Raw genomic sequence first — 57,433 nt, forward strand, 5'->3', positions numbered from 1 at the left:
TGACGCATCGGAAGGGGCCGCTCGATGACCGCAGTCGAGGACACAACCGACTCTGAGGCGACCGGCAAGGTGCCGCCGCGATATGCGTGCGGGGAGACGTTCGTCCCCAAGGGTCGGTACATCGATCCCGAATTCCTGCAGCTCGAACTCGACCGTCTTTTCACCCAGGTCTGGCAACCCGCCTGCCGCGAAGAGGAGATCCCCGATCCAGGGAGATACTGCGAGTACGTGATCGGCCGCCAGTCGATCATGGTGGTCAGGCAGAAGGACGGCGGCATCAAGGCTTTCTACAACGCGTGCACCCATCGCGGTATGAAGGTGGTCCGCGGTACGGGATGCGCCGTCGACGGCGATCTTCGCTGCGAGTTCCACGGGTGGCGCTTCGGTTTCGACGGCCGCTCGTCGTTCGTGCCGTCGCGGGACGAGTTCTTGAGCCGGTCCAGGGAGGCGTGGTCGCTTCGCCCGGTGGCAGTGGGCACCTGGGGCGGTTGGGTGTTCATCAGCATGGCCGAGAATCCCCCCGAGTTGCTTGACTGGCTCGACCCGTTGGTGACAGCGTTGGCCCCGTTCCGGCTGGAGGACATGAGGTTTCGCTGGCGGAAGCGAACCCGGCTGGCGGCCAACTACAAAACCGTCATCGATGCGTTCATCGAGGGGTACCACACGGCCGGTACGCATCCGCAGACCTTGCGACCGACGCAGGGGCCGCGACCGTCGGCCGAACCGGCGCCACCGCAGGAGTACGTCTACGCGCCTTACACACCTACCACCGCGTACCGGAATCATTCGCGGTTCATCTACACCGCGCGTCCCGATTCCGGGGATCGCGACAGCGCCCGGAAAGCGCAAGCCGCCCGTCCGGAGGTCTTCGCGAACTCCATGCAGTACAACTACCTTGAGGTCGGATCCCTGGTGACCGAACGCGACTACCGCGCCGCACGGCAGCTGGCGAGGATGGAACCGGGGGAGGTTCCGCCCTTTGTGCTGTACCACCAGATGTGTGAGGAGTTGGCCCTCGCCGAGGGCGTCGACTACCCCAGGATGTCGATGCAGGAGTACTTCGCAGGCAACGGCGACTGGCACGTCTTCCCGACTCTGGTGATCCTGGTCGAGAAGTCCTGCGTGCTCGGCTATCGCATGCTGCCTGACGCCGAGGATCCCAATCGGTGTGTGTTCGAGATGTTCTCGCTCGAACACTTCGCGCCCGGGGAGGTTCCCGAGACGCGCTGGCTGGAAGTGCAGCGGTGGCAGGATCACGACGGTTGGGGAGAGTTACCCACCCAGGATCTCCGCAATATCGATGCGATTCATGCCGGCATGCACTCCCGCGGCTTCGACGGTCTGTGGCTGAACACGGCGCAGGAGATGTCGATCCGCAACCAGCACGCGATCGCCGACCGCTTCATCTTCGGCGTCGACGACCACGATGCCTGAGGCGTCCACGGGCAACAGGGTGCTGCCCGCCCTCACGGCGACCAATCGTGTCTACTGGACGTCCGGCCGCGACGGCGTATGGCGTCTGCAACGCTGTCCGGAGTGCGCCCGGTTCATTCACCCGCCGGCTCTGCGTTGCCAATTCGACCAGGCGATCCCGGAATGGGAGTCGGTGTCGGGTCGGGGCACGGTGGAATCGTGGACGGTCAACACCCACCCGTTCTTCCCGGGCATTCCCACGCCGTATGTCATCGCGTTCGTGAACCCTGTCGAGGATGACCGCGTGCGGGTGTTGACCAATCTGGTGGATGTGGCGGTCGACCGGATCCATGTGGGCATGCCGGTGCGGGTCGTTTTCGAACGCTGTGCGGATGGCGACAGAGCCGATGACGACGGGGCCGACGATGTGGTGTACCTGCCGTTGTTCGCTCCGGAGCGGTGATGAGCGGTCGGCTCACCGACGAGGTGATCATCAGCGGTATCGGTCAGTCCGATATCGGTCGTCGTCTCGGGCGTGATCCGTTGGAGCTCACGATCGACGCATGCCTGGCCGCGATCGAGGATGCCGGGTTGACCCCGGCCGACATCAACGGGCTGACCACGTATCCGGGTGCCTCGATGGCGGGGGCGGGTTTTTCGGGCGCAGGCTTACGGGAGGTGCACGACGCACTCGGGGTCCAACCCGACTGGGTCGCAGGCGGAGTGGAGTACCCCGGTCAACTGGGCGCCGTCGTCGATGCGATGCTGGCCGTTGCGGGCGGCATGGCCGAGCATGTGTTGTGTTGGCGCAGTATCTGGGAGGGGACGGCGCAGGGGAGTGGGCGGCGGCGAGGATACAGCGTGCCCGCAGGCTCGCGCGCGACCGGACAACTGGGCTGGCAGCTGCCCTACGGTGCGTCGGCGGCAAACCTTGCCGCGTTGCAGATCCGTTCCCGTATGCAGCGTTTCGGATTGACGCGAGAACAACTGGGCCAGGTGGCCGTCGTCCAGCGGACGCACGCCCGGCTCAACCCCAATGCGGTGTACCGCGACGTCATCGGGATCGAGGACTACCTCGAGGCGCGGATGGTCTCCGACCCGTTGTGCATGTACGACTGTGACATCGCCTGTGACGGTGCGACGGCGTTCGTGATCTCGCGCGCAGAACACGCCGGCGCACTCGATCATCCCGGAGTCACCGTCGAAGCACTCGACTGTGCCCACCACGACAGGTTCATGTGGGAAGGCGGTCAGGACATCGCCCGGCTCAACTCTCGGTGGTCCACCCTCTGGGACCGTACCGACTTCCTGCCCCCCGACATCGACTATGCCTCGCTCTACGACGGATTCAGTGTCTTCGTGTTGTGCTTCCTTGAGGACTTCGGCATCTGCGAGTTCGGCGAGTCGGGGGAGTGGGTTTCTGACCCGACTCGCTTCACCCTCGGCGGGCAGCTGCCGATCAACACCTCGGGTGGGCAGCTCTCGGGTGGGCGGTTGCACGGCTTCGGGCATCTGCACGAGGCCTGCCTGCAGGTGCGCGGTGACGCGGGCGCCCGTCAGGTCGACGGTGCTGACCTCGCGGCCTGCGGGGTGGGCGGTGCGAACAGCGGGACAACAATGATGTTGTTGCGACGCAGTTGATCTGAGACTCAGGTGAGCTTGGCCCATTCATGACAGATAGTGAGAAGGTGTTCTATCGTTTACCGATGCGCCCCGTTCGGGTCTTCCTGCGGAGCGGCGCCTGGCTGCTGGCGGGGATCGGCGTGTGCGTGACGGGTCAGTGGAACATTCCGGTCTCTCACGGCGTCGAGCCTGAACTGGCGATCAACGGCACGTACACCGCTGTGTCGATGGGTAATTGGTCCAAGAGGAATGAGGTCTATTTCGACGAGCGCACGGTTCGCAGCATCTGGACGATTGTGTCCTCGTGCTCGGATCCGCAGACGTGCTCCGGCCAGGTGCACAGCGACCAGGGGTGGTCGGCTGAGCTGACGATGCAATCGAACATGTGGAGCGTGCGCCGTGACGTTCCCGATTGGGTCCCGTGCCCTGACGGCACGACCTATCCCGGGCGGCAACTGTTTCGCTTCTCGCCCACGGCCCAGGGCGGCCGCAGAGTCGTCGGTTCACCGGTGCTCGCGGGGGAGGACGTGACGGCAGGACCTGCGGGTGCGTGCGGCGTAGGCCAACCCCTCGTCATCCGGATGCCGTTCCGGCTCGACAAGATCAGCTGACCACAACTTAATTCGGCATCAGGTCCTGCCAGCTTTTCGGCGGGTCGTCGGTGACCAGATCGGACTGCTGGTGAGTCCGGCCATCATGGGTGACGTAGCGTCCGGTCGCCGGGTCGTACTGGGCGAAGCCCACCGGGCCCGGCGGAAGTGGGGTGCCCTCGACCGGCCCGTAGAGTCGCTCGCCGGGCGGGATGCGGTCGTCGGGCGGGATCCCCTGGGCAATGGCGTTGGGGTCGATCGGATTCGGTCCCAGAGCGTGCTGGCGCAGGGCCAGCGGCTGATACGGCTGGTCACTTCGACAGATTTCGACGGTCGGGGCTCGCTTGCCCGGGTAGTCGGCGCACGGGGTGTTACGGGCGCCACGGACGGCGATCGGCGAATCCTGCGGAAGCTTGCAGAACAGGTTGTCGGGAGTGTCGATGTCGGTGACGTCGGCCGGGGAACGCCACTCCGATGCGGGCAGAAAGCCGACAGTGCAGGCGGGCGGGTCGCCACTGGTGGCGGTGAAGTCCCCGAGCGGCCAACCGGTCGGATTGTTCCAGGGAAGCGCAAAGCCCTGCAGTGCGGCGATATACGGGGGGAAGAGCACCAGCAGCTGTTCGACCCCTGGCCGGTATGTCAATGCGATCTGGCCGACGGTGGTCAGATTGGCCAGGAGTAGCGGAAGGGTGGGCCTGACATCCCGAAGCAGACGCGCCGCCTCATCCGCGGCTGGGGGCCCGACGTGCAGAATGCTCCGCACAGCGGTGTCGTTCTCGTCGATCTGGCGGGTCACTCCAGCCAGGCTTCGTGCCCATTGTCGCAGCGAATCGGTGGTCTGCGCCTGGGCGTCGAGCAGAGGAACGCTGTCGTCGGTGAGGGTGCTCACCGTATCGGCGTTGGTTTTGAGGGCGTCGCCGAGTGTGGACGACGAATCGATGAGAGATCCGAGGTCGAAGTCCGCTCCATCGAGGGCCTGGGAGGTCTCGTCGAGCAGGTCGGCGATTCGATCCTCGGGGATGCTGCCCAGCAGCGCGCTGATCTGATCGAGCATCGGTCCGACCTTCTGGGGGACGGTCACATCGCCGGCGCGGATGACAGACCCCTCGCCGAGGTATGGGCCGGTGTCGGCGCGGGGACGAAGATCGACGTACTGTTCACCCACCGCTGACACACTTCGTACCTCGGCGCTCAGGTCGGCGGGGATCTTGGGGGAGGTCTGGAGACTGAGCTTGGCGCGAGGACCGCTCGGCGTCAGCTCCAGTTCGGTGACCTTGCCTACCTGCACGCCGCGCACTGTCACGTTGCTGAAGCGGTACAGTCCGCCGCCTTCGGGAAGTTCCATCGTGACGGTGTATCGTCCGATGCCCAACAGGGTCGGTGCCTGGACGTAGACGACGACCATCGCGGTCACGCCCACCACCGAGGCGATGGCGAAGAGCACCAGCTGGATGCGGACCAGACGGCTGAGCATCAGCGCGCGCCCGGGTAGGGGCCGGCGAAGATCTGATCATGTTGCGGTGGTTGACCGCTCGGCTGTCCGCTGGGCGGTGGTGCGACGGGTAGTACGGGCTCGGCGAGTGTCGGTGCCGGCGGAGCACCCGCCTGCGGCGGCTCGGGGGAGACGATCGTGCTGCCGAGGGGATCGTAGGTGTAGTTGGCGAACCATGGGTCGCCCGGAGCGGGCACCAATCGGGCGTGCGGTTCACCGAATCGGGTACCGAGCGCCAGGGTGCGTCTGATCCGGGGATACGTCAGGTCCAGTGTGACGAACAGGTTCATGAAGTCTCCCTTCATCCCACGGTCGATGACGTTCTGGGTGAAGGGGAACGTCGTCAAATAGGCCAGCACGGTGTCGAGGTCGGTGCCGAGATCGGCGACTGCGCGCAAGGTCGGTTCCAGGTTGCGCAGGTTCCGGATGAGGTCCTCCTGCGTATCGTCGATCAGCCCGGTGGCGGTGTCGCTGAAAGTCCGTAGACGGTCCAATGCCGTTGTCAGTTGTGGCCGTTGGCGCACCAAGACATCCAGGGCCGCGGGAATCTTGAGGATCGCCGCGTCAATGGCGCCCGACCCGTCGGCCAGAGTCCTGCTGAGGTCGGCGAGTTCCTCGAGAGTGACGACCACGTCGTGTCGCTGGTCTGCCAGCACGCCCGCGATCTCGTCGAGCCGTGTGAGCAGATCACGGACCTGTGGCTCCCGCCCGGACAGCGCGGCGTTCGATTCACCGATGATGTCGCTGATCTGGCCGAGACCACCGCCGTTGACGATGGTGGACAGCGACGACAAGGTCCGCTCGGTGGACGGGAAGGTCGAGGACCTGTTCAGCGGCAGTGTCGCACCGGGTGAGAGACGACCGCGAGGCTGTTCGCCCGGCGGAGGGTTCAGTGCCAGATGCATCGATCCGAGCAGGCTGCTCTGACCGACGGTGGCCACCGCGTTCTCGGCGACCGCCGTGTCGGGTTCGATGGAGACCTGGACAGTGGCATGCCAGTTGTCGACGGTGAGCCCCTCGACAGTGCCGACCGTCACGTCAGAGATCAACACGGGCGAATTTGGTTCCAAAGTACCGACATTGGCGATCTCGACGAAGTACGTCGCAGTGTCTGCGCCTCGCCCGATCGTACCGGGCAGAGGCAGCGAGTTGATCCCCTGGAAACCGCAGCCCGCGGTGACCAAGACCACCATGGCGCAGAATGCGGCGCGGCTCGAAGCGAGGGATCTCACGGGTGCGGCACCCCCGACGACGTGGGAGACTGCTGCGGCGGTGCGGGCAAGATGAGGTTGTCGACGGTCGCGGGGGCGACCGGCGGTGGACTGTAGCCCGGGGGTGGTGGGACATCACCGTTGCTTCCGGTGTATGCGGACACGGCAGGGGGTATGTCAGGCGGCCCAGGCGGCGTCCCTGCGGCGCCAGGAGCCAGACGCGGATCCGAGTACACCAGGTTCTGCGGCTGGGCGGCCGCACTGAGCAGAGGATTCAGCGGGAACGGAAGATAGTTGAAGTTCAGCAATCGCAGTGCAGGTCCGAGGTATTCGGCACACAGGCGCGCGGTTTCGGGCGCCGTCGCGTTCTCCACGGCGCCTATTCCCGAACAGAGAAACTGGACCGGGTTCGAGAAGTTCTGGAAGACAAAGGAACCGACGAATGTTCCGGTGTCTGGGTTGTACATGTTGTAGGTGTTGGCCAGCGACGTCGGCGCGGCGTGCAGGATGTTCTCGACCGATGTCCGCTGCTCGACGAGGACCTGGGTGAGGTCGGCCAACCGTTCGACCTGCTCGGTGGTCTGGGCTCGGCTTCCTGCGATGAAGCGCCGAGCGTCATCGATGGCTCCGGACAACGTTGTCAGAGCGGAGTCGAGGTCGCTTCTGCTGTCGTTGACGACGGTGGTCAGGGCCGCGAAGCGGTCCTGGAACTGCACAATCTGGATGTTGCTGTCGCGCAACGCCGAGACGAAACGCTGCAGATTGGTGACGATGTCGACCAAGTCGCCGCTTCCCTCGGCGAAGATGCGACCTGCCGCGGACAATTGGGCAAGCGTTTCGCGAAGTTTGGCGCCGTTGCCGTCCATCGCGTTTGCGGCGCTGTCGATGAACCGCGCGACCGAGGTCTGTTGGCCGGGTGAGGCCGGGCCCAGGTCTTCGGCGATTCGCGCCAGTTGTTTTTTGACCTCGTCCCATTCGACGGGAACCGCCGTGCGATCCTGCGGAATGGCGCCGCCGTCGGGCATGGTGGGCCCTTCGGCATCGTAGGCGGGCGCCAACTGAACATACCGCGCGGCAACAAGATTCGGTGCGACGATGATCGCCTGGACATCGGCGGGAATCGGCACTTCCCGATCGATGTGCATCGTGACCTTGGACTGGGTTCCGGTCGACTCGATCGAGGCGATCGTCCCGACCTCGACGCCGAGAACCCGAACCTGATCGCCCGGGTAGATGGCCGTGGTGGAGGAGAAGTACGCGTAGATCGTCGACGGCGCGAAGAACGTCTGGCGTGCCATGAACGCCGAGGACACGATGATCAGCACCACGAAAGTGGCTGCGATGCCGGCCCTCGCGTGTCTACGGGTTACCGTCATCGGGGAGATCTCCTGGTTGCGGGATGCCGTTGACTGGGAAGGGGAGCTCTGCGCGTGGGCCGGCGTTGTCCGGCGGCTGGCCGGCGTTGACGCCTCGTCGGAACCCGAAGGCGTAGTCGAGGAAGGGCTGCAGGAACTGCGACGGGATGAGATTGGCGACGAACGCGTTGTAGTAGCCCCCGGAGGCGATCGTCTCACCTTGGGTGCGCTGGAACTTCTCGAGGCCGGGAAGCGCCGCTGCTATGTTGTCGCGATTCTTCTGCAGCATCGCATTGACCGAATTCAGCTTGGCCAGCATCGGGGCGAGTTCGGCTTCGTTGTCGTCGACGAGCCCGGAGATCTGTTGGGATACCGCAGAGGTGTTGGCCAGAAGATTGGCGATGGCGATCCGTCTGTCGACGAGCACTGCCATCAGATCGTTGGCGTTGAGGATCAAGGTGTTGACCTGTGCACTGCGGTCTGAGATCACCTGTGTGACGTCGGCCGAGTGCGCGAGCAGCTGGCTGATGTCGTTGTTGCGCTCGTTGAGCATGCGTGACACGCGCGTCAGGCCCTCGAAGGTGGGTCCCAGTTGCGGGGCGATCTGGTCGAGCGTTTCGGCCAGGACGTCCAGGGATTGGTTGACGTCGGCGGTGTCGGTTCCGGCGATCTGTGTCGACAGGTCGCCCACGGCGTCGTTGAGCGAATACGGAGATGAGGTGCGTGTCAACGGGATCGCTTCCGATGAATCCAAGACGCCCGACCCGGCTGACTCCACGGTCAGCGTCCGCTCGCCGAGTAACGAGCCTGTGCGGATATGGGCGGTGGAGTCGCGTCCGAAGGTCACGGTGGCGTCGGCGGTGAACCCGACTTTGACCTGATTTCCGTCCAGCGCGACGCTCGTGACGTGGCCGACTTTGATGCCGGAGACAACCACGTCGTTGCCGGCCTGCAGGCCGCCGGCCTCGGCGAACACGGCCTGATAGCGGATGTCGGTGGCCAGCGACAGCAGCCGTTCCGGTTGGAGGCCGACCAGGATGACGAGTACGGCGACGACGACGCCGATGAATCCGGCCCGGATGAGGTGCTTGCCTTTGTATTTCAGCATCAGGGGTCCGCACACCTTCCGGCGCCCTGGTTCTTGACCCACGGGAACACCGCGGTCTGGCCTTCGAGGTCGCTCACGCGCAGGGTGATGCCGCACAGGTAGTAGTTGATCCAGCTGCCGTAGGCGCCGAGTCGGACCAGCTTCTTGAAATTGCCCGGCGCCTTCTGCAGGGCGATATCGATCTTGTCTTTGTCGGCGTCGAGTGGCACCGAGAGACGGTTCAGTTGGTCGATGGTGGCGGCCAGTGGTGGTCTGCCGTTGTCCAGGAGATCGGTAAGTGACGCCGTGCCTTTTTCCAGCGACTCGATCGATGCTCCGATCGGGTCTCGGTCGGCGGCGAGGCCGGTGACCAGAGAGTCGAGGCGCTCGATCGTGTCGGAGAACTGACGGCTGTCTTTTGCCAGGACGGCGGTCAAGTCGCGAAGGTTGCCGATGACCTCCTGGATCACGTCGCTGTGATCCGCCAGTGTCGCGGTGAACGTCGAGGTCTTCGACAGCAGCGATTCCATCACGCCGCCTTGTCCTTGAAGTGCTTGCAGTAGAGACGAGGTGAGCACGTTGATGTCCTCGGCATCGAGGCCCTGGGTCAGGGGTCGCAGTCCACCGAGAAGCAGGTCGAGATCGAGTGCGGGTGCGGTGCGCTCGGCTGGGATTTGCCCGCCGTCAGGCAGGGTCCGGGTCGATCCCGGGGAATCGACCAGTTCGAGGTAGCGATCGCCGACGAGATTGAGGTACCGCACTTCCGCACGAGTGCCGACTGTGAGCACCACCTTGCGGTCTGCGTCGAAGGACACCACGGCGGATTTGTCCGGCCGCAACCGAACGTCGTCGACCGTGCCGACGCGAACCCCGGCAATTCGGACCGAATCTCCTGGCTTGAGGCGGGCGACGTCGTGGAAGACGGCAGAGTAGCTGTTGGTGGCACCGCCCCGGTAATCGGCGAACATCATGACCAGGAAGGCCGTCAGCACGCTCATCACTGCGGCGAAGGCCAGAAATTTGATACTCGATCGGCGCATACCTAGCCCGGCATTCCGATCTGTGAGGAGTTGCGGGGAGGACCGTCGATGGGGCCGAAGAGGAGTTGTTTGAGCCCGTCGGAGTTCAAGACGATGCCTTCGTTGCCATACCGCCATCTGTTCCCGCCGATGTCGGTGACCAGGAAGGGCGAGATCTCCTGCGGTTGCAGCACCGGCATTCCGACCTTCTCGCAGTTTGAGCCGCCACTCGCCGCCACCTTGGGCAGGTCGCCCGGGTACCGGTAACGCTCGATGCCCCAGGTGAATCCGATCGACACCATGATTCCCGGTTCGGGGAGGGGAAGTCCCTGGGTGAATGGGACCAGCCCCTTGAGGGTGCAGTCGACGTTCTGCCGATACTGGTAGAGCAGGTCCGTCGTCGGCGCCAGAATTCTCAGCAGGTCTGTCAGAGGCTGGCGATTCTCTGCCAGCACGGCTGTGCCGATTTCGCCGAACCCGATGGTGCTCAACAGAAGCGCGTCGAGATTCTGCTGCTCGTCGACGATCGTCTCACTGATCCGGGTCGAATGTTGAAGCACCTGGATGAAGTCAGGCGCGGCATCTGCGTATGCAGTCACCACGGTGGGTTGGGCAGCGAGATCGCGAGAGAAATTGGGAATGCTTTTGCCGAAGCGTGTGAGGAACGCGTCGAGGTCGGCCAGTACCTGGTTGATCTTGTGGCCCCGGCCGTCCAGCGCTCGTGAGAGCTGACCCAAAGTCGTGTTGAGCTCGACGGGGTCGACGGTGTCGAGCAGATTGGTCAGTCGTTCGAAAACTGTGTTGATCTCGACGGTGACATGGTCGCCGGTGAGTACCTGGCCGGCGAAGAGAGCAGTCGATGCCGGATGTGGCGGCGGCACCAGATCGACGAACTTCGCGCCGAACACGGTCGACGACGTGATGTCGACGTTCACGTTTTCCGGGATCATCGCCATCTGTTCAGGGTTCAACTCAAGGTGCAGCGCCGAACGCCCGTCCGGGAGGGGTTCGACGGAGCCGACCCGGCCCACCGTGATGCCCTGCATCTTGACCTTGGCGTCGGGGTTCATGACAAGGCCTGCGCGGGGGGAGAGCACGGTGACCGTGGCAGTCCGCGTGAGATCTCCGTGAAACAGCACCACCGAGAGCCCGGCCAGAAGGGCCACCACGGTGATCAAGGACAGCCCGGCCAGCGGTCGCACGAGGTTGTTCAACTCGGCTCCCTAGCCGGACGCTTCGACGTTGCGGTGAGAGCCGTGGATCGGCAGAGACACGTCCGCCATCCTGCGTGCTGCCAGATTTACGCTCACGTCAAGCGCCCTTCGAAGCGGCCGGAAGGTGCTTATCGATGACATCACGACCCCTCCCGTACCGGCTGCCACGTTGGCGCGCTTCATGATTGGGCGAGGACCGGGACGGCCTTCGGTCTCGGTCGCCTGCGGCACGCGTAGTGAACAATATAGCAAAAAGTGTTCTACTGACAATACGGTGGGGCGCGGTAAGGATGAACGCTCGGACCGGTGATCTGCAGGCCCGGATTGGCTGCCAAGTGTCCTTTTGCGTGGATTTTCACCTGCTCTCCGGTATCGGAACGCTGCGCATTCAGCGATGCCGGGGCGGTCGACGTCGGCCGAGATCCTCGGTCGTTCGATGTAGGGAGTCTTCGTCAAAGGCCACGTGGTCATCGGACGACGGCCGCCCGGGCCGTTCTCGGGCCGAAAGTCAGAATCCCCGAACGTGTGCTCGCGCGTGATGCCCGTCGCCGATCGATCCGAATGTGACAGCCTGAAGGCATGGGACGGTACGCAGGAGCCTTCGGCCCGCACGCACCAGAAGCCACCTACGTCGGGCACACCTACCCGGAGCACGTCTTCGACACCGGCGAGGTGCGGCTGAACTATGCGGTCGCCGGCGATGACTCCAAGCCCGCGCTGCTGCTGATCCCGGGCCAGTCCGAATCGTGGTGGGGCTACGAGGAGGCGATGCCGCTGCTGGCCCGGCACTTCCACGTGCACGCCGTGGATCTGCGCGGGCAGGGCCGTTCGACGCGCACTCCGCACCGCTACACCCTCGACAACGTCGGCAATGACCTGGTCCGATTCCTCGACGGCGTGATCGGCAGGCCCGCGTTCGTCAGCGGGCTGTCCTCGGGCGGTCTGGCCAGCGCGTGGCTGTCCGCCTTCGCAAAGCCGGGCCAGGTCATCGCGGCCTGTTGGGAGGACCCGCCGTTCTTCAGCTCGGAGACCTCACCGGTGGTCGGGCCCGCGATCACCGCCAGCATCGGGCCGCTGTTCGGGATGTGGGCGCGCTACCTGGGAGACCAGTGGAGCGTGGGGGACTGGGACGGCTTCGTCGCTGCCGTCCCACACGAACTCGCCGACTGGCAGGCCCACGTCGCGCTGGTCGTCGGCACCGCCGAACCCGCGCAGAACCTGCGCGAATACGACCCCGAGTGGGGAAAGGCGTTCATCACAGGGACATTCACGGCCAGCTGCCCACACCATGTGATGCTCAGCCAGGTCAAGGTGCCGGTGCTCTACACCCACCACTTCCGGATGATCGACGAGGGATCGGGCGGTCTCATCGGCGCATGCTCGGACATCCAGGCCGGGCGCGTCACGCAGTTGGCCAAGAGCGGCGGGCAGTCGATCACGTACAAGTCGTTCCCGATGATGGCGCACTCCATGCACGGTCAGGATCCGACGTTGTTCTCCGAGACGCTCGTCGAGTTCTTCTCCCGGTTCACCGGCTGACCCGAGGTGAGCACCGCCGCGAGGCTCAGCCCCGCGATCACGAAGCACACCACCGTGTACCAGAGGCTGCCGATCGGATCGCCTGCCGCGGTGACACCGTCGGTCGCGCCGAACCAGTTCGGCAGCGCGGTCACCCACAGCACCGCCATCACCGCCAGATACGCCGCTGCGTAACCGAGGATCAGCCTGCTGTGGGCCGGCTTGTCCTCCGGTGAGCGCCACTGCTTGACCAGCACCGGGATCGCGACGACGGTGATCACCACCAGCTCAAGGGCATACACGACGCCGCCCACGGTGGTGCTGCCCGAGATGCCCGCGGCCGCCGTCGCCGGCAGCGGCAGGATCGCGGTGCCGATCGAGGCCAGCAGCCCGACCACCACGGTGCGCCACACAATCTGGCCTCCGGTGAACGTGCGACCCGCGTCGACGTGGCGCCCGACGAAGAACTGCACGCACAGCGCCAGCGACATCGGCCACAGGGTGGCGAACACCACGACGCTGGGCAGCGGTACCGAATCGAAGAACGGCTGGGCGAACGGATGGTCCAGCGTCCACTCCCACCACCGCAACTGCGGGCCGAGGTGGTCGAAGATCTCGTAGAACGCGTGGTGCACGAACCCGACGCAGACCGCCCCGACCAGCGTGCCGTAGCGGCGGAAGACACCGAGGCCGCGCACGATCTCGAACGCGACCGTGGCCATCATCGGGTAGATCGCGACGATGTAGAGAGGCAGCCTGCCCCACAGGAACTCGACCGTGAACACGTTGTGGGCGAACATCGTGTCGACGTAGTCGGCGATGCCGAACGCGCCAGGGAAGTACAGCGGGGGTTCGATGATCAGCAGATAGGCGATCGCGCCGAACCACAGCACGATGTTCGTCGGATCGTTGTGCCTGCGCAGTCGCACCACGGCGTACCACAGCGCGAGCACCGCGCCGACGATCACGGTGAGCTCCAGCACCGGCAACGACAGGTTCTCCAGGGCGAACGGGTTGCGGAACTCGACGAGCCCGCCTGCGGTCTCACACGAGAACCCGAGGCGTGCAGCGAGATCGGCGAAAGTCGGGGTGCACAGGTCAGACATGGGCAGTCTCGTTCTCGTCGGCGGTGTACCACCGGGTCACGTCGTAACCGGCGTCGTAGCGGTCGAACCACACTTGCGCGAGCGCGGGGAGTTTCTCGTGGGCGGGGTTGTGGCCCGGGATCTGGCTGCGCACCACCCCGTTGAGCGCCACCACCTGTTCGCGCAGCGGTAGATGGCTGAACGCATTCGCGAACGGACCGTCATACGGTGCGTCGACGAACGGAAGCCGTTGTAGCAGAGCCTTCTTGCGCCGGTGGATGCGGAACGTCGACATCGCGTCGACCTTGCGGGCCTCCAACGGGACATGCCTGTTGAAGTCCTCCGACACCAGCCGGATGATGTCCATCACGTGCTTGAAAATCGACGGCGCCACTCGCATCCGGTACCACGGGTCGTCGACCACGGCGTCGTAGATGATCAGCGCCGAGCTGCGGTGCTCGACCTCTTCGACGAAGTGCCACAGGAACAGTGACGCGACACGGTCGTCGCCGGGGGCGAACAGCGTGTCGTCGTGGTCGAGCATCAGCTTGAACACCGGGGTGAACGTCGCCTCCAGATCGGCGGTGTAGGCCAACCGGTACTTCCACGGGGTGTTCGCGGTCATCTCGTCGTAGGCGTCGATGACCTTGTCCAGCGTGTCCTTGAGCCCGGGGTACTCCTTGATCAGTCCCTTCACGTGCTGGCGGTGGGCCATCGAGTGCTGGCCCTCCTGCCGGACGAACGCGTCGGCCTCCTCACGGACCGCCGGATCGGTGATGTGCGGCATCACCTCGGGGATCATCGCGCCGATCATCTTCTCGAAGCCGACGGCCAGGAACGACACCGCATTCGCCATCGCCGAGAAGGCCGGGTTGGGCTCGTTCCACAGGAACGGCACCGGCCGGCTCGCAAACGCGAAGCGCAGTTTGCGCACGATCAGATCGGTCATCGCGGACGTCCTCGCTCACTGGTAATCATACAAATGCGGACCGGTTTGTATGATTACTGGACGCCCGGGTCGGAGTCAATCCCTGTGCTACCGTCGGGAGCACGATGGCACGCAAACGCCGAGGTTGGGGCGGTGATCCACCCGCCACCGACGACGAAGCCGCACAGCGCATCGTCGCCACCGCCGTCGAGCTGATCGCCGAGACCGGAGCGGCCATCACGATCGCCGACGTCGCGGAATCCCTCGGGGTGATCCGCCAGACCGTCTACCGCTACTTCCCCACGGCCGATGAGCTGATGCGTGCCGCGGCGATCGCGTCGGTGGACGGTTTCCTCGACCGCCTCGCCGTGCACGTGCGCGGGATCCACGACCCCGCCGACGCGATGACCGAGGGTTTCCTGTTCACTCTCGAGGCCGTCGCGACCACGCCTCATCTGGGGATCGTGCTGTCGGCGCCGAATTCGGCGGCCGGACCCAGCCACGTCGCGTCGGCGCTGGCACAGGACTTCGGCATGCGGATGATCACACGCTTCGACGTCGACTGGGCGAGTTTCGGTTACGACGACGCCGCGCTGCGCGATCTCGTCGAGTTCACGCTGCGCGCCATGCTGTCGTTCTTCGTCGCGCCCAACGACCCGTCGCGCTCACCTGAGGAGCTGCGGCGCTTTCTGCGGCGCTGGCTGGGCAGCGCGATCCTGGCGCAGCGCGCCGACGGCCTCACGCGGTAGCGAGATCCATCTCGGCCGGGTTCGATCCGGCGATCGCCTGCGACACAAAGCTCTTGGTGGTCAGTGGTCCACCGAACTGCTGCAGCAGCCCGCCTCCGGCATTGCGGCCGAGATCCACCGGCTCGAATCCGAACTGCGAGATCAGTTGCGCGATATCGGCATTGGCGCTCGGGTCATTCCCGGAGACGAAGAGTACCCGTCGGCCCCCGTGGCCGTCGCCGGGTTCGCGGGCGAGGATCCTCGCCCAGGTATGTCCGAATGCCTTCACCACACGGGCCCCGACGGCCCACTCTGCGACCAGGTCCGAGGATGCCCGCCCACCCAGGTCCGCCGGACCGAAGGTCGCGAAGTCGATCGCGTTGGTCGCGTCGACGACGATCCTGTCCTGCCAGTCGGTCACGCGGCCGACGAGCTCGCGCACACTGTCGAACGGCACCGCGAGGATGACGACGTCCGCGTCGAGGGCCTCGGTCACCTCGACGGCGGTGACGTGCGGGCCGAGTGCGTCCGTGGTGCCGCGCAGCGCCTCGACACCGCGGGACGCGGCGAGGCCCACGTCGATGCCGCTGCGGACGAAATGGCCGGCGAGCGCCGTCCCGATGTTGCCTGCTCCGATGATGGCGTATCGCATGATGTGCTCCCCGTCCGGCATTTACATGATGCGTCACGCAACTGCCGGCGGCCGTCGCCTATTCCCCGTGTTCCCGACCGGTTTCCCCTCAGCGCCTCACCGTGACCCCGGCCCAGATGTGAGAACGAGTTTTCTCGGCGGTCACCGATGTGCAATGGACCGGGAATGACCTGGGCTTTCACTGGGCGCATGGCGAAACGAACGCGCGATATCGAAACCTGGGATCCTGAGGACGTCGAGGCCTGGGAATCCGGTGGCAAGGACATTGCGAAACGCAACCTGATCTGGTCGGTCGTGGCCGAGCACGTCGGCTTCTCGGTGTGGTCGATCTGGTCGGTCATGGTGCTGTTCATGCCGCAGGACGTCTACGGCATCGACGCGGCGGGCAAGTTCTACCTGGTCGCCGTCCCCACCCTGGTCGGCGCGTTCATTCGGATCCCGTACACCATCGCCCCGGCGAAGTTCGGCGGCCGCAACTGGACGATCGTCAGCGCGCTGCTGCTGCTCATCCCGACGCTGCTGACGCTGTACTACATGAAGAACCCGGCGTCCTACACCACCTACATGGTGATCGCCGCGTTCGCCGGCCTCGGCGGCGGCAACTTCGCGTCGTCGATGACCAACATCAACGCGTTCTACCCGCAACGCCTCAAGGGCTGGGCGCTGGGACTCAACGCCGGCGGCGGCAACATCGGGGTGCCCGTCATCCAGCTGATCGGTCTGCTGGTCATCGCCACCCTGGGAAATGCCCGTCCCGAAATCGTCTGCGCCATCTACCTTGTCGCGATCAGCGCCGCCGCCCTCGGTGCCGCGCTGTTCATGGACAACCTGCGCAACCAGAAGTCGAACTTCCGCGCGCTGGTGGAGGCCATGAAGTACAAGCACTCCTGGGTGATGAGCTTCCTGTACATCGGGACCTTCGGCTCGTTCATCGGGTTCTCGTTCGCATTCGGCCAGGTGCTGCAGATCAACTACCTCGCCGGTGGTGACACCCCCGCCCAGGCATCGCTGCACGCGGCCCAGATCGCTTTCCTGGGGCCGCTTCTCGGCTCCATCTCGCGCCCGTACGGTGGCAAGCTCGCCGACCGTGTCGGTGGCGGCAAGATCACCCTGTACGTGTTCGTCGCGATGATGTTCGCCGCGGGCATCCTCGTCGTGACGGGCGTGATGGACGACGGCACGACCGGAGCGCCGACGGGAGCCCAGATGATCGGCTACGTCGCCGGGTTCATCCTGCTGTTCATCCTGTCCGGGCTCGGCAACGGCTCCACCTACAAGATGATCCCGTCGATCTTCGAGGCCAAGGCCCAGGGCCGCGACGGCCTGAGCAAGGACGAGAAGGCGGCCTGGTCGCGCGCGATGTCGGGAGCCCTGATCGGCTTCGCCGGCGCGGTCGGCGCGCTCGGCGGTGTGTTCATCAACGTGGTGCTGCGCGCGTCCTACGTCAGCGACGCGAAGTCGGCCACCAACGCGTTCTGGGTCTTCCTGGCCTTCTACGTGGTGTGCGCGTTCGTGACCTGGTTCGTGTTCCTGCGGTTGCAGGAGGACCGCGTGCACAGCGGCGAGCACATCGGCCGCACCACGGCGCCGGTCCCCGTCGGGTAGCGCGTGACCCGAACCGCCTGTTCCTACTGCGGGGTCGGGTGCGGGATCTCAGTGGAGACCCGCACCGACCCCGCGACGGGTGCGCCCGTGATCGCCCGGGTGTCCGGTGACAAGCTGCACCCGGCCAACTTCGGCAGGCTGTGCACCAAGGGGGCCACCCACGCCGAGTTGATGGCCGCCACCGACGGCCGGCTGACCACGGCGCTGCGGCGGCCGTCCCGCGGCGCCGATCCGGTCGCCGTCGGCGTCGACGAGGCGCTCGCCGAGGCCGGCACGCGGTTGCGCGCGATCGTCGACGAGCACGGCCCCGACGCGGTCGCACTCTACGTGTCGGGTCAGATGTCGCTGGAGGCACAGTATCTGGCCACCAAACTGGCCAAGGGTTATCTGCGCACCGTGCACATCGAGTCCAACTCCCGGCTGTGCATGGCCAGTGCGGGCACCGGGTTCAAACAATCTCTCGGCGCCGATGGACCACCGGGCTCCTACGCCGATTTCGACCGCACCGACCTGTTCTTCGTGATCGGCTCGAACATGGCCGACTGCCATCCGATCCTGTATCTGCGGATGGCCGACCGACTGAAGGCCGGTGCCGCGCTCATCGTGGTCGACCCGCGCCGCACCGCCACCGCGGACAAGGCGGACCTGTACCTGCCGATCCGGCCCGGCACGGATCTGGCGCTGCTCAACGGGATCCTGCACCTACTCGTCGAAAACGACGCGATCGACCGCGATTTCATCGCCGAGCACACCGAGGGCTGGGACGCGATGCCGGCGTTCCTCGCCGACTACCCGCCCTGGCGCGTCGCCGAGATCACCGGGCTGGACGAGGCCGACATCCGCAGTGCCGCGGACATGATCGCCGCCGCCGGCGACTGGATGACCTGCTGGACCATGGGCCTGAACCAAAGCACCCACGGCACCTGGAACACCAACGCCATCTGTAATCTTCACCTGGCCACCGGCGCGATCTGCCGCCCCGGCAGCGGCCCGATGTCGCTGACCGGGCAGCCCAACGCGATGGGCGGACGCGAGATGGGCTACATGGGACCCGGTCTGCCCGGCCAGCGCGTGGTGTCCTCGGCCGACGACCGTGCGTTCGTCGAAACGCAGTGGGCCCTCGAACCCGGCACCATCCGCGCCGACGTCGGCCCGGGAACCGTCGAGATGTTCCGCCGCATGGGCAGCGCAGACATCAAGGCGGCGTGGGTGATCTGCACCAACCCCGTTGCCAGCGTGCCGAATCGGGATACCGTCATCGCCGGGCTGCGCGCCGCCGAACTGGTGATCACCCAGGACGCGTACACCGACACCGCCACCAACCGGTACGCCGACATCGTGCTGCCCGCCACGCTGTGGGCCGAGGCCGACGCGGTGATGGTCAACTCAGACCGCACCCTGACGCTGCTGCAGCAGGCGCTGCCGCCGGCCGGGGACGCGCGGCCGGACTGGGAGCTGATCTGCGGGGTCGCCCGTCACCTCGGCTTCGGCGACGCGTTCGACTACAAATCCAGTGAGCAGATCTTCGACGAGATCCGCCGCTTCCACAATCCGCGCACCGGCTACGACCTGCGCGGGATCAGCTACGAGCGGCTCCGGGACACGCCGGTGCAGTGGCCGTGCCCGTCGCGGCACGCCCCCGAGGTCAACCCGATCCGCTATGTCAACGACGGTGTGTCGCAAGACCTCCACACCGACGCAGACGGCCGCATCCCGCGGCTGGCGTTCGCGACCCCGTCACGGCGCGCGGTGTTCCACGCCCGCCCGCACCTCGAGCCGGCCGAACTGCCCGACGAGGACTACCCGATGATCCTCAACACCGGCCGGCTGCAGCACCAGTGGCACACCATGACCAAGACCGGCAGGGTCGCCACCCTCAACAAGCTCAATCCCGGCCCGTTCGTCGAGATCCACCCCGACGACGCCGCCGCGCTCGAAATCGCCGACGGCCGCGACGTCGAACTCGTCACCCGGCGGGGCCGGGCGGTGCTGCCCGCGGTCGTCACGGAACGGATCCGCCCCGGCAGCACGTGGGTGCCGTTCCACTGGAACGACGAGCACGGCGAGAAGCTGACGATCAACGCGCTGACCAACGACGCCGTCGACCCGGATTCGCTGCAACCCGAGTTCAAGGTGTGTGCGGTGCGGCTGTGCCCGGTTGCGGTCGACGATGCCGCGCCGCGGCCTCGCAAGGAGCGGACCGGCGGTGCGGCGCACCCGCAGCAGCCCCTCGGACCGCTGGTGCTGTGGGCCTCGCAGACCGGCAATGCCGAGGAGTTCGCCGCAAAGCTGGGGGAGCGGCTCGGCGTCGGGCCGGTGCGGGCGATGGACGACATCGACCTGGCGGAACTGTCTGCCGCCGGTGAGGCCGTGTTCGTGACGAGCACGTTCGGTGACGGCGGTCCGCCGGACAACGGGGCGGACTTCTGGGGTCGGCTCGAATCGCCGGACGCCCCGGCGCTGCACGGCGTGCGCTACACCGTGCTGGGCATCGGCGACCGGTCCTACGGCGACTTCTGTGGTCACGCCCGGTCGCTGGACGACCGGCTCGCCGACCTGGGCGCCACCAGGATGCTGGACCGTGCCGAATGCGAGGCTTACGAGGAGCAACCGATGACGGCGTGGGCGGAGTCCGTCGCCGAGCTGATCGGCGTGGGCATCGAGGGCCTCACCGGAGGGCCCGAAATCGCCGACGCACCTGCCGGTTTCACCCGGGCGAACCCGGTGGCCGTCCCGCTGTGCCGCAACGTGCGGCTCACCCCGGCCGGGTCGGACAAGGACGTCCGGCTGCTCGGGTTCGACATCAGCGCCCATGACGTCAGCTACAGCGTCGGTGACTCTCTCGGTGTCCGGGTGACCAATTCGGTTGCCGCCGTGCGGAGTTGGCTGGAATCTACGGGCCTGCCCGGTTCGGAGGCGGTGATCGTCGACGGCGTGCAGATGACGCTGGCAGAGGCGCTGACCTCGCACTACGACGTCTGCAAGGTGACGCCGAACCTGCTGTCCTTCGTCGCCGAGCACTGCCCGGAGGTGCGCGCCGGGAAGCGGCTGCGGGATATCGGTAACGGCATCGGTAACGCCCTCGACCTGGTCCGCGAATTCCCGGTGCGCGCCGATCCACTGCTGTGGCAGCAGGTGCTGGTACGGCTGACGCCGCGGCAGTACTCGATCTCGTCGAGCCCTCTGGTCAGCCCGCACGAGGTGCAGCTGACGATGTCGGTCGTGCGCTATCGCGGCGCCGACGGCACCGTCCGCGGCGGCGTCGCGTCGACGTATCTGGCCGACCTGCCCCCCAACACTGCAGTCCCGGTGTTCGTGCAGCGCTCCCCGCACTTCCGGCCGCCCGCCGAATCCCACACCCCGATGATCATGGTCGGACCCGGCACCGGCATCGCGCCGTTCCGCGGGTTCCTGCAGGAGCGGCGCGCACTCGGGCACTGCGGCCCCAACTGGCTGTTCTTCGGCGACCGGCACCGCGAACAGAACTTCTACTACCGAGACGACCTGCTCGACATGGTCGACGACGGATTCCTGAACCGTCTGGATCTCGCGTTCTCCCGGGACCAGCCGACACGGGTCTACGTGCAACACAAGATGCTCGACTACGGCGCCGACGTGTGGCGCTGGCTCGACGACGGGGCCCACTTCTACGTGTGCGGCGACGCGACCCGGATGGCGCGCGACGTCGACGACGCGCTGACCGAGATCCTGCGCACGCACGCGAAGATGAGCTCCGACGCCGCGCGTGAGTACAAGCGCGAGATGGTCGCGGAGAAACGCTACGTGCGCGACGTGTACTGATCCTTTTCCCGCGAGCGTGCGTGTCTGCAGCCGACACGCCGCGCAAAGTGTCAACTTTGCGCACGTTGGCGGCTTACGTGTGTGTCTGCGCTCTGACTCGCGGGCGGGCCCCGACGAGCAGGGCGCCCGCGACGAACAACACCGCCGTCGCCGTCGGAAACTCACCGTGCGGTGCGAAACCGTTCGCCGACAACAGGCTCAACGCCAGCGCGCACGCCCCGGTCCCGGCGTACAGCATCCCCTCGGCCACCCCGGTGGGCACCGGCACCGCGAAGGTCGGCGCCGCCGCCGCGAAGAACCGGCGCTGCCAGAACAACAGGCACAGCAGCGCCGCGGTCACCACGGCCAGCACCAGCTCCCACTCCAGCCGGGCCAGCCACCAGGCGCCGGAACCGAGTGGTGGCTGCGGCAGCAGACCGGCCGGATACGCGACGACGGTCACGACGATGACCGGCATCATGTGCCACAGGTACAGCGCCATCACGTTGTTGTTCGCGACGCCGAGGATCCTGGGCCACGCCCCGCGGGTGAGCGCACGGTTGAGCAGCGGCACGATCGCGAACAACACCCCGATCTGCACCGTGGCCAGCGCGAGCAGCGCCGCCGACGGCGGCGCGGAGTTCTCCACCCGGTCGCCGGGCACCCCGATCATCGCGACCGGGTAGGGCCCCCACGTCACCAGCAGCGGAAGCGCGACCGCCGCGGCCACCGCCATCCCGACCAGGATGCGCCGGCCCAGAAGACCGCCGTGCCAGGCAATTCCGAGCTGGTAGACAGCCGCCCAGCAGAAGAAGTAGTTCGCCATCCGGATCTCGTTGTGACCCGTGACGATGCCCACCACGTCGACGACGACCAGGCATACCGCGAGTGTGGCCGGCACGGCGAGACCCCAGCGCCGGTGCGCGGCGACGGCGAGCGGCGTCAGCGCGACGACCATCAGGTACACGGCCAAAAACCACAGGTGCATCGCGACCGCCCAGCCGCCGAGCTCGAGGACTGCGCCGTCGATGCCGCCGATCTTCAGCGCGCCCATCACGACGAGCACGAACCCGGCGTAGACGGCGGTCGGGCCGAGTACCCGGGCCACCCGGCGGCGGACCCAATCCTGGCGTGAGGTCGTGGCGTCGCGCCGGCCCCATGACACCGCGCTCGCGTAGCCCGCGACCGCGAAGAACACCGGCACCACCTGGAAACCCCAGGTGAGCCACTGCGTCCACGGCATCAGGACCAGCGGATTGTCGCGGCCGAACTCGCCGTCGTGGTAGGTCATCACCGACAGCAGCCAGTGGCCGATCACCACGAGCATCACCGCGGCCGACCGGTACAGGTCGAGGGCGAGCTCGCGAGGAGGAGTGCCGGGGTGAGCTCGTGAGGAGGAGTGCTGGGTCATCGCGACCATTCTGGAGTGTCCGAGGGGGGACTTGAACCCCCACGCCCGTTAATAGGGCACTAGCACCTCAAGCTAGCGCGTCTGCCATTCCGCCACTCGGACCCGATGTGAGCGCCTAAGGCTAACGGATGAGCCGCCCCGGGCCCAAACCGGCAGACCCGTGCAGTGTTACAAAGGGACTGTGACTGGTCAGCCCACGCCGAGTGACGAGGTCGTCGGCCTCGTCAGCTCGCTCATCCGGTTCGACACCTCCAACACCGGGGAGCCGGCCACCACCAAGGGCGAGGCCGAATGCGCGCGCTGGGTCGCCGACCAGCTCTCCGAGGTCGGTTACACCTGCGAGTACGTCGAGGCCGGCGCGCCGGGGCGGGCCAACGTGTTCGCGCGGCTGGAAGGCGCCGACCGCTCCCGCGGCGCGCTGATGTTGCACGGACACCTGGACGTCGTGCCCGCCGAGGCGTCGGACTGGAGCGTGCACCCGTTCTCCGGGGCGGTCGAGGACGGCTACGTCTGGGGGCGCGGCGCGGTCGACATGAAGGACATGGTCGGGATGCTGATCGCGGTCGCCCGGCACTTCAAACGCGCGGGCATCGTGCCGCCGCGCGACCTGGTGTTCGCGTTCGTCTCCGACGAGGAGGCCGGCGGCAACTACGGCTGCAAGTGGCTGGTCGAGAACCGTCCGGACCTGTTCGACGGTGTCACCGAGGCGGTCGGCGAGGTCGGCGGATTCTCGCTGACGGTGCCGCGCCGCGACGGCGGGGAACGCCGGCTGTACCTGATCGAGACCGCCGAGAAGGCGATGCTGTGGATGCGCCTGACCGCGCGGGGCCGCGCCGGGCACGGCTCGATGGTGCACGACGACAACGCCGTCACCGTGCTGTCGGAGGCCGTCGCCAGGCTCGGCAGGCACCGTTTCCCGATCGTGCTGACCGAATCGGTCGAACAGTTCCTCACCGCCGTCTCCGAGGAGACCGGCTACGCGTTCGACCCCGCATCACCCGATCTCGACGGCACGATCGCCAAGCTCGGCGGCATCGCGCGCATCGTCGGCGCCACGCTGCGCGACACCGCGAACCCGACGATGCTCAAGGCCGGCTACAAGGCCAACGTGATCCCGGGCACCGCGGAGGCCGTGATCGACTGCCGTGTGCTGCCGGGCCGGCTCGCCGCCTTCGAGCGCGAGGTCGACGAGATCATCGGCCCCGACGTCACCCGGGAGTGGATCACCAACCTGCCGTCGTACGAGACGCCGTTCGAGGGGGCGCTGCTCGACGCGATGAACGGCGCGATCCTGGCCACCGATCCGGATGCGCGCACCGTGCCGTACATGCTCTCCGGCGGTACCGACGCAAAACACTTCGCGCGCTTGGGAATTCGCTGCTTCGGTTTCGCCCCGCTGCGGCTGCCACCCGACCTGGACTTCGCCGCCCTGTTCCACGGCGTCGACGAACGGGTACCTGTCGATGCGCTGCAGTTCGGCGCGCAGGTGCTCGAGCACTTCCTGCTGCACTCGTAGAAATCCAACCGAAAGGATCTTCCCCTCATGGCGTTTGACTACGACCCGTATTCGTTCCTGCCGCAGCTGCCCACCTTCACCGTCACTTCGGAGTCGTTCACCGACGGGCAGCCGTGGGGCAACGATCAGGTCAGCGGCATCATGGGCGCGGGTGGCTCCGACATCTCGCCGCAGCTGAGCTGGTCGGGCTTCCCCGAGGAGACCCGCAGCTTCGCCGTGACCGTCTACGACCCCGACGCGCCGACGGCGTCGGGTTTCTGGCACTGGGCCGTGTTCAACCTGCCCGCGACGGTCACCGACCTGCCCGCGGGTGTCGGGGACGGCAGCGCGCAGGGATTCCCCGGTGACGCAGTCACTTTGGCCAACGACGCCGGACTGAAGCGGTTCATCGGGGCTGCCCCGCCCGCCGGTCACGGCCCGCACCGCTACATCGTCGCGGTGCACGCCGTCGGCGTCGAGAAGCTCGACGTGCCCGCCGACGCGACCCCGGCCTACCTCGGGTTCAACCTGTTCGGGCACGCGATCGCCCGTGCCCTGATCACCGGCACCTACGAGCAGAAGTAGCGCGGCGCTACCGCGCCGCCGAGCCGACCGCCTCCGCCAGCCCGGAGAACCCGTGTGCGCGGAGGTGTTCGGCGATGCCGTCGTTGATCGACTTGGCCCACGTCCCGCCGCCGTAGACGAACCCGGTGTAGCCCTGCAGCAGTGACGCGCCCGCGGTGATCCGTTCCCACGCGTCGTCGGCGGTCTCGATGCCGCCGACGCTGATCAGCACCAGCCGGTCACCGACGCGGGCGTGCAGGCGGCGCAGCACCTCCAGCGCGCGGCGGGCGACCGGCGGACCCGAGACGCCCCCGGCGCCGAGGTCGGCGGCCCCGGGGGTGGCCAGCCCGTCACGCGAGATCGTGGTGTTGGTCGCGACGATCCCGGCGAGGCCGAGTTCCACTGCGAGGTCGGCGATCTCGTCGATGTCTCGGTCGGCGAGGTCGGGGGCGATCTTGACCAGCACCGGCGTCGACGTCTCGGCCAGTACGGCGGACAGGATCGGTCGCAGCGATTCGACCGACTGCAGGTCCCGCAGCCCAGGGGTGTTCGGCGAGCTGACGTTCACCACCAGGTAGGCGGCCAGCGAGCCGAGCAGCCTGGCGCTCTCGGCGTAGTCCGCCGGGGCGTCCTCCGGCGCGGTGATCTTCGTCTTGCCGATGTTCACGCCGATCGGCACGTCCGGTGCGCTTCGGGCGAGTCGCTGCGCGAGCGCGGCCGACCCGTGGTTGTTGAAGCCCATCCGGTTGAGCAGGGCGCGGTCGGCGGGCAGCCGGAACAGCCGCGGCTCCGGGTTACCGGGCTGCGCCTGCGCGGTCACCGTGCCGACCTCGGCGTAACCGAATCCCAGTGCGCCCCAGGCGTGTACGCCCAGACCGTCCTTGTCGAAACCCGCGGCCAGGCCCAGCGGCGCCGGAAAGCGCACCCCGAACACGGTGGAGGCCAGCACCGGATCGTGCGGTGCGAGACGCCGTGCCAGCCCGCGGCGCAGCGGAGCCGGTCCGGTGGCGGCCCGCAACCCGGCGAACACCCAGGTGTGGATGGTTTCGGGCGGGACCAGGAACAGGGCTTTGCGCAGTGCCGTGTACATCACAGCCCCGGCTGATCGGGTCCGGCGGGACCGTCTGCGCGCTTCTTGCGGCGCAGCAGCACCCGTCGTGACCCGTCGGTGTACAGCCGGACCCGGTTGAGTTCCCAGCCGCGGTACTCGGCCTCGATGGACAGCCGGATCGATGCGGTCACCCTGGTCACGTCGGGCGGCAGGCGCAGCGGGATCCACTCGTACTCGCTGGAGTCCTCGGCGACGGCCTGGCTCCACGCCGCGGGCATCCTGCCCCGGCCCACACTCATCCGGCACCGCCGGCACCGGTGATGACCTGCACCCCGGCGCCGGATCCCGACACCACGAACAGGGTGTCGGTGGTGTCGGCGTAGGCCAGGGAGTTCGGTTGCTGCACGGTCGGGTATCGCACCTTCTCGACGGGGATTCCGGTCGCCAGATCGTAACCAACCACGGTGTTCGATGCCGTCTGCGCCACCCAGGCGAGCCCCTGCGGGTTCTGCGAGCCCGCGACTCCGTACGGCGCGTCCGGCACCGGGTAGCGCTGGCGCAGGATCAGCGGGCGGACCCCGTACACCAGCAGCTCGTCGCCGCGGGTGTCGGCCACGAGCACGCGGCCGGCGCCGTCGGTGGCCATCGTGGTGGCGCCGTCGCCGGCGCGCAGCGCGTGCTCGGAGTTCGTCCCGTCCGCGTTCAGCGTCGTCACCGATGTCTGCCCGCGGTCCAGAACGACGACGATATCGTCTTGTGTGACAAGGGCATCCACGCGCGCGAACATCTTCAGGCGGGCATCGACCCCGCCGTCGGGCGAGGTCGTGACGACGGCGCCGTCGGCGCTGCCGAGCACAATCCGGCCGTCGGCGCGGCGGGTGATCGCGGTGAACTCGACGTCCTGCTGCCCGTCCACGTCGACCCGTGTCACCTCACCGGTGCCGATGTCCAGGCGCAGGTACCCACCCCGGGTCGCCAGGTACGCCGTGCCGTCGCCGTCGCCGGCCACCGCGGTCGCCTCGGATTCCAGCTCCACCGCGGTCGGCGCGGCCGCCGCGTCGATCAGCGTCACCGTCGAGCGGTCCGCGCCGGACGACAGCACCACCAGGCGCGCCGTCGTGGCGTCGAACACCGCGGCCTGCCCCGGCTGTGCCAGGGGGAGCACCGTCCCGGCTGGGGCCTCGGCGGGGGCGGGGGAGTCCGCGGCCCGCGCAGGCGTGATCGTCGGTGGCGGCGCGTCGACGGGATTGGACGAACACCCGGCGATCACCACCAACGCCAGTGCGGAGGCGGCCCAGCGACCGGCCCGGACTGCGGAGTTTGGGTGGGCAGACAACGGGTAGCTCTCGTTTCGGGTGGGTTGAAATTCGACCGAGGAGCCAGTCTATGCAACAGCGTGCAGTCGACCCATGGGCTCTGAGGCACCGGTTCGATCAGAGGGCGGTATGGTACATACCATGACCCTTGCGGCGGACAATGATGTGGCCCGACAGGGATTCGTCGTCGAGGACGTCACCACCGGTGTGCACGCCAGCGGTTTCGGCCAGCTCGGCGACGGCCGCAGCTTCTCCTTCTACGTCGAGCGCCAGTCACTCGTGGTCGAGGTGTACCGCCCCCGGCTGCGCGGACCGGTACCGCAAGCCGAGGACATCGTCGCCACGGCCAGCCGCAAGCTCACCGACATCGACATGACCGACGAGCGCAGCGTGATCGCCGCGGTCCGTGACACCGTCGCCGACGCGCAACCGGTGACGCGCCCCGTGCGCTGACAGCCGCGCCAAGCCCCGCCTCCGACGCCACGGTACGGTCGTCGTCGTGACAGGGGAGATGTCGTGGCTGCAGGTCGTCGTCCTGTCGGTGATCCAGGGACTCGCCGAGTTCCTGCCCGTCTCGTCGTCCGGTCACCTCGCCATCACCTCACGGGTGTTCTTCGACGACGATGCGGGCGCGTCGTTCACCGCGGTCAGCCAGCTCGGCACCGAGGCCGCGGTACTGGTCTTTTTCGCCCGCGACATCGTGCGGATCGTCAAGGCGTGGTTCGCCGGTCTGTTCACCGCAGGGCGGCGCGACGCCGACTACTGGCTGGGCTGGTGGGTGATCATCGGCACCATCCCGATCAGCGTCATCGGCCTGCTGTTCAAGGACGAGATCCGGACCGGTGCGCGCAATCTGTGGCTGGTCGCGACCGCGATGATCGTGTTCTCGTTCGTGATCGCCGCCGCCGAATACGTCGGCAGGCAGACCCGCCGGGTCGAACAGCTGACCTGGCGCGACGCGGTGATCGTCGGCTTCGCCCAGTGTCTGGCGCTGGTGCCCGGCGTGTCGCGCTCGGGCGCGACGATCAGCGCGGGCCTGTTCCTCGGTATGGAGCGCGAGTTGGCGGCCCGGTTCGGGTTCCTGCTCGCCATCCCGGCGGTGTTCGCGTCCGGCCTGTTCTCGCTGCCCGACGCGTTCGCGCCGGTCGGGGAGGGGATGAGCGCCACCGGCCCGCAGCTGGTGGTGTCGATCGTGGTCGCGTTCGTCGTCGGCTACGCCGCGGTGGCCTGGTTCCTGCGCTTCCTGGTCCGGCACAGCATGTACTGGTTCGTCGGATACCGCATCATCCTCGGCACGGTGGTGCTGGTGCTGCTCGCGACAGGGACGGTGGCCGCGATATGACGGTTCTGCTGGTGCGGCACGGGCGCTCGACGTCGAACACCGCGCACACGCTGGCCGGTCGTTCGGAAGGCGTCGACCTCGACGACCGCGGCCGCGAACAGGCCTCGGGGCTGGTCGACCGGCTCGGCGGGCTCCCGATCCGGGCCATCGTCCGCTCGCCGCTGCTGCGCTGTGAGCGCACGATGGAACCGCTGGCCGCCGCACTCGGGCTGCAACCGGTCGTCGAGGACCGGATCACCGAGGTCGACTACGGGTCCTGGACCGGCCGCAAGATCGCCGAACTGGTCAAGGAGCCGCTCTGGGCGGTGGTGCAGCAGCAACCCAGCGCCGCGGTGTTCCCCGAGGGCGAGGGGCTGGCCGGTGTGCAGGCGCGCGCCGTCGCGGCGGTCCGCGAACACGACCGCCGGCTCGCCGATGAACACGGCGGCGACGTGTTGTGGGTCGCGTGCACGCACGGCGACGTCATCAAATCGGTACTGGCCGACGCGCTGGGCACCCACCTGGACAGCTTCCAGCGGATCAACGCCGACCCCGCATCGGTCAGCGCGATCCGCTACACGCCGATGCGCCCGTTCGTGATCCACGTCAACCACACCGGCGGTGCGCTGAACGCCGCCCTCAACCAGTCCCCGAGCGAGACGAAAGACGTCCCGGCCGGCGACGCGGTGGTGGGCGGGTCCACCGACTGACGCCGCCCTGACCTTTGCCGGTATTTTGGACAGTGCCATGGCCCGCGCAATCCACGTCTTCCGCACACCCGACCGCTTCGTGGCCGGGACCGTCGGCCAGCCGGGAAACCGGACCTTCTATCTGCAGGCCGTGCACGACAAGCGCGTCATCTCGGTCATTCTGGAAAAGCAGCAGGTGGCGGTGCTCGCCGAGCGGATCGCCGCACTGTTGCTCGAGATCAACCGCCGCTTCGGCACCCCGATCCCGCCCGAGACCAACGACGTCGAGGACCTCAGCCCGCTGGTCACCCCCGTCGACGCCGAATTCCGCGTCGGCACCATGGGCCTGGGCTGGGATTCTGAGGCCCAGACCGTCGTGGTGGAGCTGCTCGCGGTGTCCGAGACCGAGTTCGACGCCTCCGTCGTGCTCGACGACGCCGAGGACGGACCGGACGCGGTGCGGGTGTTCCTGACCCCCGAGTCGGCCCGCCAGTTCGCCGCCCGCTCCAACCGGGTCATCTCGGCGGGCCGGCCGCCGTGCCCGCTGTGCGAGGAGCCGCTGGACCCCGAAGGCCACATCTGCGTCCGGACCAACGGTTACCGGCGCGGTGCCCTGAGCGGGTCCGACGATGACGAGCTCTGAGATCCTCCAGCGCGGTGAGCTGGTGGTGCTCGGCCGGATCCGGTCGGCGAGCAACGCGACATTCCTGTGTGAGGCGACCCTCGACGGCGCCACCGAGCACTGTGTCTACAAACCGGTGCGCGGGGAGGCGCCGCTGTGGGATTTCCCCGACGGCACACTGGCGGGCCGCGAGCTGTCGTCGTATCTGATCTCCGCGGCGCTGGGCTGGAATGTGGTGCCCTACACCATCATCCGGGACGGGCCGGCCGGGCCGGGGATGCTGCAGCGCTGGATCGACCAACCGGACGACGACGCGACGGAAGCCGCTGCCGGACCCGATCTGATCGACCTCGTCCCGGCGGGCAAGGTGCCGCCGGGGTTCCTGCCGATCCTGCAGGCCTACGACTATGCCGGCGACGAGGTGACCCTGGTGCACGCCGACGATGAGCGGCTGCGCCGAATCGCGGTGTTCGACGTGCTGATCAACAACGCCGACCGCAAGGGCGGACACGTCCTGCAGGGCATCGACGGCGGCGTCTACGGCGTCGACCACGGGGTCACGCTGCACGAAGAGGACAAGCTGCGCACCGTGCTGTGGGGTTGGGCGGGCAAACCCGTCGATGACGAAACCCTGACCGATGTCGAGAAACTCGGCGAGGCGCTGAAGTCCGATCTGGGCACCGAGCTGCGCGACCACATCACGCCGCGAGAAGTCGCCGCGTTACGGTCCAGAATCGTTGGCCTGCTGCGCAATCCGGTGATGCCGACACCTGACCGTCGGCGGCCGATCCCATGGCCCGCGTTCTGACGTGATGTACTGGCGCGGTGACTCTCACCGACGCAGCACTGGCCGCCACGGTGGCCGAGGAGGCCGGTGGGCTGCTGCTCGCGATGCGCGAGCAGATCGGTTTTACGATCCCTACGATCTCGGCGACGCCGGTGACGCGCGCGCGAACACGCTGATCCTGGACCGGCTGCGTCGCGCACGCCCGCACGACGCGATCCTGTCCGAGGAGGCCGTCGACGACGTGTCCCGGGTCGACGCCGACCGGGTCTGGATCGTCGACCCCGTCGACGGCACCCACGAGTACTCGATGCCGGGCCGCGCCGACTGGGCGGTGCACATCGCGCTGTGGCGGCGGGATGCGGGCACGATCACCGACGCCGCGGTCGCCCTGCCGGCCCGCGGCGAGGTGTACCGCAGCGACACCGTCGTGCCCCCGCCTCCGCGTGCCGACGGACCGATCCGGATCACCGCCAGTTCCAATCGTCCGCCCGCCGTGCTGTGGCGGATCCGCGAACAGCTCGACATCGAGCTCTACCGGATCGGGTCGGCAGGGGCGAAGGCCATGGCCGTGGTCCGTGGCGACGTGGACGCGTACCTGCACGCCGGCGGGCAGTGGGAGTGGGATTCCGCGGCACCGGCCGGTGTGCTGTGGGCGGCGGGCCTGCACGCGACCCGCCTCGACGGCTCCCCGCTGATCTACAACCGCCGCGACCCGTACCTGCCGGACCTGCTGATGTGCCGACCCGAGGTCGCCGGGGATCTACTGGAGACGATCTGGTCGGCCTACCGGGAATGAATCGGCCGTCGGAGTTGTCGCACACCACGATGTCTAAAGTCGACGCCATGAAATCGTGGTCCGCGCCTGACGTTCCGGTGCTTCCGGGGCGCGGGCCCCAGCTGCGCCTCTACGACAGCGCCGACCGCCAGGTGCGGCCGGTGGCGGCGGGCACGACCGCCACGATGTACGTGTGCGGGATCACCCCGTACGACGCGACCCACCTCGGCCACGCCGCGACCTATCTGACCTTCGATCTGGTCAACCGGGTGTGGCGCGACGCCGGCCACGACGTGCACTACGTGCAGAACATCACCGACGTCGACGATCCGCTGTTCGAACGCGCACAACGCGACGGCATCGGCTGGCGCGAGCTCGGCGACCGCGAGACCGAGCTGTTCCGCGAGGACATGGCCGCGCTGCGGGTGCTGCCCCCGCGCGACTACGTGGCCGCCACCGAGGCCATCGCCGAGGTGGTCGAGGTGGTGGAGAAGCTACTGGCCTCCGGGGCCGCCTACGTCGTCGACGACGCCGAGTATCCCGACGTGTACTTCCATGCCGGCGCCACCGCCCAGTTCGGCTACGAGTCCGGCTTCGACCGCGACACCATGCTGGCGCTGTTCGCCGAACGCGGCGGCGACCCCGAGCGGGCGGGCAAACGGGATCCGCTGGATGCGCTGCTGTGGCGCGTCGAACGCCCCGGCGAGCCGAGCTGGCCGTCGCCGTTCGGCCCGGGCGGCCGGGCTGGCACGTGGAGTGCGCGGCGATCGCGATGACCCGCATCGGCAACGTGCTCGACATCCAGGGCGGCGGCAGCGACCTGGTGTTCCCGCACCACGAGTTCTCCGCCGCCCACGCCGAGTGCGTCTCGGGGAGCGGCGCTTCGCCCGGCACTATGTCCACGCGGGCATGATCGGCTGGGACGGGCACAAGATGTCCAAGAGTCGCGGCAACCTGGTGCTGGTCTCCCAGCTGCGGCGCGACGGTGTCGACCCGGCCGCGATCCGCCTCGGGCTCTTCGCCGGGCACTACCGTCAGGACCGGTACTGGAGCCCCGAGGTGGTCGACGAGGCGCTGCAGCGGCTGCACCGGTGGCGCAGCGCGACCTCCCTGGGCGCCGCGCCGGACGCCACCGACGTCGTCGCCCGCGTCCGCCGCTACCTCGCCGACGATCTCGACACCCCCAAAGCGCTTGCCGCACTGGATGGTTGGGCCACCGACGCACTGTCCTACGGGGGTCACGACCCCGCCGCCGGGACGACGGTGGCCACCGCGGTCGACGCGCTGCTGGGCGTTCAGCTGTAAAGCTGCTCCCGTGGAGTAGGTTTCGGCTGTGTCTACAGCGCGGTCGATCGCCGGGAGAACCGTCTTCATCACCGGAGGCGCCCGCGGCGTCGGTGCCGAGGTGGCACGCCGTCTGCACGCCAGGGGAGCCAACCTCGTCCTCACCGACCTCGACGCGGCGCCGCTGGCCGAACTGCGGGACCGGCTGGGCGCGCAGCGCGTGCACACCGCGGTCGCCGACGTGCGGGAGCTGACCGACATGCAGGCCGCCGCGGACGCGGCCGCCGAACGATTCGGCGGTATCGACGTGGTGATGGCCAACGCCGGGATCGCGTCCTACGGTTCGGTGCTGCAGGTCGATCCGCAGGCGTTCCGCACGTTGATGGACGTCAACGTGCTCGGCGTATTCCACACCGTGCGCGCCACCCTGCCGTCGGTGCTGCAGCGGCGCGGGTACGTGCTGGTGGTGTCGTCGCTGGCCGCATACGCGGCATCGCCCGGGCTGGCGCCGTACCACGCGTCCAAGGCCGCCGTGGAGCACTTCGCCAACGCGCTGCGGCTGGAGGTCGGTTACCGCGGGTGGACGTCGGCACGGCGCACATGTCCTGGATCGACACCCCGCTGGTCCGCGACGCCCGGGCTGACCTGCCGACGTTCACCGAGATGGTCAGCAAGCTGCCGTTCCCGCTGAATCGGACCACGTCGGTCGAGGCCTGCGGCAAGGCGTTCGTCGCAGGCATCGAGCGGCGCAAACGGCGCATCAACTGCCCGCGATGGGTCGGGGCGATGCGGTGGCTCAAACCGCTGCTGTCGACACCGCTGGGCGAGACGCCGGTCGTCAAGCTGGTGCCCGAGTTGTTGCCGAGGATGGACGCCGAGGTGGCCGCCCTCGGCCGGTCGATGGGTACCCGCACCGCGGATCTGGAGGAACGGTGATGCGGACAGTGCGTCGTCTGACGGCCGTGTTGGCGGCGCTGATACTGCTCGCAGGCTGCGGCACGGACTCGGGGTCGCAGCAGGCCGACACGTCGACCTCGCCGGCCCCGCCGCCCGTCGCCGCGGAGGTGACCCCCGAACAAGCCCGGGCGATCGCGAAAGAGGCCTACATCTACGGTTTTCCGCTCGTCGACAACTACCGCGTGCAGTACAGCTACTTCGTCGACAAGCAGGACCCCGAGTACAAGGGCGGCTGGAACGCGATCCACAACACCGCGCGGGTCTACACGCCCGCCGACAAGGCCATCCAGACGCCGAACTCGGACACCCCGTACTCGTTCGTCGGGGCCGACCTGCGCGCCGAACCGCTGGTCCTGACCGTCCCGCCGGTCGAGCAGGACCGCTATTACTCGCTGCAGTTCGTCGACGGGTACACCTACAACTTCGCTTACGTCGGCAGCCGCACCACCGGCAACGGCGGTGGCAGGTACCTGCTCGCGGGACCGAACTGGAAGGGCGAGAAACCCGAGGGCGTCGACGAGGTGATCCGGTCGGACACCGAGCTCGCATTCGTGTTGTACCGCACGCAGCTGTTCGGCCCGACCGACCTCGACGCGGTCAAGAAGATCCAGGACGGCTACCAGGTTGCGCCGCTGTCGGTGTTCCTGAACCAGCCGTCCCCGGAACCGGCGCCGGCGATCGACTTCGTCCCGCCGCTGACCGCCGACCAGCAGCGCACCTCGCCGCAGTTCTTCGAGACCCTGAACTTCGCGCTGCGGTTCGCGCCGGTACTGCCCGACGAGCGTGAGCTGCGGGACCGGTTCGCCACGATCGGCATCGGGGCCGACGGCGACTACGACGCCGATACGCTGACGCCGCAGATGCGCGCCGCGGTCGAGGGCGGAATCGCCGACGCGTGGGCGGAGTTCGATGCGCTCAAGAAGAACGAGGTCGACACCGGCAAGGTCACCTCGGCGCAGTTCTTCGGCACCCGGGACGAGCTCAAGGACAACTACCTGTACCGGATGGCCGGCGCGGCGCTGGGCATCTATGGCAACACCGCGGCCGAGGCGATCTACCCCGCCGCGTTCAACGACGCCGCCGGGGAGCCGCTGACCGGCGCGAACAACTACGTGTACCGGTTCGCGCCCGGTCAGCTGCCGCCGGTGAACGCGTTCTGGTCGGTGACCATGTACGAGTTGCCCGCCAGCCTGCTCGTCGACAACCCGATCGACCGCTACCTGATCAACTCGGAGATGCTGCCGACCCTGGTGCCCGACGTCGACGGCGGCTACACGCTGTACGTGCAGAACAGCTCACCGGGCCCGGAGAAGGAGCCGAACTGGCTGCCCGCGCCGAAGGGACCGTTCGGGTTGGTGCTGCGGCTGTACTGGCCCAAACCGGATGCGCTCAACGGGAGCTGGACGGCTCCGGTGCCCGAGAAGGTCTGACCCCGGAGTTTTCCGCGAGCGTGCGGGAAGTCCGTCCTGAGCCCGGCGTGTCGGCCGCCGACACGCACGCTCGCGGTCGGGGCTAGCGGCCGCGGCGGCGCAGGTAGCGTTCGAACTCCGCGGCCAGCGCGTCACCGTCGATCTTGCCCAGTGCCTCGTTCAGGTCGACCTCGGCGTCGCCGCGTTCCTCCAGCGAGTGCACGTAGTCGGCGATCTCGTCGTCCTCCGAGGTCATCTCGGTGACGGCCTGCTCCCACTCCTCGGCCTGCGACGGCAGGTCGGCCAGCGGGACCTCGATGTCCAGGACGTCCTCCACCCGGCGCAGCAGCGCCACGGTGGCCTTCGGGTTCGGGGTTGCGACACGTAGTGCGGGACGGCGGCCCAGAACGTCACCGCCGGGATACCGGCCTGCACGCAGGCGTCCTGGAACACCCCGGCGATCCCGGTCGGGCCCTCATAGCGGGTCTCTTCGAGTCCGAACGTCTTCGCCGACTCGGCCGAATACGCCGCGCCGGACACTGGCACCGGCCGGGTGTGCGGGGTGTCGGCCAGCAACGCGCCCAGGATCACCACCGTCTGCACATTCAGCTTGTCGGCGATGGTCAGCAGTTCGGCGCAGAACGTCCGCCACCGCATGTTCGGCTCGACGCCGTGCATCAACACGATGTCGCGGTCGGCACCCGGCGGGCGGCAGTGCGAGATCCGCATCGACGGCCACACCAGCTCGCGGGTGACCCCGTCGATCTGGCGGATCACCGGCCGGTTCACCTGGTAGTCGTAGTAGGACTCGTCGTCGATCTCGACGATCGTCTCCGCCTCCCAGATCGCGTCCAGGTGCTCCAGCGCGTCGCTGGCAGCGTCGCCGGCGTCATTCCAGCCCTCGAACGCCGCGACGACGATCGTGTCGTGCAGGTCTGGCAGGTCGCGCTTCGGACCGCCGAAATCCGAGGGTGTCACGCTCCCAGCCTAAGCCTTGGACCGGCTCGATGATGGGCATCGACCCGCCCCCGAAGGTGAAATACGCACGACAGCAGCCTGGTTAACCTTGGGGAGTACGACTGCGCGGTAACAAGGCCAGGCGTCCAGCCGTCGGTGTGGTGACGACGTACACTCTCGGGGTCGAGAGGCGTTGCAACGGAGCCGGGTCTTCCCAGGTCCGCCACGCTCGGCAGAGTCAAGGACGCCTTCCATGTTTCATGATGGAAGGGATGCGTATGAACGTCCGCCCCGACTGCACCGACGACCTGAAGGCGGCGCTGGAACAGCGGATCCTGGTGATCGACGGCGCGATGGGCACGGCGATCCAGCGTGACCGGCCCGACGAGGCCGGCTACCGCGGCGACCGGTTCACCGAGTGGCCGACCGCGCTGCAGGGCAACAACGACCTGCTCACCCTGACGCAGCCGCAGATCATCGAGGGCATCCACCGCGAATACCTCGAGGCGGGCGCCGACATCCTGGAGACCAACACGTTCAACGCGAACGCGATCTCCCTGGCCGACTACGACATGGCCGACCTGAGCTACGAGCTGAACTACGCCGGAGCCGCGCTGGCCCGCAAGGCCGCCGACGAGTTCAGCACCCCGGAGAAACCCGCTACGTCGCCGGCGCGATCGGCCCGACCACCCGCACCGCGTCGATCTCCCCGGACGTCAACGACCCCGGCGCGCGCAACGTGTCCTACGACCAGCTGGTCGCCGCGTACCTGGAAGCCGCCAACGGGCTGGTCGACGGCGGCTCCGACCTGATCATCATCGAGACCATCTTCGACTCGCTGAACGCCAAGGCCGCGGTGTTCGCGGTCGAGACGCTGTTCGAGGAGCGTGGCCGCCGGTGGCCGGTCATCATCTCCGGCACCATCACCGACGCGTCCGGGCGCACGCTGTCCGGTCAGGTCACCGAGGCGTTCTGGAACGCGATCCGGCACGCCAGACCGCTCGCGGTCGGCCTGAACTGCGCGCTGGGCGCCCCCGAGATGCGGCCCTACATCGCCGAGATGGCGCGCATCGCCGACACCTACGTGTCCTGCTACCCGAACGCCGGTCTGCCCAACGCGTTCGGCGAGTACGACGAGTCCCCGAGCGGCAGGCGAGCTACATCGCCGATTTCGCCGAGGCGGGTCTGGTCAACCTGGTCGGTGGCTGCTGCGGGACGGCGCCACCGCATATCGCCGAGATCGCCAAGGTGGTCGACGGCAAGGCCCCGTGTGGTGCCCGAGATCCCGGTGGCCACCCGGCTGTCGGGGCTGGAGCCGCTCAACATCGACGACGACTCGCTGTTCGTCAACATCGGTGAGCGAACCAACATCACCGGCTCGGCCCGGTTCCGCAACCTGATCAAGGCCAACGACTACGACACCGCGCTGTCGGTGGCCCTGCAGCAGGTCGAGGTCGGTGCGCAGGTCATCGACATCAACATGGACGAGGGCATGATCGACGGCGTCGCCGCGATGGACCGGTTCACGAAGCTGATCGCCGCCGAACCCGACATCAGCCGCGTCCCGGTGATGATCGACTCCTCCAAGTGGGAGGTCATCGAGGCCGGCCTGAAGAACGTGCAGGGCAAGCCGATCGTGAACTCGATCTCGCTGAAAGAGGGCGAGGAGAAGTTCGTCCGGGAAGCCCGGCTGTGCCGCAAGTACGGCGCCGCCGTGGTGGTGATGGCGTTCGACGAGCAGGGCCAGGCCGACAACCTGGAGCGCCGCAAGGAGATCTGCGGCCGCGCCTACCGGATCCTGACCGAAGAGGTCGGGTTCCCGGCCGAGGACATCATCTTCGACCCGAACTGCTTCGCGCTGGCCACCGGCATCGAGGAGCACGCCACCTACGGCATCGACTTCATCGAGGCGTGCTCGTGGATCAAGGCGAACCTGCCCGGCGTGCACATCTCGGGCGGCATCTCCAACGTGTCGTTCTCGTTCCGCGGCAACAACCCGGTCCGCGAGGCGATCCACGCGGTGTTCCTGTTCCACGCGATCAAGGCCGGCCTGGACATGGGCATCGTGAACGCCGGCGCGCTGGTGCCGTACGACTCGATCGACCCCGAACTGCGGGAGCGTATCGAGGACGTGGTGCTCAACCGCCGCGAGGACGCCGCCGAGCGGCTGCTGGAGATCGCCGAGCGGTTCAACACCAAAGAAAAAGGTGAGGATCCCGCCGCGGCCGAGTGGCGCAGCCTGCCGGTCCGCGAGCGGATCACCCACGCGCTGGTCAAGGGCCTCGACGCGCACGTCGACGAGGACACCGAGGAGCTGCGGGCCGAGATCGAGGCCGCCGGGGACGGCCGATCGAGGTCATCGAGGGCCCGCTGATGGACGGGATGAACGTCGTCGGCGACCTGTTCGGCTCGGGCAAGATGTTCCTGCCTCAGGTGGTGAAGTCCGCGCGCGTGATGAAGAAGGCCGTCGCGTACCTGCTGCCGTTCATCGAGGCGGAGAAAGAGGCCAGCGGGACCTCGTCGACCAAGGACACCAACGGCACGATCATCATGGCCACGGTCAAGGGCGACGTGCACGACATCGGCAAGAACATCGTCGGGGTTGTGTTGCAGTGCAACAACTTCGAGGTGATCGACCTCGGCGTGATGGTGCCCGCGCAGAAGATCCTGGACGCCGCCAGGGAACACGACGCCGACATCATCGGGCTGTCCGGCCTGATCACCCCGTCACTGGACGAGATGGTCAACTTCGCCGCCGAGATGGAGCGTGAGGGCATGGAGATCCCGCTGCTGATCGGCGGCGCGACCACCTCCCGCGCGCACACCGCGGTCAAGGTGGCGCCGCGCCGGTCCGGGCCGGTGGTCTGGGTCAAGGACGCGTCTCGCTCGGTGCCGGTCGCCGCGGCGTTGCTCGACGACAAACAGCGCCCGGCGCTGCTGGAGGCCACCGAGAAGGACTACGCATCCCTGCGGGAGCGGCACGCCCAGAAGAACGAGCGGCCGATGCTGACGCTGGAGAAGGCCCGCGCCAACCGGACCCCGATCGAGTGGGACGGCTACACGCCGCCGGTGCCCGCCCAGGGTCTGGGCGTACGGGACTTCTCCGACTACGACCTCGCGGAGCTGCGGGAGTACATCGACTGGCAGCCGTTCTTCAATGCGTGGGAGATGAAGGGCCGGTTCCCCGACATCCTTAACAACCCGGCCTCGGGCGAGGCGGCGCGCAAGCTCTACGACGACGCCCAGGAGATGCTCGACACCCTGATCAAGGAGAAGTGGCTGACCGCCAACGGTGTGATCGGTTTCTTCCCGGCCAACGCTGTCGGGGACGACATCGAGGTCTACACCGACGACTCCCGCACCGAGGTGCTGACCACCCTGCGCAATCTGCGCCAGCAGGGCGAGCACCGCGACGGCATCCCGAACCGGTCACTGGGTGACTTCGTCGCCCCCCGCGAAACCGGGCTGGCCGACTATGTCGGCGGGTTCGCCGTCACCGCGGGCCTGGGCGGCGCCGACAAGATCGCCGAGTTCAAGGCGGCCAACGACGACTACAACGCGATCCTGCTGGAGTCGCTGGCCGACCGGCTGGCCGAGGCGTTCGCCGAGCGGATGCACGAGCGGGTCCGCAAGGAGTTCTGGGGCTACCAGCCCGACGAGCAACTCGACAACGATGCGCTGATCGGCGAGAAGTACGTCGGGATCCGCCCGGCGCCGGGTTATCCGGCGTGCCCTGAGCACACCGAGAAGTCGACCCTGTTCGAGCTGCTGGACGTGACGAAGCGGACCGGTATCGAGCTGACCGAGTCGATGGCGATGTGGCCGGGTGCCGCGGTCAGCGGCTGGTACTTCTCGCACCCGCAGTCGCAGTACTTCGTGGTCGGTCGGCTGGCCCAGGACCAGGTGGCCGACTACGCGCGGCGTAAGGGCTGGACGCTGCAGGAGGCCGAGCGCTGGCTGGCTCCGAACCTGGGTTACAACCCGGAGGACTGACCAGCCGAACAGGTGGCCGGTGACGCTGCTCACCCGCTCCGGTGGCGCGGGTTGCTGATCCGTGCGCGAAAGTCGTTCGCGCCCAGGCTGAACAGTTCGTCGAGGCCTCAGCCGCGGAGGTCTTCGATCGCACCGGCGCGGGCCGGCAACTCGGGCCGGCATGAGACAATCGCGGGTATGCGAGCAGTGCTGTGGGATATGGACGGCACCCTCGTCGACTCCGAGAAGCTGTGGGATGTGTCACTTTCCGCGCTCTACCAGACGTACGGCGGCGTGATGAGCCGCGAGACCAGGACCGCGCTGGTCGGGGCGTCGGCGGAAGAGACGATGGTCACCGTGTACGCCGAACTCGGACTCGAGCCCGACCCGGCGGCGATGGCGGACTCCATCCGCTGGTTGCACAGCCACACCGCCGAACTGTTCGACGGCGGTCTGCCCTGGTGCGACGGCGCCCGGGAGATGCTGGATTCCCTTTCCGCGGAACGTACTCCGATGGCATTGGTGACCAACACCAACCGCGAGCTCGCCGACCGTGCGCTGGAAAGCATTGGGCGCCATTACTTCACGTTCACGGTGTGCGGTGACGAGGTGCCGCGCGGTAAACCCGCGCCGGACCCGTACCTGCGGGCCGCCGAACTGCTGGAACTCGATCCGGCCGAGTGTCTGGCCGTCGAGGATTCGGTGACGGGCGCCGCGGCGGCCGAGAAGGCCGGTTGTGCCGTGCTCGTGGTCCCCAACGACGTCCCGGTGCCCGGCGGGCTGCGCCGGCGCCACGCGAACTCGCTCGCCGATCTGGATCCCGCCGAGCTGCGCCGGATCCACGCGGAGATCGAGCGCGAGCTGCGGGAACGGACCGCCTGATCACCTTCCGGTGACGGTTCGGCGCGTAATCGGCCGATCTTTGGGGAACACCCTCCGACGACAAAGTTTCCAGTGCTTGAATGTGATCTGCATCACGCACCGTTGCGGAAAGGTCGTCGCATGGCCGGTCAGGGTGGTCCCGTCGGGGAGGGGCCCGACATCTACGACATCAACGACAGCGACCAGGGCTCATCCTCGGGGAAGACGGCCGTGCGCATCGCGTCGGTGGCGGCCCTCGGTGGCCTGCTGTTCGGCTACGACAGCGCGGTGATCAACGGTGCCGTCGACTCCATTCAGGAGGACTTCGGCATCGGCAACGCCGAACTCGGATTCGCGGTGGCATCGGCGCTGCTCGGCGCCGCCGCAGGGGCGATGGCCGCCGGGCGCATCGCCGACCGCATCGGTCGCATCGCGGTGATGAAGATCGCCGCGGTGCTGTTCCTGGTCAGTGCGTTCGGCACCGGCCTGGCGCACGAGGTGTGGGCGGTGGTGCTCTTCCGGATCGTCGGCGGCATCGGTGTCGGGGTCGCGTCGGTGATCGCGCCCGCCTACATCGCCGAGACCTCACCCCGGGCATCCGAGGCAGGCTCGGATCGCTGCAGCAGCTCGCGATCGTGTCCGGCATCTTCTTGTCCTTCGCGGTCAACTACCTGTTGCAGTGGCTCGCCGGCGGGCCCAACGAACCGCTGTGGCTCAACCAGGACGCGTGGCGGTGGATGTTCATCGCGATGGCGGTGCCCGCGGTCCTCTACGGCGCGCTCACGTTCACGATCCCCGAGTCGCCGCGCTATCTCGTTGCCACGCACAAGATCCCGGAAGCCCGCAAGGTGCTGACCAGGCTGCTCGGGCAGAAGAACCTGGAGATCACGATCAGCCGCATCCGGCAGACGCTGGAACGCGAGGACCGGCCGTCGTGGCGGGATCTGCGCAAGCCGACGGGCGGGATCTACGGAATCGTCTGGGTGGGCCTTGGTCTGTCGATCTTCCAGCAGTTCGTCGGCATCAACGTGATCTTCTACTACAGCAACGTGCTGTGGCAGGCCGTCGGCTTCAGCGCCGACGAGTCGGCGATCTACACCGTGATCACGTCGGTGATCAACGTGCTGACCACATTGATCGCGATCGCCCTGATCGACAAGATCGGCCGCAAGCCACTGCTGCTCATCGGCTCCTCGGGCATGGCGGTCACGCTGATCACGATGGCGGTGATCTTCGGCAACGCCACGGTCAACGCTGACGGCACGCCGAGCCTGCCGGGTGCGTCCGGGGTGATCGCGCTGATCGCGGCGAACCTGTTCGTGGTCGCGTTCGGCATGTCCTGGGGTCCGGTGGTCTGGGTGCTGCTCGGTGAGATGTTCCCGAACCGGATCCGCGCCGCGGCGCTCGGGCTGGCGGCCGCGGGGCAGTGGGCGGCGAACTGGCTGATCACCGTCACCTTCCCCGGCCTGCGCGAACACCTCGGGCTGGCCTACGGCTTCTACGGTCTGTGCGCCGTGCTCTCGGGTCTGTTCGTGTGGCGGTGGGTGCTGGAGACCAAGGGCGTGTCCCTGGAGGACATGCACGGCGAGATCCTGCAGCAGGACAAGACGGCCGCGGGCTGACGGGCCCAGCGTGCGCTTGCTGGGCGATGGCAATCCGGTTGCCCCGACGTGACAGAATTGCCCAACGTGAAGACCTTCGATGCGCTGTTCGCCGAACTGAGCGAACGGGCGCGCACCCGCCCCGCCGGTAGCGGAACCGTGGCCGCCCTCGACGGCGGGGTGCACGGCATCGGCAAGAAGATCCTCGAGGAAGCCGGTGAGGTGTGGCTGGCCGCCGAGCACGAAGGTGACGACGCGCTGGCCGAGGAGATCAGCCAGCTGCTGTACTGGACCCAGGTGCTGATGCTCGCGCGCGGCCTGTCCCTCGATGACGTGTACGGAAAGCTGTAACCGTGCTCAGAGTCGCCGTCCCCAACAAGGGGGCGCTCAGCGAATCGGCCTCGGAGATCCTGTCCGAGGCCGGGTACCGCCGCCGCTCCGATCCCAAGGATCTGACGGTGGTCGACCCGGCGAACCAGGTCGAGTTCTTCTTCCTGCGTCCCAAGGACATCGCGATCTATGTCGGGTCCGGACAACTCGATCTCGGTATCACCGGACGGGACCTCGCGGCCGACGCCGACGCGCCTGTGCGGGAGCGATTGGCGCTGGGTTTCGGGTCGTCCACGTTCCGCTACGCCGCCCCGGCGGGCCAGGACTGGCAGATCGCCGATCTGGCCGGCAAGCGGATCGCCACCGCGTATCCGAACCTGGTCCGAAAAGACCTGGCCGCCAAGGGGATCGATGCCACCGTCATCCGCCTCGACGGCGCGGTGGAGATCTCCATCCAACTCGGCGTGGCCGATGTGATCGCCGACATCGTCGGCTCCGGACGCACGCTGGGGCTGCACAACCTGGTGGCGTTCGGCGAATCGCTCTGTGATTCCGAGGCGATCCTGATCGAGCGGGCCGATTCCGATCCGGATCCCGCGCGCGACCAGCTCGCCGCCCGGGTTCAGGGTGTGGTGTTCGGCCAGCAGTACCTGATGCTCGACTACGACTGCCCGCGCGCGGTGTTGGACAAGGCCACCGAGGTGACCCCGGGCCTGGAGTCGCCGACCATCGCGCCGCTGGCCGATCCGGCGTGGGTCGCGGTCCGCGCGCTGGTGCCGCGTCGGGACGTCAACGCGATCATGGACGAGCTCGCCGTCATCGGCGCGAAAGCGATTCTGGCCTCCGACATCAGGTTCTGCCGGTTCTGATCCAGCTCGCAAACCGGTCCGCTACGAGGATCGGCCCCTGTCCGCGGCGATGAGATCGACGATCGTCGAGTCGTCCATCGAGGCCATCCCCTGACGTACGCCGAGCAGGTAGATCTGCTCGGCTGCTGCGGCCAGGGTGGGCAGATTCGCCGCGCGCGACGTCTGCCCGACGATGCCCATGTCTTTGGCGAAGATGTCGACCCTGCTGTGGACCGCGTCCGAGTCATAGTCGGCCAGCATTCGCGCGCCGCGGTCGCGAAGCATGAACGACGAGGCGGCGCCGGCGTCCAGCGTCTCCCATGTCGCGCGGTCGTCGAGACCGAGGGCCCGGGCCAGTGCGATCGCCTCGGCCGCCGCGGCGATGTGGATGCCGCAGAGCAACTGGTTGACCGTCTTGAACGCCTGTCCGTCGCCGGGGCGGGGCCGATGATGCGCAGTGTCGACGCAAGGTGGTCGAGGCACTGCGCGACCAGGCCGGTGGGTTCACCGCCGACGGTGACGAGCAGATCCCCGCTACGCGCCCGGACGGGGCCACCGCTGACCGGCGCGTCGACGAGCAGCAGGCCACGCGGTGCCAGGCGCGCGGCGACATCACGCACGGCTTCCAGTCCGATCGTGCTCATCAGCAGGATGACCGAGCCGGTGGGCAGGTCGTCGGCGATACCGGCACTGCCGAACAGGACCTCCTCCAACTGCGGGCCACTGCGAACGACCAGCACCACGACAGCGGCCGCCGCGCTTGCCGCCGCAGCGCTGTCGAAGGTCCGGATCCCTTCCTCGGCGGCAAGCTGCCGTCGCTCGGCGGCGACGTCGTAGCCGTGCACAGTCCACTGCTCGCCGAGTCGTAGGGCGATGGGCAGGCCCATCGCGCCCAGGCCGATCACCGCGATCCGGTCGGCCACGGCCGAACTGTCGGTACTCATCGTGGTTCTCCCGAAGTCATGTGTGAGAGACGTTCGTAGACGTCATCGAGGGCCGTCGAGTCGCCGACATTCCCGGGGAACACGACGTACGGTGTCCCCGCCAGCGGGCCGGTCTCGATACGCCACAGCGCGACTATGCCGGGCAGCACCGGCCCCAGAATCGTTGCGCGAGTGACGCCGAGACCGTGCTTGGCGACATCGCTGGAGGTGATACCGCCCTTGGCGATGACGAACCGCGGCCGTAGGCCGTCGAGGGACTGCCGGACGGTGGCCGACACCGCATCCGATACCAGGCGTGCGAGCCGCAGACTGTCCTCCGGCGAAGCTTCGCGGCGCAGCGTCCGGGTGGTCTGCAGGATGGCGTCGCCCGCGACCAGAGCCGACCGCAGTTCCGCCGTCGCCGCGGCGACCTCGGCGGACCCCGAGGCGACCGCGTCGACGTCGAGCTCGATCACCGGTAGCTCCGGTCGGCGCTCACGCAGGGTGGCGAGCTGCCGCGCGGTCACATCGACGTGGGAACCTACGACGATCAGTCCGCCGGCGGTGGCGTCCGCGACGCCGATCCCCAGCGCGCTGACGTCGACCGGGGCCGGTGACGGCCGGCCGAGCATCGCCCGCACGAAAGGCGGTCCCACCCGGTAGACGAAGCGTCTGCCGTTCGCCTGCGCCGCGCGTAGCAGGGATGCCGCTCGGGTGAGATCGTCGTCGGTTTCGGCGTCGACGACGATCACCGGCACCTGGTATCGCGATGACCTCAACTCGTCGAGGGTCGTGTCGCGGTGCAGCACCGCGACATCGGCCGTCGAGTAGCGGCCGCCGGTCTTCTCGACCACCCATTCCCGCAGATCCGAACTGCGGTATCCGAAGGTGGCATCGGAGGCGAACTCCGACATCGCCACGGGCACACGGCGGCCCCCGTCGAGCAGGTAATGCACACCGTCCACGGTGATCCGGCCTGCCTGCGGAAAGGCGGGCGCGAGCACCACCGTATCGACGGCGATACCCGCGGCGCGGCTCTGCGCGGCGAGAGCATCGGTCTCGGCCGGGAAGTGCCCGCGCAGGGTGGAATCGCTGCGGCTGACCAGGATCGCGTGGTGACCGAACGTCCTCAGTGCGGCCGCCGCTGCGTCGCTGGTGATGGCGAAAGCATCCTGCTCGCCCAGGCTTCGGCTGTTGGTCTGCAGGTAGACGGCCGGAGACTCCGCTGCCGCCCAGGCCAGGTCGTCTTCGGTCCAGCGGGTCAGGACCGGCAGATCGCTGACCGACTGGGTGCCGGTGGGGTCGTCGTCGATGACGATCAGCATGATGAGTTCTCCGTGCGGGAAAGCGGTGGGGGTGGACCGGGGGAGTCCACCCCCACCGGCGTCACTTGGCGTACTCGGCGGCGGCCTTCTCGGCGAACGTGTTGTCCACGTTGGTCTCGAAGGACGTTGCCTCGCTTGGGTATTCCTTGATGCTGCCGACGAACTCCGCGATCCGCATGTTGTTCTCCCATGCCTGTTCGGTGATCTCGACGTTCTCGGGTAGGCCCGGGCATCGAGCTCACGCCGCACCGCGGTGGCGACCACTTCACCCTCGAGATCCGGGAAGTAGTTCTGCGCGACCGCGATCGCCTCGTCGGTGTTGGTGTAGATGAAGGTCGACGCCTGCTGGAAGGCGTTCACGACAGCCTGGGTGGCCTCCGGGTTCTCCGCCACATAGCGCTCGGTCGTCATCAGCGAGGAGAACGCGAAGGGTACCACCCCTCGATGTCGGAGAACGAGAACACCGCGTGCTTGCCCTGGGCCTCGACCTGGCTCACCTGTGGTTCGGTGGCGAGCGCGTAGTCGGCGCGGCCGCTGAGGAACGGCCCGAGCTCGTTGCCGACCGAGGCTTCGGTGATGGTGACCGCGTTCGGGTCCAGGGAGTTCTCGCGCATGAGGTAGTTGAAGAACGCCCATGTGCTGTCCGGTTCCGGCATCGTCACCACGGTGCTGCCCTCGAACCCGCGCACATCGTTCTGCAGCGAGGTGTCCTCGTTGCCGACCACCCACACCGCGGGCGCATTCTGGATGGACGCGACAGCCAGTCCGGGCCCGTCGTTCTCATGGGAGATCGGCCCGAAGACCGGGTCGTGGATCGAGAAGTCATCGGTTCCCCCGAGCACAGAGGACCAGGAATTCTGTCCGCCGCCACCGGTCGTCAGCGCGACATCGACGCCCTGCTCTTCGAAGAAGCCCTTGTCGATGGCGACGTACAACGGCAGGTACAGCAGCGACTGGAACGCCTGGTTGATGCGGACCTGGGAGCCTGCGTCGTCGCTTGACTGCGAGGAACACGAGGCGAGGGAGAGTGCCGTCACGGCGGCGAGTGCTGCGCCGAAAAGGCGGCGGGTGGTGGACAAGAGATCATTTCCTTTCGATGTGGTTGGCGCCGGGAAGAATTCGTTCGACAAATCGCATGGCGAGGCTGAGGACGCTCACCATCAAGACCACGACCACGAGTCCCGCGAAGACGGTCGACAGCGAGAAGGTTGCGCTGCCCCGCACGATCATGTGGCCGATACCGCTGCTGGACGAGATGAACTCCCCGACGATGGCGCCCACCACGGCGAATCCGACGTTGAGCCGCAGACCCTGCATGACCCACGGGCCGGCGCCGGGGACGATGATCTTGAAGAAGGTCTGAGTCTTGGTGGCCCGAAGGATCTCATCAGGTTGATCCAGTCCGCGTCGACCTCCTGTGCGCCGCGGTAGGAATTGGTCAGTGAGACGACCACGCAGCTCAGCGCGACGATGACGATCTTCGACACGATGTCGGTGCCGAACCAGATGATGATCAGCGGCGCGATGGCCAGGATCGGGATGGCGCCTATTGCGGTGATGAAGGGCCGTGTCAGCCCGGCGACGAAGCGTGAATACCACAGGGCCAGACCGAGAACCGATCCGCCGACGGCGCCCACGAGATACCCGAGCACCGTCTCGGTCATGGTGACACCGATGTCGGTCCAGAGCGCACCGGTTTCCGCACGTCGGGCCAGCACCTCGGCGATTCGGCTCGGCGAGGAGAACAAGAAGGTGTCGATGACGCCCGTGGCGGCGCCCAGCTCCCACGCCCCCAGCAGCCCCACGACGATCAGCACCTGCAAAGCCAGCACGAATCTGCTGCGCTCGGTGAGACGGGTCCGGCGAGGTTTGCGCGGCGGCGATGCGGACGGCGTCTGCTCGGTGTCTTTCATGACGGTCATGAGGCCATCGCCTTGTCGCCGATGCTGCGCCAAATGGTCTCGTAGTACTCGTTGAACCTGGGGGCGAGGCGACGTTCGTTGATGCGTGTCGACTCGACCTGCAGATCGATCGCGATTTCCGAGATGATCTCGCCGGGCCGTGCCTTCATGATGTACACCCGGTCGCTCAGGGTCACCGCTTCCTCGATATCGTGCGTGACGAAAATGACCGTCTTGCCAAGTGATTTGACCGTCTGGAGCAATTCGCTCTCCAGCGCGATCTTCAACGGGTAGTCCAGCGCCTTGTAGGCCTCGTCCATCAGGATCACGTCGGGGTCCATGACCAGCGTGCGCATGAGCGCCGCGCGCTGGCGCATACCACCCGAGATCGAGCCGGGAAGAGCGTTCTCATAGCCGGTCAGGTTGTACGACTCGAACAGCGGCTCGGCACGGGCGATGGCCTCTTTGCGGCTGACGCCGCGAACCTCGAGCCCGATGATGACGTTGTCGATGATCGTGCGCCAGGGCAGCAGCAGATCCTTCTGCAGGACGTACCCGACCTTCTTCGAGGCCCGGCCGGTGGTGTTCTCGCCCTCCACGAACACGTCACCTGTGGTCGGTTCCGTCAAACCCGCCACGATGTTGAACAACGTCGACTTTCCGCAGCCACTGGGGCCGACGAACGAGACGAACTCATTCTCGTCCGCGTGGAAGGTGAGGTCGCGCAGGACCGCGTTCGGGTCCCCTCGGTTGACGAAAGTCATGCCTATGTTCCGGGCTTCGAGTCGGCGGACCATGGATGCTCCTGTTCTCGTGTCGGCCGGGCCAACGCTAGGGCGGTACCAGCCGATTGCCAAGCTACATCAGACATCTGATGTCTTGGTGGGGTTTCGGGAATGTTACGTAAATTCGCGGTGTGTGCCGATGTGCTGGGAGAACGGTTCCACTGTCTCAATACAAGAGTTAACACGAGGCAGGACAGGTCATCAGACTTCGCTGTTGTTCCGCGATGGCGGGTGGTGGTGCGCTAGTGTTGCCCTTCACCAGACATCAGATGTGAGGACACGGCATGCGGGATTCGCTCGTCGACCAGGTCGCAGGCAAGCTCCTCGCCGCGATCACCGACGGTGACATACCGCCCGACGGCGCACTGCCGTCGGAATCGGAACTTGCCGCGCAGTGGTCGGTGAGCAGGCTGACCATCCGCGAGGCCATCAAGTCGCTACGGGTTCGCAACATCGTCCGCGTCGAGCGCGGACGGGGAACGTTCGTGAACCCGTTGTCGGAGTGGACCGCGCTGGAACCGGCGCTACTCGCGGCGCGGGTGGCCAACGACCACGAAACCGCGCGCCAGCTCATCGAACTCAGGAAGATCGTCGAGACCGGCGCGGCGGAGGTCGCGGCCGCGCGACGGACGTATCGCGATCTCGCCGATCTCGCCGATTCGATCTCCGACATGGAAACGGCCATGGAGGCCGAGGATCTCACCGCGATCGTCGCCGCGGACCTGAGATTTCACGAGGCCATCTTCGCCGCGACGCACAACCCGTTTCTGGCGGTTCTGCTCGAGCCGATCGGTGCGGCGGTCCTGGAGGGCCGCACGAAAACGTCCGCGGTGCCCGAGATCCGCCGTCACGCGCTGCAGTGTCATCGCCAGATCTTCGCCGCCATCGAGGCAGGCCTTCCGGTGCAGGCGCGGGAGGCGATGGCGGCCCATGGATCAGACCGCCGAGGACAGTGAACGTTTCCTGTCGAACCCGGCCCGCGAACAGGAGCAGGCGTGAGTGTCGTAGATCTACCGCTGGTCGAGGTGTCCGACAGGATCCGGCGAGGCGAGCTGACCTCGCTGGCGGTGACCGAGGAGTTGCTCGATCGCATCGAACGGCTCGACGATGCGATCGGCGCCTTCTCGTTCGTCGCCGCCGAGGAGGCGCTGGCGCGGGCGGCGTCTTTGGATGCCGAAGTGGCGAAAGGGATGTCGCGGGGCGCGTTGCACGGCGTGCCGATCGCGGTGAAGGACATCTTCGATGTCGACGGGTGGCCGAGCGAGATCGGAATGCCGTCGCGTCGGGGTGCGGTGTCGCGTGGCTCGTGCACCGCGGTCACACGTTTGACCGAGCACGGCGCTGTGATCGTCGGGAAGGTCCACACCACCGAAGGGGTGTACGCCGAACACACCGACCCTTTCCGCGCCCCGAAATCCGTGGAACCCGGATCGCTGGGTCGGGGCTTCGTCCAGTGGCAGCGCGGCGGCGGTGGCGGCTCGCCTGGCGTATGCCGCGCTGGCCTCCGACACCGGGGGCTCCATCCGGATGCCGTCCGCGGTGACGGGTTCGACCGGGATCAAGCCGACCTGGGGTCGTGTCAGCCGCGCCGGCGTGTTCGAGCTTGCGGCGTCGCTGGATCACGTCGGCGTGATGGCGCGAAGCGCGGTGGATGCGGCCGTCGTCCTCCAGGCGATCGCCGGGGCCGATGAGGCGGACCCGACAGCAGCCCTCGAACCTGTACCGCACTTCGACGCCCCGGTCGGGGATCTGCGCGGCGTCGTTGTCGGGGTGGACGGCGCCTGGATCGACGAGGACGTCGAGCCCGAGGTGGCGCACGCAGTGCGCCACATGGTCGATGTGCTGACATCCCTTGGCGCCCAAGTGCTCCCCGTATCCCTTCCGGATCCTCACCAGGCGAATGAAGACTGGTTCGGTATCTGCGGCGTCCAGGCCGCCCGCGGTCACCACGACAACTTCGCGGCCCGCGGCGGGGAGTACGGCAAGGCGTTGGCCGACCTCATCACTCTCGGTGCGGGTCTCACGGCCGTGGACTATGACCGGCTCCTGGTCCGCAGAGCGGCGTTCGCGGGGCGTATGCGCGCTGCGGTCGGCACCGTCGACGCCGTGGTCATGCCGGCGCTGCCTTTCGTCACACCGCCCGCGGCGGACATGGTGGCGATGTCCAGCGACACGGTGGCCCGCATCCACCGCTTCACTGTGCCTTTCACCATGAGCGGTCTGCCGTCGGTGACGCTGCCCGTCGGGTTCGATCGCGTTGGTATGCCCATCGGAGGCCAAGTCGTGGCGGGTCCGTTCCGCGAAGACGTCACGGTGCGGATCGCCGCGGCTTTTCAAGCGGTCACGTCCTGGCATCTGGTTGCACCCGAACTGGACCAACAGACCGCCGGAGTGTCCCAGCGCCACTGAGGGACTGTCGCGGGAATTCCGCATATGCGTCAGACCTCTCATCGCGCGGTCCGGCGTGTTAGCGTCCGGATGTCCCGCCACCGCACGGACGGAGGTCCGATGACGCAGGTGCTCGTTCTGGTCTTGGCGCTGTTGATCGGGGTGATCGCGGGCCTACGTGCGATGACCGCCCCCGCGGTCGTGGCGTGGGGAGCGATGCTCGGCTGGATCGACGTCGACGACAAGTGGTCGGAGTGGACGGCGCATCCGATCACAGTCACCGTGTTGACGATCTTCCTGCTCGGTGAGTTGGTCACCGACCAGTTGCCGAACACGCCGAGTCGCAAAGTGCCTCCGCAGTTCCTGACGCGGATCGTCACCGGCGGCTTCGCCGGAGCGGTGATCGGAAGCGCGTTCTTCCACACCTTCATCGGCGCCGGGGCCGGTGTCGTCGGCGCGGTGCTCGGCACGCTGGGCGGTGCGGCGCTGCGCGGCAAGCTGTTCTCGGCCAACAACGGCAACGACCGGCCCGGTGCGTTCCTCGAGGACCTGGTCGCCGTCGGCGGTGCGTTCCTGATCGCGTTCCTCGTCAGCCTGGTCCCGTAGGCCCATGTCTGCTGACGCCGTGCAGAAGTTCGACGCGATCATCATCGGCGCGGGGCAGGCCGGGCCTCCGCTGGCGGCGCGGCTCACCGAGGCCGGCCAGACCGTCGCGGTCATCGAGCGCAAGCTCGTCGGCGGCACCTGTGTGAACGCCGGTTGCATCCCGACCAAGACGCTCGTCGCCAGCGCGCACGCCGCGCACCTCGCGCGCCGCGGTGCCGACTTCGGGATCCGCACAGGTCCGGTCACGGTGGACATGGCCGCGGTCAAGGCGCGCAAGGACCGGATCAGCGGCGGGGACCGCGAGGGCCTTGAGTCGTGGCTGGAGAACATGAAGGGCGCCACGCTGATTCGCGGTCACGCCCGGTTCGAGAGTCCGCACACGGTGCGCGTCGACGACCGGCTGCTGGAAGCCGACCGCATCTTCCTCAACGTCGGCGGCCGCGCGGTGGCGCCGGGCATCCCGGGCCTCGGCGACGTCGACTACCTGACCAACGTCGGGATCCTCGACCTCGACGTGGTCCCCGAGCATCTGGTGATCGTCGGCGGCAGCTATATCGCGCTGGAGTTCGCCCAGATGTATCGGCGCTTCGGCGCCGAGGTCACGGTCGTCGAAAAGGGGCCCCGGCTGACCGCGCGGGAGGACGAGGACGTCTCCGCGGCGATCAAGGACATCCTCGAAAACGAGGGCGTCACGGTGGTGCTCGGCGCCGACGCGATCAGCGTCGCGCGGCACGAGCACGGGGTCGCGGTGACCCCGCGACGGCGCACCGCCGGTCGTCGGCAGCCACCTGCTCGTCGCGGTGGGGCGCATCCCCAACACCGACGATCTCGGGTTGGAGGCCGCCGGCGTCGAGACCGACAAGCGCGGCTACGTGGTGGTCGACGATCAACTGCGCACCACCGTCGACCACATCTGGGCGATGGGCGACTGCAACGGCCGCGGCGCGTTCACCCACACCTCCTACAACGACTTCGAGATCGTCGCGGCCAACCTGCTCGACGACGATCCGCGCCGGGTCAGCGACCGCGTCACCACCTACGCGCTCTACATCGACCCGCCGCTGGGCCGGGCTGGCATGACCGCCGACGAGGTCCGGCGCTCGGGCCGAAAAGCGTTGGTGGGCAAGCGCCCGATGACGCGGGTCGGGCGCGCCGTGGAGAAGGGGGAGACCCAGGGATTCATGAAGGTCGTGGTGGACGCCGAGACCGAGCAGATCCTCGGGGCCTCGATCCTCGGTGTCGGTGGCGACGAGGTCGTCCATCTGATTCTCGACGTGATGACCGCCAAGCTGCCCTACACCGCGATCTCGCGGACCATGCACATCCACCCGACGGTCGCCGAGCTGGTGCCGACCCTGCTGCAGGACCTCAGACCGCTGACGTAACCGGGCCTTGACTGTGGCGTGCGTCACAGTAATATGACCACTGGTCACATCAAGCCTTGGAGGCGCGATGCCGACGGTGACATGGTCTCGGCTGGGCGCGGATCGCCGCGCGGCGGTGGTGGCTGCCGCCGAGGCCGAGTTCGCCGCGCACGGGTTCTCCCGCGGCAGCCTCAACGTCATCGCGCGGCGTGCCGGCGTCGCGAAAGGCAGCCTGTTCCAGTACTTCGCGGACAAGCGCGACCTCTACGCACACATCACCGAGGTCGGCAGCCAGCGGGTGCGCCGCCACATGGAGGACCAGATCCGCCGGCTCGACCCGAGTCGGCCGTTCTTCGAATTCCTGACCGACCTGCTCGACGTGTGGGTGGCGTACTTCGCCGACCATCCCCGTGACCGCGCGCTGCACGCCGCCGCCAGCTTCGAGGTCGACACCGACGCGCGGATCAGCGTGCGCGCCGTGATCCACCGCCACTACCTGCAGGTGCTGCGGCCGCTGGTGCTCGACGCGCGCGGCCGCGGCGATCTGCGTCCCGACGCCGACGTCGACACCCTGCTGTCGCTGCTGCTGATGATCCTGCCGCACCTCGCTCTGGCGCCGTACGTCCGCGGCATCGACCCCGTCCTCGGTCTGGACGAACTGTCCCCGGAACAGCCCGCCCTCGTGGTGCGCCGCTACGTCGCCGTGCTGTCCGCGGCGTTCGCGCAGCCCGACCACAGCCCCGCCGATCGGGCAACTCACAAAGGAGAACAGTCATGAACAGGACACGATCCGATTCCCTTGCCGCGGGCGGACTGAACTGGGACAGCCTGCCGCTGCGCTTGTTCGCCGGTGGCAACGCCAAGTTCTGGGACCCCGCCGACATCGACTTCTCCCGCGACCGCGCGGACTGGGAGTCGCTGTCGGAGTTGGAGCGGGACTGGGCCACCCGGCTGTGCGCGGAGTTCATCGCGGGCGAAGAGGCGGTGACCCAGGACATCCAGCCGTTCATGGCCGCGATGCGTGCCGAGGGGCGACTCGGTGACGAGATGTATCTGACCCAGTTCGCGTTCGAGGAAGCCAAGCACACCCAGGTCTTCCGGATGTGGCTCGACGCCGTCGGCGTCACCGGGGACCTGCAGTGCTACCTCGACGACCTGCCCGCCTACCGGCAGATGTTCTACGAGGAACTGCCGGCCTCGCTGGACGCCTTGTCCAGCGACCCGTCGCCGCGGGCGCAGATCCGGGCGTCGGTCACCTACAACCACGTCATCGAGGGGATGATGGCGTTGACGGGATACTATGCCTGGCACCGCATTTGCATCGATCGCGGCATCCTGCCGGGGATGCAGGAACTCGTGCGCCGCATCGGCGACGACGAACGCCGCCACATGGCGTGGGGCACCTTCACGTGCCGGCGCCACGTCGCCGCCGACGACGCCAACTGGGCGGTGTTCGAGACCAGGATGAACGAACTGATCCCGTTGGCGTTGCAGAACACCGACGACGCATTCGCCCTCTACGACGAGATCCCGTTCGGCCTGACCATCGACGAGTTCCAGCAGTACGCCGCCGACAAGGGCATGCGCCGCTTCGGCACCATCAGCAGTGCGCGTGGTCGTCCGCTGGAGGAGATCGACATCGACTACACGCCTCTGCATCTGGAGGACACCTTCGCCGACGAGGATCGCAAGGCGCTGGCTGCCTCTGCGTAGGGTCGGCCTACCGGGCCGCGCGCAGCAGGCGTAGTTGACCGATCTCGGCGGTGTTCTTCACCAGCTCGACGGTGACCCACAGCGTCGTGTCGGCGACCGTGCGGTTCGCGGCGGGACCCCATGGGAAGGCCGACGGGGCGGTCAGTCCGTCGGACGTCATGCCGGACAACAGATCCCGCCACTGGTCTGCCAGCGAGCGAACGCGGCGCACCGCCGCGGCCCCGTCGCCCGCCCAGGCGACCTCGGCGGGTGTGGGCGGCGTCCGGCCGCTCAGCGACGCCAGCGTGGCGCTCCACCAATAGTCGATATGCCACGTCAGCCACCCGATCGTCGGTACGGGAGCGGGCTGCGGCTCGACGTCGGCGAAGTCCGCGTACCAGCGTCCGGTGCCGTCCGGCCGGACCGTCCAGCACAGTGGCGCGGGTTCCCACAGGAAGTCGGCGCCGGAGAGTGCGGACAGGTGCAGGTCGGCCAGCGCCCACGCGAGGTCGAACTGACGTCGGATCTCGGTGATCATCCGAGGCGCTGCACCAGCAGGGTCTGTGCCGACGTGCCGATGAATCCGCGCCGGTCGAACAGTTCGGCGGTGGTGGCGCCGACGCCGTCCGGACCGATCGAGCCGCGGGCACGCACCCCGAAATCCTGCCCGTCGGGCAGCCGGTGCAGATGCACGACCGTGTCGGTGTTCATGAACAGGAACCGTTGCGGATCCAGCGCCGCGCCGATGCCGTTGGCCGAGTCGACCACCATGGCCAGCCGCTGCAGGGCGGTGGTCGGCTCCGAATCGATGAGCGGCACAAGGGGACTCATCCAGGCGACGGCGGCGGAGGATCCGTTGTCGTCGGGCTGCTTACGCCAGCTCACCGTCTCGAGGTAACCGCGTGCGTTCTGCCAGGCGTGGGCGGCGCCGGTCACCGACTCACCCTCGATCAATGGTGGGTACCGGTCGACGACGGCGTCGGCGGTGTCGCTGGGCGCGAGCAGCCACGCGGTGACCCGGGCGACAGCCCGGCGCGTGCCGTCGGGGCGGTCGACGAGCATCTCGGCGGCCATCAGTGAGATCCTCGACCCCGGGCGTTCGACCCAGGCGCGCACTCGGACCGTCGTGACCGGGATTGCGCCGAGGATGTCGAGGGTGAGCCTGCCGATGCGCAGCCCGCTGCCCTGCGCGAGATCCTCGATCGCTCTGGTCAGCAGTGCCAGCGGCGGAGAGCCGTGCTGGATGTTCGGGTCCCAGTTGCTGCGGGTGCCGTCGGTGGACTCGAACACCGCGTAGTCGCCGTCGGCGCCGAGCCGGCGGTACAGGCAGTTGATCACGCCGCCGGCTCCGCCTGCAGCACCGCCTCGGGGTCTCCGTCGTCGAGCACCTCCGGCCAGCCCGGGTACGGCGGGGGAGTGCCGCCGTAGACGGGGCAGTGCACCTGATGGGCGCACCAGTTGCACAGCTTCGACGGGCTTGGTCGGAAATCGCCTGTGGCACCGGCTGATTGGATGGCCCGCCAGATCGCCATCAACGTCTTCTCGAACCGTTCCAGCTCGGCCAGCTCCGGGCTGTAGTCGAGCACCTGATGATCGGCGAGGTAGAGCAACCGCAACCGGGTGGGCAGGATCCCGCGCGAACGAAGCAACGCCACCGCGTAGAACTTCATCTGGAACATCGCCTTGAACTCGGCGAGCGCCCGCGCCTCCGGCGGCGCCTTACCGGTCTTGTAGTCGACCACGCGCATCTCACCGGTCGGTGCGACGTCGATGCGGTCGATGTAACCGCGCAGCAGTGTCCCGTCGGCGAGTTCGACCTCGACGAGCTGCTCGCACGACTGCGGATCGAACCGGGTCGGGTCTTCCAGGCGGTAGTAGCCCGACAGCAGGATGCGCGCCTGCTCGAGCATCTCCGCGTGCAGCGCGGGTTCGATGTCGTCGGCCAGGGCCGGCTTCTCGGTCAGCATCCGCTCCCAGACCGGCGCGATCAGCGCGGTCGCGGTCTCGGGAACCCGGTCGGCGGCGGGCAGTGCGTAGAGCTCTTCGAGGGCGGCGTGCACCACCGAACCGCGCACCTGTGCGGTCGAGGACGGCTCCGGGAGCCGGTCGATCGCCCGGAACCGGTACAGCAACGGGCACTGTTTGAAATCGGCGGCGCGCGACGGCGACAGCGCGGGACGCCGCAGCGGTCGGGGCGTCGGCTCGGTCATGCGAATCACACTAGGACCGCCCCCGACAATCACACCCAACCCGGGCGCGCACGGTGTGGCGTCCTTTGGCAGGCTGGACAACTGTGCGCAGAACAGGCCCCTTTGCAGTAGGCGATCGTGTGCAGCTCACCGACGCCAAGGGCAGGCGCTACACGATGCTGCTCAAGCCGGGCGGCGAGTTCCACACCCATCGCGGCATCATCGCCCTCGACGACGTGGTCGGCCTGCCGGAAGGCAGCGTGATCAAGTCCACCAACGGTGACCAGTTCCTGGTGCTGCGTCCGCTGCTGGTCGACTACGTGATGTCGATGCCGCGCGGCGCCCAGGTGGTCTACCCGAAGGACGCGGCCCAGATCGTGCACGAGGGCGACATCTTCCCCGGGGCGCGGGTGCTGGAGGCCGGCGCCGGTTCGGGGGCGCTGACGTGCTCGCTGCTGCGCGCTGTGGGACCCGACGGGCACGTGACGTCCTACGAGGTGCGCGACGACCACGCCGAGCACGCGCGGCGCAACGTCGAGACGTTCTTCGGCGAGGCGCCGGCGAACTGGGACCTGGTGATCGCCGATCTGGCCGAGTACTCCGGACCCCAGGTCGACCGCGTCGTGCTCGACATGCTGGCGCCGTGGGAGATCCTCGGCACCGTCGCCGACGCGCTCGTCCCCGGCGGGGTGCTGATGATCTACGTCGCC

The 57,433-nt window shown here is 67.7% G+C and carries 46 protein-coding genes, 1 tRNA gene and 10 pseudogenes (2 of these 57 cut by a window edge); 34 read left to right on the forward strand and 23 right to left on the reverse strand.

Annotated features, from left to right (window positions below):
• The 5 genes in view from NTM_RS18355 to NTM_RS18375 are tightly spaced (at most 29 nt apart) and all read left to right on the forward strand, a layout consistent with a single transcriptional unit that may run on beyond the window.
• On the forward strand, positions 1-3 hold the 3' end of the coding sequence (locus NTM_RS18355; RefSeq protein WP_104864960.1) for an SDR family NAD(P)-dependent oxidoreductase. The gene continues 903 nt to the left of window position 1, outside the view; the window shows 3 of its 906 coding nt (coding positions 904-906); its start codon lies beyond the left edge, outside the window; the stop codon is at positions 1-3.
• 21 nt (positions 4-24) lie between these two features.
• Positions 25-1,434 carry an aromatic ring-hydroxylating oxygenase subunit alpha gene (locus NTM_RS18360; RefSeq protein ID WP_163767077.1) on the forward strand — a complete coding sequence of 470 codons (1,410 nt, stop codon included), beginning with the start codon at positions 25-27 and terminating at the stop codon, positions 1,432-1,434.
• Complete coding sequence (locus NTM_RS18365; RefSeq protein ID WP_163767078.1) at positions 1,427-1,876, forward strand: Zn-ribbon domain-containing OB-fold protein; 450 nt, start codon at positions 1,427-1,429, stop codon at positions 1,874-1,876. Before NTM_RS18360 ends, NTM_RS18365 begins: the two co-directional genes overlap by 8 nt.
• Entirely contained in the window at positions 1,876-3,054 is a 1,179-nt protein-coding gene (locus NTM_RS18370) for a thiolase family protein (RefSeq protein WP_163767079.1), read from the forward strand. Before NTM_RS18365 ends, NTM_RS18370 begins: the two co-directional genes overlap by 1 nt.
• A 29-nt stretch (positions 3,055-3,083) precedes the next feature.
• Positions 3,084-3,647, forward strand: a complete 564-nt coding sequence (locus tag NTM_RS18375; RefSeq protein WP_232079759.1) for an Rv2253/PknI dimerization domain-containing protein — start codon at positions 3,084-3,086, stop codon at positions 3,645-3,647.
• 7 nt (positions 3,648-3,654) lie between these two features.
• Here the strand turns inward: NTM_RS18375 and NTM_RS18380 are convergent, their stop codons facing one another.
• Genes NTM_RS18380 through NTM_RS18405 form a run of 6 tightly spaced genes read right to left on the reverse strand, consistent with a single transcriptional unit; the run spans position 3,655 to position 11,004 of the window.
• On the reverse strand, positions 3,655-5,100 hold the full coding sequence (locus tag NTM_RS18380) for an MCE family protein (protein ID WP_163769548.1): 1,446 nt from the start codon (positions 5,098-5,100) through the stop codon (positions 3,655-3,657).
• On the reverse strand, positions 5,100-6,311 hold the full coding sequence (locus NTM_RS18385; RefSeq protein ID WP_232079951.1) for an MCE family protein: 1,212 nt from the start codon (positions 6,309-6,311) through the stop codon (positions 5,100-5,102). Before NTM_RS18385 ends, NTM_RS18380 begins: the two co-directional genes overlap by 1 nt.
• Positions 6,312-6,346: 35 nt before the next feature.
• Entirely contained in the window at positions 6,347-7,705 is a 1,359-nt protein-coding gene (locus NTM_RS18390) for an MCE family protein (RefSeq protein WP_104864859.1), read from the reverse strand.
• Positions 7,689-8,792 (reverse strand): MCE family protein, encoded by a 1,104-nt coding sequence (locus NTM_RS18395; RefSeq protein ID WP_163767080.1) that lies wholly within the window; start codon positions 8,790-8,792, stop codon positions 7,689-7,691. Before NTM_RS18395 ends, NTM_RS18390 begins: the two co-directional genes overlap by 17 nt.
• Positions 8,792-9,811, reverse strand: a complete 1,020-nt coding sequence (locus NTM_RS18400) for an MCE family protein (RefSeq protein ID WP_104864861.1) — start codon at positions 9,809-9,811, stop codon at positions 8,792-8,794. The genes NTM_RS18395 and NTM_RS18400 overlap by 1 nt, the downstream gene beginning before the upstream one ends.
• A gap of 2 nt (positions 9,812-9,813) precedes the next feature.
• Positions 9,814-11,004, reverse strand: coding sequence for an MCE family protein (locus NTM_RS18405; RefSeq protein ID WP_232079760.1), 1,191 nt, complete (start codon positions 11,002-11,004; stop codon positions 9,814-9,816).
• 579 nt (positions 11,005-11,583) lie between these two features.
• Between NTM_RS18405 and NTM_RS18410 the strand changes: the two genes are divergently transcribed.
• A complete protein-coding gene (locus tag NTM_RS18410; RefSeq protein ID WP_163767081.1) occupies positions 11,584-12,543 on the forward strand; it encodes an alpha/beta fold hydrolase in 960 nt (319 codons plus the stop codon).
• Here NTM_RS18410 and NTM_RS18415 read toward each other — a convergent pair.
• Both NTM_RS18415 and NTM_RS18420 read right to left on the reverse strand, forming a co-directional pair.
• Positions 12,483-13,628 (reverse strand): hypothetical protein, encoded by a 1,146-nt coding sequence (locus NTM_RS18415; RefSeq protein ID WP_163767082.1) that lies wholly within the window; start codon positions 13,626-13,628, stop codon positions 12,483-12,485. The two genes, NTM_RS18410 and NTM_RS18415, sit on opposite strands and share 61 nt — an antisense overlap.
• The gene (locus NTM_RS18420; protein ID WP_163767083.1) at positions 13,621-14,556 is read right to left on the reverse strand and encodes a metal-dependent hydrolase; all 936 of its coding nucleotides are present in this window, start codon (positions 14,554-14,556) and stop codon (positions 13,621-13,623) included. Before NTM_RS18420 ends, NTM_RS18415 begins: the two co-directional genes overlap by 8 nt.
• A gap of 104 nt (positions 14,557-14,660) precedes the next feature.
• On the opposite strand from NTM_RS18420, the gene NTM_RS18425 reads away from it, so the two are divergent.
• Complete coding sequence (locus tag NTM_RS18425; protein WP_163767084.1) at positions 14,661-15,284, forward strand: TetR/AcrR family transcriptional regulator; 624 nt, start codon at positions 14,661-14,663, stop codon at positions 15,282-15,284.
• Here NTM_RS18425 and NTM_RS18430 read toward each other — a convergent pair.
• Positions 15,274-15,915 carry an NADPH-dependent F420 reductase gene (locus NTM_RS18430; RefSeq protein ID WP_197746362.1) on the reverse strand — a complete coding sequence of 214 codons (642 nt, stop codon included), beginning with the start codon at positions 15,913-15,915 and terminating at the stop codon, positions 15,274-15,276. The two genes, NTM_RS18425 and NTM_RS18430, sit on opposite strands and share 11 nt — an antisense overlap.
• Before the next feature lie 165 nt (positions 15,916-16,080).
• Here NTM_RS18430 and NTM_RS18435 point away from each other — a divergent pair, with 165 nt between their 5' ends.
• A complete protein-coding gene (locus NTM_RS18435; protein ID WP_163767085.1) occupies positions 16,081-17,520 on the forward strand; it encodes a nitrate/nitrite transporter in 1,440 nt (479 codons plus the stop codon).
• A 3-nt stretch (positions 17,521-17,523) separates the two neighbouring features.
• Positions 17,524-21,321: a bifunctional nitrate reductase/sulfite reductase flavoprotein subunit alpha gene (locus NTM_RS18440; protein WP_163767086.1), complete on the forward strand. Its 3,798-nt coding sequence runs from the start codon at positions 17,524-17,526 to the stop codon at positions 21,319-21,321.
• Positions 21,322-21,394: 73 nt separating this feature from the next.
• On the opposite strand, the gene NTM_RS18445 is transcribed toward NTM_RS18440, so the two are convergent.
• The gene (locus NTM_RS18445; protein ID WP_163767087.1) at positions 21,395-22,711 is read right to left on the reverse strand and encodes an acyltransferase family protein; all 1,317 of its coding nucleotides are present in this window, start codon (positions 22,709-22,711) and stop codon (positions 21,395-21,397) included.
• Positions 22,712-22,727: 16 nt separating this feature from the next.
• Positions 22,728-22,813: transfer RNA gene (locus NTM_RS18450), tRNA-Leu, on the reverse strand.
• Between the two features lie 79 nt (positions 22,814-22,892).
• On the opposite strand from NTM_RS18450, the gene NTM_RS18455 reads away from it, so the two are divergent.
• Positions 22,893-24,227: a M20/M25/M40 family metallo-hydrolase gene (locus NTM_RS18455; protein ID WP_179963957.1), complete on the forward strand. Its 1,335-nt coding sequence runs from the start codon at positions 22,893-22,895 to the stop codon at positions 24,225-24,227.
• 27 nt (positions 24,228-24,254) lie between these two features.
• Positions 24,255-24,791, forward strand: coding sequence for a YbhB/YbcL family Raf kinase inhibitor-like protein (locus NTM_RS18460; protein WP_083144507.1), 537 nt, complete (start codon positions 24,255-24,257; stop codon positions 24,789-24,791).
• Positions 24,792-24,798: 7 nt separating this feature from the next.
• Here the strand turns inward: NTM_RS18460 and NTM_RS18465 are convergent, their stop codons facing one another.
• From NTM_RS18465 to NTM_RS18475, 3 genes are read right to left on the reverse strand one after another with little or no spacing between them, the layout of a single operon-like run.
• Positions 24,799-25,860 (reverse strand): quinone-dependent dihydroorotate dehydrogenase, encoded by a 1,062-nt coding sequence (locus tag NTM_RS18465; protein ID WP_163767088.1) that lies wholly within the window; start codon positions 25,858-25,860, stop codon positions 24,799-24,801.
• Positions 25,860-26,120, reverse strand: coding sequence for a DUF5703 family protein (locus tag NTM_RS18470; RefSeq protein WP_163767089.1), 261 nt, complete (start codon positions 26,118-26,120; stop codon positions 25,860-25,862). Before NTM_RS18470 ends, NTM_RS18465 begins: the two co-directional genes overlap by 1 nt.
• Positions 26,117-27,157 carry an SMP-30/gluconolactonase/LRE family protein gene (locus NTM_RS18475; RefSeq protein ID WP_163767090.1) on the reverse strand — a complete coding sequence of 347 codons (1,041 nt, stop codon included), beginning with the start codon at positions 27,155-27,157 and terminating at the stop codon, positions 26,117-26,119. The genes NTM_RS18470 and NTM_RS18475 overlap by 4 nt, the downstream gene beginning before the upstream one ends.
• 121 nt (positions 27,158-27,278) lie before the next feature.
• Here NTM_RS18475 and NTM_RS18480 point away from each other — a divergent pair, with 121 nt between their 5' ends.
• The 9 genes and pseudogenes from NTM_RS18480 to NTM_RS18520 all read left to right on the forward strand — a co-directional run bounded on the left by NTM_RS18480 (position 27,279) and on the right by NTM_RS18520 (position 35,002).
• Positions 27,279-27,590 (forward strand): hypothetical protein, encoded by a 312-nt coding sequence (locus NTM_RS18480; protein WP_179963958.1) that lies wholly within the window; start codon positions 27,279-27,281, stop codon positions 27,588-27,590.
• A gap of 58 nt (positions 27,591-27,648) precedes the next feature.
• A complete protein-coding gene (locus NTM_RS18485; RefSeq protein WP_163769551.1) occupies positions 27,649-28,479 on the forward strand; it encodes an undecaprenyl-diphosphate phosphatase in 831 nt (276 codons plus the stop codon).
• A complete protein-coding gene (locus NTM_RS18490; protein WP_163767092.1) occupies positions 28,476-29,168 on the forward strand; it encodes a histidine phosphatase family protein in 693 nt (230 codons plus the stop codon). The genes NTM_RS18485 and NTM_RS18490 overlap by 4 nt, the downstream gene beginning before the upstream one ends.
• Positions 29,169-29,205: 37 nt before the next feature.
• On the forward strand, positions 29,206-29,790 hold the full coding sequence (locus tag NTM_RS18495) for an Rv2134c family protein (protein WP_104864874.1): 585 nt from the start codon (positions 29,206-29,208) through the stop codon (positions 29,788-29,790).
• Positions 29,777-30,577 carry an Rv2133c family protein gene (locus NTM_RS18500; RefSeq protein ID WP_163767093.1) on the forward strand — a complete coding sequence of 267 codons (801 nt, stop codon included), beginning with the start codon at positions 29,777-29,779 and terminating at the stop codon, positions 30,575-30,577. The genes NTM_RS18495 and NTM_RS18500 overlap by 14 nt, the downstream gene beginning before the upstream one ends.
• A gap of 17 nt (positions 30,578-30,594) precedes the next feature.
• Positions 30,595-31,352 (forward strand): annotated as a pseudogene (locus tag NTM_RS18505) (3'(2'),5'-bisphosphate nucleotidase CysQ).
• Between the two features lie 47 nt (positions 31,353-31,399).
• A pseudogene (gene mshC, locus NTM_RS18510) lies at positions 31,400-32,636 on the forward strand (cysteine--1-D-myo-inosityl 2-amino-2-deoxy-alpha-D-glucopyranoside ligase).
• Between the two features lie 28 nt (positions 32,637-32,664).
• Positions 32,665-33,551: pseudogene (locus NTM_RS18515) on the forward strand (SDR family oxidoreductase).
• Positions 33,551-35,002, forward strand: a complete 1,452-nt coding sequence (locus NTM_RS18520) for a DUF1254 domain-containing protein (RefSeq protein WP_163767094.1) — start codon at positions 33,551-33,553, stop codon at positions 35,000-35,002. Before NTM_RS18515 ends, NTM_RS18520 begins: the two are co-directional and overlap by 1 nt.
• Before the next feature lie 82 nt (positions 35,003-35,084).
• Here the strand turns inward: NTM_RS18520 and NTM_RS18525 are convergent.
• A pseudogene (locus NTM_RS18525) lies at positions 35,085-35,959 on the reverse strand (PAC2 family protein).
• A 332-nt stretch (positions 35,960-36,291) separates the two neighbouring features.
• On the opposite strand from NTM_RS18525, the pseudogene NTM_RS29090 reads away from it, so the two are divergent.
• The 7 genes and pseudogenes from NTM_RS29090 to hisG all read left to right on the forward strand — a co-directional run bounded on the left by NTM_RS29090 (position 36,292) and on the right by hisG (position 43,571).
• Positions 36,292-37,297, forward strand: a pseudogene (locus NTM_RS29090) (homocysteine S-methyltransferase family protein).
• Entirely contained in the window at positions 37,227-38,312 is a 1,086-nt protein-coding gene (locus NTM_RS29095) for a dihydropteroate synthase (RefSeq protein ID WP_353961635.1), read from the forward strand. Before NTM_RS29090 ends, NTM_RS29095 begins: the two are co-directional and overlap by 71 nt.
• The gene (locus NTM_RS29100; protein ID WP_353961634.1) at positions 38,312-39,931 is read left to right on the forward strand and encodes a vitamin B12 dependent-methionine synthase activation domain-containing protein; all 1,620 of its coding nucleotides are present in this window, start codon (positions 38,312-38,314) and stop codon (positions 39,929-39,931) included. Before NTM_RS29095 ends, NTM_RS29100 begins: the two co-directional genes overlap by 1 nt.
• Positions 39,932-40,108: 177 nt before the next feature.
• The gene (locus NTM_RS18535) at positions 40,109-40,792 is read left to right on the forward strand and encodes an HAD-IA family hydrolase (RefSeq protein WP_104864882.1); all 684 of its coding nucleotides are present in this window, start codon (positions 40,109-40,111) and stop codon (positions 40,790-40,792) included.
• A gap of 120 nt (positions 40,793-40,912) precedes the next feature.
• Positions 40,913-42,393, forward strand: a pseudogene (locus tag NTM_RS18540) (sugar porter family MFS transporter).
• 48 nt (positions 42,394-42,441) lie between these two features.
• Positions 42,442-42,723, forward strand: a complete 282-nt coding sequence (locus NTM_RS18545; RefSeq protein ID WP_083144492.1) for a phosphoribosyl-ATP diphosphatase — start codon at positions 42,442-42,444, stop codon at positions 42,721-42,723.
• A gap of 2 nt (positions 42,724-42,725) precedes the next feature.
• Complete coding sequence (gene hisG, locus NTM_RS18550; RefSeq protein WP_163767095.1) at positions 42,726-43,571, forward strand: ATP phosphoribosyltransferase; 846 nt, start codon at positions 42,726-42,728, stop codon at positions 43,569-43,571.
• A 21-nt stretch (positions 43,572-43,592) separates the two neighbouring features.
• On the opposite strand, the pseudogene NTM_RS18555 reads toward hisG, so the two are convergent.
• The 5 genes and pseudogenes from NTM_RS18555 to NTM_RS18575 all read right to left on the reverse strand — a co-directional run bounded on the left by NTM_RS18555 (position 43,593) and on the right by NTM_RS18575 (position 48,496).
• Positions 43,593-44,494 (reverse strand): annotated as a pseudogene (locus NTM_RS18555) (NAD(P)-dependent oxidoreductase).
• A complete protein-coding gene (locus NTM_RS18560) occupies positions 44,491-45,798 on the reverse strand; it encodes a four-carbon acid sugar kinase family protein (RefSeq protein ID WP_232079761.1) in 1,308 nt (435 codons plus the stop codon). The pseudogene NTM_RS18555 and the gene NTM_RS18560 overlap by 4 nt, the downstream one beginning before the upstream one ends.
• Positions 45,799-46,208: 410 nt before the next feature.
• Positions 46,209-46,877: an ABC transporter substrate-binding protein gene (locus NTM_RS18565; protein ID WP_232079762.1), complete on the reverse strand. Its 669-nt coding sequence runs from the start codon at positions 46,875-46,877 to the stop codon at positions 46,209-46,211.
• A 4-nt stretch (positions 46,878-46,881) separates the two neighbouring features.
• Positions 46,882-47,720 (reverse strand): annotated as a pseudogene (locus tag NTM_RS18570) (ABC transporter permease).
• Positions 47,717-48,496 (reverse strand): ABC transporter ATP-binding protein, encoded by a 780-nt coding sequence (locus NTM_RS18575; protein ID WP_163767096.1) that lies wholly within the window; start codon positions 48,494-48,496, stop codon positions 47,717-47,719. The pseudogene NTM_RS18570 and the gene NTM_RS18575 overlap by 4 nt, the downstream one beginning before the upstream one ends.
• Before the next feature lie 272 nt (positions 48,497-48,768).
• Here NTM_RS18575 and NTM_RS18580 point away from each other — a divergent pair, with 272 nt between their 5' ends.
• The 6 genes and pseudogenes from NTM_RS18580 to NTM_RS18605 all read left to right on the forward strand — a co-directional run bounded on the left by NTM_RS18580 (position 48,769) and on the right by NTM_RS18605 (position 54,555).
• Positions 48,769-49,440, forward strand: a complete 672-nt coding sequence (locus NTM_RS18580; RefSeq protein WP_163767097.1) for a FadR/GntR family transcriptional regulator — start codon at positions 48,769-48,771, stop codon at positions 49,438-49,440.
• A gap of 111 nt (positions 49,441-49,551) precedes the next feature.
• Positions 49,552-50,893: pseudogene (locus NTM_RS18585) on the forward strand (amidase).
• Positions 50,894-50,992: 99 nt separating this feature from the next.
• Positions 50,993-51,478, forward strand: a complete 486-nt coding sequence (locus tag NTM_RS18590) for a DUF4126 family protein (RefSeq protein WP_104864967.1) — start codon at positions 50,993-50,995, stop codon at positions 51,476-51,478.
• A gap of 4 nt (positions 51,479-51,482) precedes the next feature.
• Positions 51,483-52,863 (forward strand): annotated as a pseudogene (locus NTM_RS18595) (FAD-containing oxidoreductase).
• Positions 52,864-52,930: 67 nt separating this feature from the next.
• Positions 52,931-53,620 (forward strand): TetR/AcrR family transcriptional regulator, encoded by a 690-nt coding sequence (locus tag NTM_RS18600; RefSeq protein WP_083144483.1) that lies wholly within the window; start codon positions 52,931-52,933, stop codon positions 53,618-53,620.
• Positions 53,617-54,555 carry a R2-like ligand-binding oxidase gene (locus NTM_RS18605; RefSeq protein ID WP_083144482.1) on the forward strand — a complete coding sequence of 313 codons (939 nt, stop codon included), beginning with the start codon at positions 53,617-53,619 and terminating at the stop codon, positions 54,553-54,555. The genes NTM_RS18600 and NTM_RS18605 overlap by 4 nt, the downstream gene beginning before the upstream one ends.
• A gap of 7 nt (positions 54,556-54,562) precedes the next feature.
• Here the strand turns inward: NTM_RS18605 and NTM_RS18610 are convergent, their stop codons facing one another.
• Genes NTM_RS18610 through NTM_RS18620 form a run of 3 tightly spaced genes read right to left on the reverse strand, consistent with a single transcriptional unit; the run spans position 54,563 to position 56,744 of the window.
• Positions 54,563-55,072: a DinB family protein gene (locus NTM_RS18610; protein WP_083144481.1), complete on the reverse strand. Its 510-nt coding sequence runs from the start codon at positions 55,070-55,072 to the stop codon at positions 54,563-54,565.
• Entirely contained in the window at positions 55,069-55,872 is an 804-nt protein-coding gene (locus tag NTM_RS18615; protein ID WP_163767098.1) for a thioesterase family protein, read from the reverse strand. Before NTM_RS18615 ends, NTM_RS18610 begins: the two co-directional genes overlap by 4 nt.
• The gene (locus NTM_RS18620; RefSeq protein WP_083144479.1) at positions 55,869-56,744 is read right to left on the reverse strand and encodes a RecB family exonuclease; all 876 of its coding nucleotides are present in this window, start codon (positions 56,742-56,744) and stop codon (positions 55,869-55,871) included. Before NTM_RS18620 ends, NTM_RS18615 begins: the two co-directional genes overlap by 4 nt.
• Before the next feature lie 83 nt (positions 56,745-56,827).
• Here NTM_RS18620 and NTM_RS18625 point away from each other — a divergent pair, with 83 nt between their 5' ends.
• Positions 56,828-57,433, forward strand: the 5' portion of a protein-coding gene (locus NTM_RS18625; protein WP_083144478.1) for a tRNA (adenine-N1)-methyltransferase. Its footprint extends 222 nt past the window's final position; only the first 606 of its 828 coding nucleotides appear in the window; its start codon is at positions 56,828-56,830; the stop codon falls past the right edge of the window.

The organism is Mycolicibacterium parafortuitum, assembly GCF_010725485.1.
In the GTDB taxonomy this organism is placed as follows: domain Bacteria; phylum Actinomycetota; class Actinomycetes; order Mycobacteriales; family Mycobacteriaceae; genus Mycobacterium.

Bases quoted from the DNA above. Each gene is read 5' to 3' on its own strand.
- NTM_RS18360 (WP_163767077.1), top strand. From the start codon at position 25: ATGACCGCAGTCGAGGACACAACCGACTCTGAGGCGACCGGCAAGGTG.
- NTM_RS18365 (WP_163767078.1), top strand. From the start codon at position 1,427: ATGCCTGAGGCGTCCACGGGCAACAGGGTGCTGCCCGCCCTCACGGCG.
- NTM_RS18370 (WP_163767079.1), top strand. From the start codon at position 1,876: ATGAGCGGTCGGCTCACCGACGAGGTGATCATCAGCGGTATCGGTCAG.
- NTM_RS18375 (WP_232079759.1), top strand. From the start codon at position 3,084: ATGACAGATAGTGAGAAGGTGTTCTATCGTTTACCGATGCGCCCCGTT.
- NTM_RS18380 (WP_163769548.1), bottom strand. From the start codon at position 5,100: ATGCTCAGCCGTCTGGTCCGCATCCAGCTGGTGCTCTTCGCCATCGCC.
- NTM_RS18385 (WP_232079951.1), bottom strand. From the start codon at position 6,311: ATGGTGGTCTTGGTCACCGCGGGCTGCGGTTTCCAGGGGATCAACTCG.
- NTM_RS18390 (WP_104864859.1), bottom strand. From the start codon at position 7,705: ATGACGGTAACCCGTAGACACGCGAGGGCCGGCATCGCAGCCACTTTC.
- NTM_RS18395 (WP_163767080.1), bottom strand. From the start codon at position 8,792: ATGCTGAAATACAAAGGCAAGCACCTCATCCGGGCCGGATTCATCGGC.
- NTM_RS18400 (WP_104864861.1), bottom strand. From the start codon at position 9,811: ATGCGCCGATCGAGTATCAAATTTCTGGCCTTCGCCGCAGTGATGAGC.
- NTM_RS18410 (WP_163767081.1), top strand. From the start codon at position 11,584: ATGGGACGGTACGCAGGAGCCTTCGGCCCGCACGCACCAGAAGCCACC.
- NTM_RS18415 (WP_163767082.1), bottom strand. From the start codon at position 13,628: ATGTCTGACCTGTGCACCCCGACTTTCGCCGATCTCGCTGCACGCCTC.
- NTM_RS18420 (WP_163767083.1), bottom strand. From the start codon at position 14,556: ATGACCGATCTGATCGTGCGCAAACTGCGCTTCGCGTTTGCGAGCCGG.
- NTM_RS18425 (WP_163767084.1), top strand. From the start codon at position 14,661: ATGGCACGCAAACGCCGAGGTTGGGGCGGTGATCCACCCGCCACCGAC.
- NTM_RS18430 (WP_197746362.1), bottom strand. From the start codon at position 15,915: ATGCGATACGCCATCATCGGAGCAGGCAACATCGGGACGGCGCTCGCC.
- NTM_RS18435 (WP_163767085.1), top strand. From the start codon at position 16,081: ATGACCTGGGCTTTCACTGGGCGCATGGCGAAACGAACGCGCGATATC.
- NTM_RS18445 (WP_163767087.1), bottom strand. From the start codon at position 22,711: ATGACCCAGCACTCCTCCTCACGAGCTCACCCCGGCACTCCTCCTCGC.
- NTM_RS18460 (WP_083144507.1), top strand. From the start codon at position 24,255: ATGGCGTTTGACTACGACCCGTATTCGTTCCTGCCGCAGCTGCCCACC.
- NTM_RS18465 (WP_163767088.1), bottom strand. From the start codon at position 25,860: ATGTACACGGCACTGCGCAAAGCCCTGTTCCTGGTCCCGCCCGAAACC.
- NTM_RS18470 (WP_163767089.1), bottom strand. From the start codon at position 26,120: ATGAGTGTGGGCCGGGGCAGGATGCCCGCGGCGTGGAGCCAGGCCGTC.
- NTM_RS18480 (WP_179963958.1), top strand. From the start codon at position 27,279: ATGACCCTTGCGGCGGACAATGATGTGGCCCGACAGGGATTCGTCGTC.
- NTM_RS18485 (WP_163769551.1), top strand. From the start codon at position 27,649: ATGTCGTGGCTGCAGGTCGTCGTCCTGTCGGTGATCCAGGGACTCGCC.
- NTM_RS18490 (WP_163767092.1), top strand. From the start codon at position 28,476: ATGACGGTTCTGCTGGTGCGGCACGGGCGCTCGACGTCGAACACCGCG.
- NTM_RS18495 (WP_104864874.1), top strand. From the start codon at position 29,206: ATGGCCCGCGCAATCCACGTCTTCCGCACACCCGACCGCTTCGTGGCC.
- NTM_RS18500 (WP_163767093.1), top strand. From the start codon at position 29,777: ATGACGAGCTCTGAGATCCTCCAGCGCGGTGAGCTGGTGGTGCTCGGC.
- NTM_RS18520 (WP_163767094.1), top strand. From the start codon at position 33,551: ATGCGGACAGTGCGTCGTCTGACGGCCGTGTTGGCGGCGCTGATACTG.
- NTM_RS29100 (WP_353961634.1), top strand. From the start codon at position 38,312: ATGGACGGGATGAACGTCGTCGGCGACCTGTTCGGCTCGGGCAAGATG.
- NTM_RS18535 (WP_104864882.1), top strand. From the start codon at position 40,109: ATGCGAGCAGTGCTGTGGGATATGGACGGCACCCTCGTCGACTCCGAG.
- NTM_RS18560 (WP_232079761.1), bottom strand. From the start codon at position 45,798: ATGCTGATCGTCATCGACGACGACCCCACCGGCACCCAGTCGGTCAGC.
- NTM_RS18575 (WP_163767096.1), bottom strand. From the start codon at position 48,496: ATGGTCCGCCGACTCGAAGCCCGGAACATAGGCATGACTTTCGTCAAC.
- NTM_RS18580 (WP_163767097.1), top strand. From the start codon at position 48,769: ATGCGGGATTCGCTCGTCGACCAGGTCGCAGGCAAGCTCCTCGCCGCG.
- NTM_RS18590 (WP_104864967.1), top strand. From the start codon at position 50,993: ATGACGCAGGTGCTCGTTCTGGTCTTGGCGCTGTTGATCGGGGTGATC.
- NTM_RS18600 (WP_083144483.1), top strand. From the start codon at position 52,931: ATGCCGACGGTGACATGGTCTCGGCTGGGCGCGGATCGCCGCGCGGCG.
- NTM_RS18605 (WP_083144482.1), top strand. From the start codon at position 53,617: ATGAACAGGACACGATCCGATTCCCTTGCCGCGGGCGGACTGAACTGG.
- NTM_RS18610 (WP_083144481.1), bottom strand. From the start codon at position 55,072: ATGATCACCGAGATCCGACGTCAGTTCGACCTCGCGTGGGCGCTGGCC.
- NTM_RS18620 (WP_083144479.1), bottom strand. From the start codon at position 56,744: ATGACCGAGCCGACGCCCCGACCGCTGCGGCGTCCCGCGCTGTCGCCG.